This is a genomic window from Pseudomonas asiatica (genome assembly GCF_040214835.1).
In the GTDB taxonomy this organism is placed as follows: domain Bacteria; phylum Pseudomonadota; class Gammaproteobacteria; order Pseudomonadales; family Pseudomonadaceae; genus Aquipseudomonas; species Aquipseudomonas putida_Z.
Window position 1 is genome coordinate 3,972,069 of the sequence record NZ_CP157874.1, and the last position, 57,671, is coordinate 4,029,739.

Sequence of the window (57,671 nt, forward strand, 5' to 3'; positions counted from 1 at the left end):
CAAGCACCACCCGGTGATGGCGCAATATCTCGAAGGCGGCAAGCGCATCAGCTACGGTGCCCGTGCCATCTGCAAGGGCGGCTTCAACTCGCTGCCGAAGATGGTCTTCAACGGCGGCGCGCTGATCGGCTGCGACCTGGGCACCCTGAACTTCGCCAAGATCAAGGGCAGCCACACCGCGATGAAGTCCGGCATGCTGGCCGCCGAAGCGGTGGCTGACGCACTGATCGCCGGCAGCGAAGGCGGTGACCAGCTCAACGGCTACGTCAGCGCCTTCAAGGCCAGCTGGCTGTACGAGGAGTTGTTCGCCAGCCGCAACTTCGGCCCGGCCATGCACAAGTTCGGCCCGCTGCTGGGCGCTGCGTTCAACTATGTGGACCAGAACTGGTTCGGCGGCAAGCTGCCGTTCACCCTGCACGACACCAAGCCGGACTACGCCTGCCTGAAGCTGGCGGCCGAGTCGCAGAAGATCGACTACCCGAAACCGGACGGCAAGCTCAGCTTCGACAAGCTCAGCTCGGTATTCCTCTCCAGCACCAACCACGAAGAGGAACAACCCTGCCACCTGAAGCTGACCGACCCGAACGTGCCGATCGCCAGCAACCTGCCGCTGTACGACGAGCCGGCCCAGCGCTACTGCCCGGCGGGCGTGTACGAAGTGGTCACTCAGGAGGATGGCAACAAGCGCTTCCAGATCAACGCGCAGAACTGCGTGCACTGCAAGACCTGCGACATCAAGGACCCGGCCCAGAACATCACCTGGGTCACCCCTGAAGGCGCTGGCGGGCCGAACTACCCGAACATGTAAGGCCCCTGCCCTGCGCTAACGAAAAGCCCCCGGTTCTCACGAGCCGGGGGCTTTTTGTTTTACCTGTTCTGGCAGTACTGGCCCGTGTAGGAGCGGCCTTGTGTCGCGATGGGCTGCGCAGCAGCCCCGATGGTTTGCGCTGGAGCATAGGTCCTGGGGCTGCTGCGCAGCCCATCGCGACACAAGGCCGCTCCTACAAAGTCCGCGTGCCATCCCACTGTGGTGCCGGCTCAGGAAGTCTGTCTCAGCCCCCAAGACCATTACACGCTCATTTGTCACCACACATGATGGGCATCGGCTCCGCGGCAAACGCCAATGGCTCCCGACGCCCGAAATACAAGGCCGTCAGCAACCCCACCGTACCCATGACCAGACAAAAGCCGACACACACCCACGGGCTCCACGGCATCAGCGCAATCAGCGCCAGCGGCGTGGTGCTGGCCCAAAGCGCGTAGGCCACGTTATAGGTAAAGGAGATGCCCGACACGCGGATCTCGGCCGGGAACAACCCGACCATCACTGACGGCACCACGCCCACCACGCCGCAGGACAGGCCCGCCAGCGCATAGGCCAGCCAGGTCATGCCCCACTGCCCCACCAGGCTGGCATACAACGCGCCGATGCCCACTGGCAGCAACAGGCTGTAGAGCATCAATGCGCGCCAGGCGCCTGCACGGTCGACCAGCAGCCCGGCCAGCACGCAGCCGATGTTGAGGAAGACGATGCCCACGCTGCTAAGGGCAAAGGTGTGCCCGGCACTCATGCCGAAGCGCTGCTGCATCACTGTCGGGGTAATCACCACCAGCACCACCACGGCGGAAGTCAGCACGCAGGTCAGCAGCGCCGCCGGGATCAACGCCCGGCGGTGTTCGCCCAGCACCCGCCGCAGCGGGAAGTTCACCGGCTGCTCCTGGCGCGCGCGCAGGGCAAGGAACACCGGTGTTTCGCTGAGCCAACGACGCAGCCACACGCCGATCACGCCGAATACCCCGCCGAGCAGGAACGGGTAGCGCCAGGCGTAGTCGAGGATTTCCTGCGGGGTGAACACTTGCGCCAGCAAGGTCGCGGTCAGTGCCCCCAGCAGATAGCCAAAGGTCAGGCCGGCCTGCAGGAAGCCCAGGGCATAACCGCGCCGCCCGGCTGGCGCGTGCTCGGCGACGAAAGTCCAGGCGCTCGGCACCTCGCCGCCCACCGCCGCGCCCTGCAGGATACGCAGTGCCAGCAGGATCAGCGGCGCGGCATAGCCGATGTCGGCGTAGGTCGGCATCACCCCGATCAACAGGCACGGCAGGGCCATCATCAGGATGCTCAGGCTGAAGACCCGCTTGCGTCCCAGGTGGTCGGCGAAGTGCGCCATCAGGATGCCGCCCAGCGGCCGCGCCAGGTAGCCGGTGACGAAGATTCCGAAGCTTTGCAGCAGGCGCAGCCATTCGGGCATCTCGGGCGGGAAGAACAGCTGGCTGAGGGTCAGCGCAAAGAATACGAAGATGATGAAGTCGTAGATTTCCAGCGCGCCGCCCAACGCCGCCAGGCCCAGGGTCCGGTGGTCGCCGCGGCTGAACCGGGGCGGGCGAGCGGTATCGATGGCAGTCATGGCAGGGTCCGCAAATCGGCAAAGGGCAAGAGGATAGCAAATAGCTGCCCCCTTGCCCTGCCCGCTGCGGCTTTAGCGGTTGAATATGGTGTTGACGAAATTGGCCTTCGGCCGTGGCCGCACCGTGGCAGCTGGGATGGCACCCGGCAGCGGCAGCTTGCCGACCAGCAGCGGCGTATCGATGATCGCCATGAACGCCTCCAGTGCCTCGTTGTCGGGCACCTGGGGCAGGCTCAGGCTGACGGCCTGGCGCTCGGTCTGCGGCACCATGGGCACTTGCAACTGGTTAGAGTGATAAAGAAGGGCGTGCTGGATCTGCGTGCTGACGCGACAGAAGCGCGCCAGGTCGACCCCGACATGGCTGGCCAGCTCGATATTGCCCAACAGCAGGTGGAAAGGCTGCAAGGCACTCAGCACCAGGCGCTGCAGCTCCTCGAAGCTGTCCACTGGCGCTATCCGGTAGTAACCCAGGCCGTTGAGCAGCCGCTCCAGTTGCAGGCGCTGGCAGGGGTGTGCGTCGGCGATGAGGATGCGCAGGGTCTTGTTGGCCATGGTGGGACCTGGGCAGTTGGCTAATGGGTAGGCTCCATGACCAAACTGCGCCAGTAAGGGCTGCTGCCAAGGCTACGCCTGGCAGGGGTCTTCTTTGATAGAAGTCGGGAAAACCGTGGAAATCAAGTGATCGGCTGACGGAATTTTCATCTGCATTCAACCCGGCGATCAGGATTCCCACTCGCGCATGCGCACCCGGCAGTGCTTCATGGCATTGACGATGTGCTTCTCCACCAGGCTGCGGGAAATACCCAGGTGCTCGGCAATCTGCTGGTGTGACAGGCCTTCGAGCTTGCGCAGCAGGAAGCAGTCGCGGCAGACCTTGCTCAGCTCATCCAGCGCGCGCTGCATCAGTGCCAGGCGCTGGTCGAGCTGCATGTCGTGGGTCGGCGCCGGGGTATGCCAGCGCTCGTCGCTGTCCAGCACCTCCAGCGGCTCGGCCTGGCGTACCTGATGCCGCCGGTGGCGGTCGACCACCAGGTTGAGCGCGGTGCGGTAAAGGAAGGCACGCGGGTGCTCGATGCGCTCGGCGTCGGTGCGTTCCAGCACCCGCAGGTAGGCATCGTGCGCCACGTCTTCGGCGGCCTGACGATTGCCCAGGCGCGCGGAAAGGAAGCCCACCAGTTCGCGATAGTAATGTTCCACGACGTTACCTGAGATCGTCCTGCCAGCCTATGCCAGAAAGCCCTTTCAGGCAGCAACGCGGGACCGAGTGATGTCAGCGTGCGATCTTACAAATTATAATTATTCTCAGCAACAAGGTGCATGGAGCAACACCGCCACCACCCCAAGTGTATGCGCCCGTCTGTAGGAGTGGCCTTGTGTCGCGAAAGGGCCGCAAAGCGGCCCCGGCAATCTGCAGTGATGCGAAGATCCTGGGGGCGCTTCGCACCCCTTTCGCGACACAAGGCCGCTCCTACACAGACCGCGCCAAACTCACTGCGCTAAATCCCCTTCTGCCGCTTTCGTCTATCTGGCACCCCCTCGGCTGGATGTCTGCATGAGACCTTTAACCAACACCCGTCGCCGGCTCCTGCTCAGCAGCCTGGGCCTGCTCGGCCTGGGCTGCCTGCTGGCCTGGAAGGCCCTGCCCTACGGCGCACAGCCGCTCAGCACGGTCGCAGTGACCCGCGCCGACATCGAAAGCAGCGTCACCGCACTGGGCACCCTGCAACCAAGGCGCTACGTGGACGTCGGTGCCCAGGCGTCGGGGCAGATCCACACCCTGCATGTGGAGGTCGGCGACACGGTGCGCAAAGGCCAGTTGCTGGTCGAGATCGACCCTTCGACCCAGCAGGCCCGGCTGGATGCCGGCCGCTACTCGATCGACAACCTCAAGGCCCAGCTGGCCGAACAACGCGCGCAGTTCCAACTGGCCCGGCAGCAGCTCAAACGCCAACGGGACCTGGCCGCTGCCGGTGCCACCCGCGACGAAGACGTACAAACGGCCGCCGCACAGCTGAAGGTCACCCAGGCGCGCATCGACATGTTCCAGGCGCAGATCCGCCAGGCCCAGGCCAGCCTGCGCAGCGACGAGGCCGAGCTGGGCTACACGCGCATCTACGCGCCGATGGACGGCACGGTAGTGGCGGTGGATGCCCGTGAGGGGCAAACCCTCAATGCCCAACAGCAAACCCCGTTGATCCTGCGCATCGCCAAGCTCTCGCCGATGACCGTGTGGGCCCAGGTGTCGGAGGCCGACATCGGCAAGGTCACCCCGGGCATGACCGCCTACTTCACCACCCTGGCCGGCGGCAAGCGCCGCTGGACCAGCACCGTGCGGCAAGTGCTGCCGATCCCGCCCAAGCCCCTGGAGCAGGCCAGCCAGGGTGGCGGCAGCCCGGCCAGCGTCAGCAATGGCAGTGCCGGCAGCCAGGTGGTGCAGTACAGCGTGCTGCTGGATGTCGACAACCCGGACGGCGCGCTGATGGCCGAGATGACCACGCAGGTGTTCTTTGTCGCAGGCAAAGCCAGCCAGGTGCTGACCGTACCACTGGCCGCGCTGGACGACGGCGATGGCCTGCGCCTGGCGCATGTGCTGACCCGCGACGGCAAGGTGGAACAGCGCCAGGTACGCACCGGCCTCAGCGACCGCCTGCGCGTGCAGGTGCTGGACGGCCTCAACGAAGGCGAACGCCTGGTGATCGGCGCCCCTGGCGTCAGCGGAGGTTGAATGAGCACACCCCTGATCGAGCTGGTCGACATCCGTAAATCCTACGGCGGCGTCGAAACGCCCAAGGTCGATATCCTCCATGGCATCAGCTTGCGCATCCATCCCGGCGAGTTCGTCGCCATCGTCGGCGCCTCCGGCTCCGGCAAGTCGACCTTGATGAATATCCTCGGCTGCCTCGACCGCCCCACTTCCGGCAGCTACCGCTTCGCCGGAAAGGATGTGGCCGAACTGGGCAGCGACGAACTGGCCTGGCTGCGCCGCGAGGCGTTCGGCTTCGTGTTCCAGGGCTACCACCTGATCCCCTCGGGCTCGGCCCAGGAAAACGTCGAAATGCCGGCCATCTATGCCGGCCTTGCCGCCAGCGAACGCCACGCCCGTGCCAGCGCCCTGCTCGGTCGCCTGGGCCTGGCCAGCCGCACCGGCAACCGCCCGCACCAGTTGTCTGGCGGCCAGCAACAACGGGTGTCGATTGCCCGGGCGTTGATGAATGGCGGCCATATCATCCTCGCCGACGAACCCACCGGCGCCCTCGACAGCCACAGCGGCACCGAAGTGATGGCGTTGCTCGACGAGCTGGCCAGCCAGGGCCACGTGATCATCCTGATCACCCATGACCGCAACGTCGCGGCGCGGGCGCAGCGCGTGATCGAAATTCGCGACGGCCTGATCATCAGCGATTCGGCCGCCGAAAAGCCCACGGTCGACAACGGCCGCGGGCTGCAGGCCGACCAGCTGCGCCAGCGCCTGGACCGTGGCGCGACCTTGCACGGGGCGTGGAAAGGCGAATTGCTCGAAGCCCTGCAGGCGGCCTGGCGGGTGATGTGGGTCAACCGCTTCCGCACCGCCCTGACCCTGCTGGGCATCGTCATCGGCGTGGCCTCGGTGGTGGTGATGCTGGCAGTGGGCGAAGGCAGCAAGCGCCAGGTCATGGCGCAGATGGCAGCCTTCGGCTCGAACATCCTCTACCTCAACGGCAAGCCGGCGAGCCTGGGCGAGCAGGCCGGCACCATCACCCTCGACGATGTCGCTGCCATCGGCCAACTGCCGCAGGTCAAGCACGTGATGCCGGTGATCGGCGAAAAGATGATGGTGCGCCACGGCAACAACAGCCAGCGGTTCTATGTGGGTGGCAACAACACCGGGTTCCCCGAGATTTTCAACTGGCCGGCGGTGCAAGGCAGCTTCTACACCGATGCCGATGAAGCCAACGCTGCCGCGGTGGCGGTGATCGGCCAGAAAGTGCGGGAAAAGATGCTCGACCCTGGGCGCGACCCTCTGGGGCAGTACCTGCTGATCGGCAATGTGCCGTTCCAGGTGGTCGGCATCCTGGCCGGCAAGGGCGCCAGCTCTGGCGACCAGGACAGCGACGGGCGCATCGTGGTGCCCTACTCCGCCGCAGCCATCCGCCTGTTCGGCCAGCGCGACCCGGACTACATCGCCGTTGCCGCCCTGGACTCCACGCGGGTCAACGAGGCCGAAGCGGCCATCGACAAGCTGCTGCGCCAGCGCCACAACGGCCGCCAGGACTTCGAGCTGACCAATGACGCGGCGCTGATCCAGGCCGAGGCGCGCACGCAGAACAGCCTGTCGCTGATGCTGGGGGCGATCGCCGCGATCTCGCTGCTGGTGGGCGGCATCGGCGTGATGAACATCATGTTGATGACGGTGCGCGAGCGCACCCGTGAAATCGGCATCCGCATGGCCACTGGTGCGCGCCAGCGCGACATCCTGCGGCAATTCCTCAGCGAGGCGGTGATGCTGTCGATGGTCGGCGGCCTGGCCGGCATCGTCCTGGCCCTGGCCATCGGTGGCGGCCTGATTCTGGCCGAAGTGGCGGTGGCCTTTGCCCTGCCCGCCATGCTCGGCGCCTTCGCCTGCGCCGTCGTCACCGGCACCGTGTTCGGCTTCATGCCAGCGCGCAAGGCCGCCCGCCTCGACCCGGTCAAAGCCCTTACCAGCGAATAACCCATGACTCTGCCCAGCCGCATCAGCCTGTTGACCTTATGCGTATGCCTCGCCGCCTGCAGCACGCCGCCAACACCCGCCAGCGGCATCGCCGCGCCATCCGCCTGGCAAGGCGAGGCCGCATCACCCTCAGTACAACTGCCAACGACACAGTGGTGGCAAGCCTTCGCCAGCAGCGAGCTCGACCGCCTGGTACAGCACGCCCTGCACAATGCCCATGACCTGGCTGCCGCCACTGCGCGGGTACGCCAGGCCCAGGCCCGCGCGGTCATTGCCGGCGCGCCGCTGTTGCCGGAGCTGAAGCTGGGCCTGGACGGCAGCCGCCAACGCCTGCTGCACGGTGACGGCTATGACCAACTGGATGTCAGCCGCAGCGAGCCCACCAGCACCTCGTTCGACATGCAGCTCAGCGCCAGCTATGAAATCGACTTCTGGGGCGGCCTGCGGGCGACCCGTGACAGCGCCCTGCGCAGCCTGGATGCCAGCCGCTTCGACCGCCAGACCGTGGCGCTGACCCTGGTCAGCGCGGTAGCCGACAGTTACCTGCAGGGCCTGGCTTTGCAGGAACAGTTGCGCATTGCCCGCCTCAACCTGCGCAATGCCCAGGACGTGCTGGGCCTGGTCGAGGCACGCCAGCGCAGCGGGTCCGCCACGCGCCTGGAACTGGCCCAGCAGCGCAGCCTGGTGGCCGCGCAGCAACGCCAGCTGCCGTTACTGGAACAGAAGTGGCAAGACAGCCGGGTCACCCTGGCGACCCTGCTCGGCGACCCGGTGCAGTCGCTACCCACCAGCCAGGACGCGATCAACACCCTGCAATGGCCCACCATTGGCAGCGGCGTGCCCAGCGAGCTGCTCACCCGCCGCCCGGACATTGCCGCGGCGGAAGCACGACTGGCCGCTGCCAGCGCCAACGTGCAGGTCGCCCGCGCCGCCATGCTGCCCAAGCTCACCCTCGGGGCCAACCTGGGAGCTGGCGCCAATACCTTTGCCCATTTGTTCGACAGCTCCTACTACACCCTCACCAGCGGCCTGGTCGCGCCGATCTTCAACAATGGCCGGCTGCGTGCCGCGCGTGAACTGGCCGAGGCTGAACAGATGGAGTTGCTGGAGACCTACCGCAGCAGCATCCTGGCCGCTTTTGCCGATGTCGAGAAAGCGCTCAATGCGATCCAGGGCGTGGACCGCCAGCGGCAGTGGCAGGATGAAGAGGTGGCGCAGGCGCGGCTGGCGTTCGACCTGGCGCAGCAGCGTTATGGCGCGGGAGCGGAGACGCTGTTGAGCGTGCTGGAGACCCAGCGCACCTTGTATGTGGCGCAGGACCAGCAGGCACAACTGCGCCTGGCCCGGTTGCAGGGTAGCGTGGCGTTGTACAAGGCATTGGGGGGTGGGTGGCAGGTCGGGCAGTAAACCGCGTTGCCTTCCGGGGCTGCTGCGCAGCCCATCGCGACGCAAGGCCGCTCCCACAGGTTCAAGCCATGCGCCGTCATGTGGGAGCGGCCTTGTGTCGCGAAAGGGGCGCAGAGCGCCCCCAATCAACGCGAGCGCTGCGCCACCTTCATGTTGCGCGCATACCACGGCCGCTGCGGTACCTTGGGCCGCAGCTTGTCGAGCAGGTCGTCATCGCTGTAGATGATGCGCAAGGCCAGCTTCATGGTCTCCGGGTCCATCTCTACACTGCGCCCGGGCCGCAAACCCGGCACCGTCGAGCAGCCATGGGTATCCGGCCCCAGCCACGGGTCGGCCACCTCCACCCAGCGCCCTGGCGCAAACCATGGCACGCCATTGACTTCCAGGCGCCGCACCTCGCCCGGGTGCAGCCGCTCATGAGCGTGGAACCAGTCCTCGATGCGGTCGTCGATCCAGCCATGAAAGTGCCAGAACACCGGGTTCACATGGGATGAAAACGGGTCACCGAGAAAATCGTTCTGTTCGGCGAACCAGCGGTCGGCAAAATCATCCGGCGTGCGCGCCGTCGGCACCGGCATGCCGTTGGAGGGGTCGCGCGGCACCGATGCCCAGCGCATGTGCAGCCAGTCGTGCAGGCCCAGCTCCACTTCCGAACCGAACTGGCCCAGGGTCAAGGTGCTCAGGTACTCCGGGTCGGTGTAGCGCGACTCCCAGACCAGGAAGTTGCCATGGAAGGTATCCGGCGTCTTGATGTCGCGCACCCACTGGGTGTAATCCGCATCACCGCTGGCCAGCCAGGTGGGCGGCAGGGCATTGCCGTCATGGTTGTCGAAGTAGCGGGCGAATCCGGCCCGGTCGCGCTCCAGTTCCGGCTGCGGCAGCGGGAAGCGCGTCCATGACGGCAGGTCCTGCAAGGCACGCGCCCTGCCAAGCATGTGCCGGTGCATGAAGAAAAAGTCTTCGCCCGAGCCGTTGCGGTCCTTGTGCCGGCCCCGCGCGTCACGCTCGCGATCACGCGGCCCGGGCTGCCAGCCCAGGCCACGCAGGGCGCCCTGCTTGTCCTTGCCCAGTTTGTGCCATTTGTCCCGCGACGAGTGCCACAGCTGGTGGAACAGGCGATGCTCCGGGGCGGTCAGCCAGGCCAGCAGTTGCGGGTTCAGCGGGATACGCTCGCGCGCCTCGGGGAAGGTGCGCTTCAAGGCCAGGAACTGGTTGTCCTCCACGGGCAATGTCAGCGCGCGGTCCAGGCGTGCAATGCGCCCGTTGAGGGTGGCCGGCCCGGCGTTGCCGAAGCGGCCCCATACCTCGTCGAGCACGATATGGCATTCATAGCGGGCCTGGGCCGAAAACAGGCGCCAGCGCAGGGTGCCCGGCTTGTCCGCCAACAGGTCGCCTACCACGCGGTAGCGCGGTTCCTCCTGCCCACGCAGGCGCTCGGGGGTATCCAGGTAGCCGCGCAGGGCGCGCCCGCTGGTTGCCACATCCAGGAACAGCTCCAGTTCACCCGTGGGCAGGCCGTCCAGGCCCGCATCCTTGCCTTGCAGGGTCCAGCGCCAGATGCCGCGCAGGGTATCGCCCAACTGCTGCAGGCGGGTATCGGCCAACTCGACCACGGCCTCGCCAGGGGTTTCCGGGAATTCCTCGGCGGCACGCTGGCGCTGCACATACAGCGCCCCCAGCGCACCGGGCACCACCACCCCCGTCAATGCCACACCGGCGATGAAACCGCGTCGGGAAATCGTCATTGCATACCTGTGCATTCATTGCGGCCATGGAGCACGGCCCGTCCAAGGCTAGAACGTTGCACGGCAGGCGAAATTTAGCGGCTTGCCACCCCCAAACCTTGAAGGCAACTCGGTCAATGTAGGAGCGGCCTTGTGTCGCGAAAGGGCCGCAAGGCGGCCCCGGCAATTTTGCAGAGGTGCGAAGATCCTGGGGGCGCTGCGCACCCCTATCGCGACACAAGGCCGCTCCTACAGGGCCCTGCGCCAGCGACCTGATAGCGGCTAAATTTCTCGGCTGCGAGCTCGTTCACTGCAGGTAGCGGCGGCCTCTGTGCCCATCCCTCGACGGTGAACCTACTGAGACCAAGATGACGACTCCACGCTGGAAGAAAGCCCTGTTTATCAGCCTGGCCGCGGCGGTTGCCGCTGGCGCCGGGTTTGCCGCCTGGCACTACTTCGCCACACCCGCCGGCTATCCCAGGGAGGTGACCCGCCAGGCCAACGACCTGCAGGAACGCATCATCTCGTTCGACAGCCATGTCACCCTGCCGCTGACCTTCGGCACCGAAGGCAGCGAGGCCGACAAGGATGGCGGCGGCCGCTTCGACCTGGCCAAAGCCGCACGCGGGCGTTTGTCTGGCGCGGCCCTGACCATCTTCGCCTGGCCAGAGTCCTGGACCGGTGACGGTGGCCCGCACCGCCCTACCCCAGGCTTCGTCGAAGCCGCCCGCCACACCCAGGAGGTGCGCTACAACGCCATCACCGCCATGGTCCGCGACTTCCCGCAGCAGGTGGGTATTGCCTATACCCCGCAAGACATGCGGCGCCTGCACGGTGAAGGCAAGTTCGCGGTGTTCCTCAGCATGCTCAACGCCTATGCGCTGGGCGATGACATCGACCAGCTCGACCGCTGGGCCGCGCGCGGCGTGCGCATGTTCGGCTTCAGCTACGTGGGCAACAACAGTTGGGCCGACTCTTCGCGCCCGCTGCCGTTCTTCAATGACACCGCCGATGCCCTGGACGGCCTGTCGCCGGTCGGCAAGCGCGCCGTGCAGCGGCTGAACGACCTGGGCGTGATCATCGATGTGTCGCAAATGTCCAGCAAGGCGCTGGCCCAGGCCGTCGCCCTCAGCCGCGCGCCGGTGGTGGCCTCGCACTCGGCGCCGCGGGCGATGGTCGACATCAGGCGCAACCTCTCCGACAAGGAGCTGCAGCTAATCAAGGACAGCGGCGGCGTGGTCCAGCTGGTGGCCTTCTCCACCTACCTCAAGCCCTTGAGCAGCAAGACCCAGGACAAACTCAACGCCCTGCGCGCCCGCTACGACCTGCCGCCACTGGCCAACCTCGACTACGCACTGATGCCCGGTGACCCGGTGATCGCCGGCTGGCCCGAGCAGAAGGTCGGCCAGTACGCCAACGCGCTGTACGGCATTCTCGAGGAGGAACCGCCGGCCACGCTCAAGGACTATGGCGACGCCATCGACTACACCGTGCGCAAGGTCGGCATCGACCATGTCGGCCTGAGTTCGGACTTCAACGAAGGCGGCGGCATCGACGGTTGGCAGAACGCCAGTGAAGCACGCAACGTCACCGCCGAACTGATCAGCCGCGGCTACTCCGAAGCGGATATCGCCAAGCTCTGGGGCGGCAACTTCCTGCGGGTGTGGGAGCAGGTGCAGCGCGCCGCGCAACCTGTCGCCACCTCATCCCCCTGACCCTTGCGAGCCATTTGATGAACGATCGTCGCACCTTTCTCAAGCAGGCCGGCCTGCTTGCGGCCGCCCTGCCCCTCACAGGCCCACTGCTGCCTGCCGCCCGAGCGGCAGCTGCGCAGCCTGCCACCGCCAGCGACTGGGCCGGGTTTCGCAACCTGTTCGAGCTGGACCCGGCCTACGCGCACTTTGCCAACTTCCTGATCACCTCGCACCCACGGCCCGTGCGCGAAGCCATCGAGGCGCTGCGTGCCCGCTTCGACCGCCACCCGGCCCGCATGGTCGACTGGGACAGCCAGTCGGAATGGAAGCACGAAGCCGCCGTGCGTGAATGGGCAGCCCGCTACCTCGAAGTGACGCCCCGGCAAATCGCCCTGACCGGCAGCACCACCGAAGGCCTGGGGCTGATCTATGGCGGGCTGAAGATTGCCCCGGGGCAGGAAATTCTCACCACCGTGCACGAGCATTCGGCCGCCCGCCATACCATGGGCTTTCGCACCACGCGCGATGGCACACCGGTGCACCGGTTGCGCCTGTTCGACGACCCCGCCAAGGTCAACAGCGACCAGGTACTGGCCACCATCGCGACGGCCATCGGGCCGAAAACACGGGTACTGGGCATGACCTGGGTGCACTCGGGCAGTGGCGTGAAACTGCCCGTGGGCGAGATCGGCGCGCTGGTGCGCGAGGTCAATCGCCAGCGTGACGAGCAGGACCAGATCATCTACGTGATCGACGGTGTGCATGGCTTCGGCGTCGAAGACATGCGCTTTGCCGATCTCAACTGCGACTACTTCATCGCCGGCACGCACAAGTGGATGTTCGGGCCGCGGGGTACCGGGATCATCTGCGCGGCGTCCACCGAACTGAAGCAGCTGAACCCGAGCATTGCCACGTTTTCCGAGAACGAGGATTTTGCCACGGTGATGACGCCCGGGGGTTACCACGCGTTCGAGCACCGCTGGGCATTGGGCAAGGCGTTCGAGCTGCACCTGCAGTTGGGCAAGGCGGCGGTGCAGGCGCGGATTCATGGGCTTAATGGCTATCTCAGGCAGCGGCTTGAGGCGCTGCCGGGGGTCGAGCTGGTGACACCGCGCAGCACGCAGTATTCGGCGGGGTTCACCTTCTTCCGGGTCACGGGGCAGGATGCTGACGAGGTGGCCCGGTATCTCAACAGCCAGCGCATCGTGGTCGATGCGGTTTCGCGGGATGTCGGGCCGGTGGTGCGGACGGCGCCTGGGCTGTTGAATACCGAGGCGGAGATCGAGCGACTGGTCGATGTATTGAAGAAGCACCTTCGCGGGTGAGGCCCTGGGGCCGCTGTGCGGCCCATCGCGACACAAGGCCGCTCCTACAGGTACAGCGCCAAGCTCGAATAGACGCGGTCTACTGTAGGAGCGGCCTTGTGTCGCGAAAGGGGCGCGCAGCGCCCCCGGCAATTTCGGCCCATCACCGGCCAATGACCCGCTTCAACCACTCCCCGACATCCCGGTAAATCCCCTCCACCTGCCCCACGATCCCCGACATGCGCAAGAAGTCATGGGTCAACCCCTCCACCCGGGCAAAGGTCACCGCCGTCCCACCCGCCACCAGCCAGTCACGATAGGCCATGCCCTCATCATGCAACGGGTCATACTCGGCCACGAACAGGCAAGCCGGCGCCAATGGCTCGCGCAGCGTCGACAGCAACGGCGACACCCGCCAGTCCAGGCGCTGCTCGCACTGCGGCACATAATGCTGGTAGAACCAATCCAGCGTAGGCGTCTCCAGCAGGTAACCCTCGGCATGCTCGCGATGGGACTCACGCCAGCAGGAGATATCGGTCACCGGGTAGAACAGCAACTGTGCCAGCGGCTTGAACGCCAGCGCCTCCGGCTGCTCCACCGCCGTAATGGCCAGCACCGCCGCCAGGCTGGCGCCCACACTGTCCCCTGCCAGCACCACCCGGCGGTTGTCCAGGCCCAGCGACGCCGCCTGCTCAGCCAGCCAGTTGGCGGCGTCCAGCACATCGTGGAGGGCTTTCGGGAACTGCTGCTCCGGTGCCAGCCGGTAGTCCGCCGCCAGCACCGCGAACTCGCCCAGGGCCGCCAGGCGACGGCACACCGAGTCATGCGAATCGAGGCTGCCGACCACATAGCCGCCGCCATGCAGGTACAGGATCACTGGCTGCAAGGCAGCACCAGCATCGCCCTGGCGGTACAGACGAGCAGCCAGGCGGGCACCATCGCGCGCGGTAATCTGCAACTCGCTGGCCGTGACGTTGCCGGGCGGGCTCGGGTCGAGTATCTGCGAGCTGCCTTCGAACTCGGCACGGGCCTGGGCCACGTCCATCGCGTGCATGGGCAGGCTCCTGCCCGTCAGCCGGCCAAATTCGACCAGTTCCAGAAATGCCGCCAGATCAGGGTGCAATGCCATGTGGGTTCCTTGGGTGAACAATGTGACTCGAGCCTCCCTACGGGACGTAGCAGCACACCGAAAAATTACCCGCCCACACGGCTAAATCGTTGGTGCAGGCACTCGTTATCCCAGCACAACGAAAGACCGCCAGAGGCATACCGTGGACCTTCAGAGCATCCTCAGCAAACTGTTCGCCAACGCCCATGCCGTCGGCATCGAAGGCGTTTTCCAGTTCGTCTTCGGCCAGGACCGGGCCTTCTGGTCGGAGGTGCGCGACAGCAGCCGCACCGGTGCCGGCCGGCACAGCGCCCCGGACGTCACCATCGAGGTGGCCGAGCGTGACTTCCTCGGCATCATGGGCGGCACCGCCAACGTCGAAGAACTGTTCGCCAGCGCCCGCCTGAAGATCAGCGGCAACATGGGTTTGGCCACCCTGCTGCCGCAGATCATCAGCAACGCCCGGCGCGGCGCGCCGGCGACCAAGGTGTCGATGAACCAACGCTACCCGACACCGGCACGCCTCAGCGAACGGGTGTCGGCCGCGCAACCGGTGCAGCGCGAGGTGACACGCATTGCCCGCGCCGACATGCCGCTGGCGCGCTTCCAGGGCGAATACCTGGCGCACGGTACGCCGGTGGTCATCAGCGATGCCCTGCAGGACTGGCCGCTGTTCACCATGGGCCGCGAAGCTTCGCTGGAGCATTTCGCCGAACTGCAGGGCATCACCCGGCACGGCGATTACGTGAAGAAGACCTTCTCCACCGACCGCGACTTCCGTTCAACTTCCATGGCCGACTTCATCGCCTCGCTGGACACCCCTGCCAAACCCGGCGAAACCCCGGCCTACATGGGCAACAACATCGTGCCGGAAAAGCTGCTGACGCTGATTCGCTACCCGCAGTACTTCGCCCGCGAGAAGTTCATTGCGCCGCGCATCTGGATCGGCCCCAAGGGCACCCTGACGCCACTGCACCGCGACGACACCGACAACCTGTTCGCACAGGTATGGGGGCAGAAGTCGTTCATCCTTGCCGCGCCGCACCATCGCCCGGCCCTGGGTACCTGGTCGACCAGCCCCAAGGGCGGCCTGGACGGCTGCGACTTCAACCCCGACGCCCCGGATTACCAGCGCTTCCCGGCGGCGCGCGAGGTGCCGTTCCTGCGCGTGGTGCTGCAGGCCGGTGACCTGTTGTTTCTGCCCGAAGGGTGGTTCCACCAGGTGGCGTCTGTGACCACCTCGCTGTCGGTGAACTTCTGGGTGAATTCCGGGCGCGGTTGGTAGCCGGGATTAGCAAGGGGCGCTTTGCGCCCCTATCGCCGGCAAGCCAGCTCCCACAGGTACAGCGCAAGCCTTCCGGTCGGCGCAGTCCCTGTGGGAGCCGGCTTGCCGGCGATAGGGCCGCGCAGCGGCCCCGGCAATCGATCAGACCGCCGCGATCAACGCCTCGGCAAAGCGCTGCGCGACCTCATCGATCTGCTCGCCACTGATGATCAACGGCGGCAGGAAGCGCACCACCGCCCCATGCCGCCCACCGAGTTCCAGGATCAGCCCGCGCTTGAGGCACTCGCGCTGCACCTTCGCCGCCAATTCACGGTTGGCCGCCGGATGCCCAAGCGCATCCCGCTGGCCTTGCGGGTCCACCAGCTCCACCCCAAGCATCAGGCCACGCCCGCGAATATCACCCAACTGCGGATAATCCCGCTGCAACTGCTGCAGGTGCTGGCGCAGGCGCTGGCCCATGGCCTCGGCATGCTCTGCCAGGCGATGCTCGACCAGGTAATCGATCACCGCCGAACCCGCCGCCATGGCCATCTGGTTACCACGGAAAGTGCCGGCGTGGGCGCCCGGTTTCCAGGTGTCCAGCCAGTCGCGGTACACCACCACCGCCAGCGGCAGGCTGCCGCCAATGGCCTTGGACAGGGTGACCACGTCCGGGATGATGCCGGCATGCTCGAAGGCGAACATGCGCCCGGTACGGGCGAAACCGCTCTGGATCTCATCGACGATCAACGCCACGCCGGCCTGCTCGGTGATACGGCGTACCCCCTTGAGCCACTCGATATCGGCCGGAATCACCCCGCCCTCGCCCTGCACCACCTCGAGGATCACCGCCGCCGGCAGCGGCACGCCGCTTTCCGGGTCGAGCAGCAGGGTTTCCAGGTAATGCAGGTTGGCCCTGACCCCGGCTTCGCCGCCCAAGCCGAACGGGCAACGGTAGTCGTAGGGGTACGGCATGAACTGCACACCGTTGCCCAGCAAGGCACCCAGCGGCTGCTTCGGGCCATGGCTTCCCATCAGGCTCAGCGCACCCTGGCTCATGCCATGGTAGGCGCCATGGAAGGCCAGCACGGTGCTGCGGCCGGTGGCGCTGCGCACCAGTTTCAGCGCGGCTTCCACCGCATCGGTACCGGTCGGTCCGCAGAACTGGACCTTGGCCTCACGGCGCAACGCCTCGGGCAGCACGCCGAACAGGTCCTGGACGAAGCGGTCCTTGACCGGCGTGGTCAGGTCCAGGGTGTGCAACGGCAGCTCATCGGCCAGTACCCGCTGGATCGCCTCGACCACCACCGGGTGGTTGTGGCCCAGCGCCAGCGTGCCGGCGCCGGCCAGGCAGTCGATGAACTGGCGGCCTTCGACATCCTCCACATGGATGCCACGGGCGCGCTTGAGTGCCAGTGGGATGCGCCGCGGGTAGCTGCGGGCGTTGGACTCCTGTTGTTGCTGGCGTTGCAGCAAGGGTGAATCGGTGAACTCGTACAAGGTACGCGGCGCGCTGGTCGGCGGGACCTGGGCAAGGCAGGAAGCGGTGGACATGGGTGAATCCTCGCAAGCAAGCGAAAGTGCGGGTGTTCGTCGCTTGGAGAACGCTTGAGTGCGGGGAGGATTTAGCGGTTGCTGTGGGATTTTTGAAAGCAGGCCCGGCCTCTTCGCCGGTAAACCCGCTCCCACAGGATTGGCACAGATCTCAGGGTTGATGCAGTACCTGTGGGAGCGGGTTTACCCGCGAAGAGGCCGGCACAGGCAATAAAAATCAATGCCCCGAGCGCGCCGGCACTTGCAACAACACCCGCAACCCATCACTGCGGCTGTCGAACTTCAGGCTACCGGCACAACGCTGCACGATCGCCTGCACGATCGCCAGCCCCAGCCCGCATCCACCACTCTGCCCGTTACGCCAGAAGCGCTCGGTCAGGTGTTCCAGGTCCGCCTCGGCAATCCCCGGCCCATGGTCCCGCACCATGAAGCCCACCTGGCCATCAGCCATCTGCACCTCAAGCTCCACCGCCTCGTCGCCGCCATGGCGCAAGGCGTTGTCCAGCAGGTTGCGCAGCGCCGCCACCGCCAACGGCGCAGGCATGCCCAGGTAGATCTGCGTAGCGGCTTCAGGCAAGCGCAGCACGATGCGCCGGTTGTCACCGCCGCCGGCATCCTGCACCGCCTGCCGGGCCACCTGCTCGGCGCTGCACTGCACGCCATCCTCGAACGACAGGCTGCCCTCCACCCGCGCCAGCATCAACAACTGCTCCAGCGTGCGGTGCATGCGGTCGGCGCCCTGCTCGGCATGTTCCAGCGCCTGCTCACGCACGGCGCCATCGGTCATCCGCGCTACCTGCAGGTGGGTCTTGATCGCCGTCAGCGGGCTGCGCAGTTCATGCGCGGCATCGTCGGTCAGGCGCCGCTCACGCTCGATGGTCTGGGCAATACGCAGGAACAGCTGGTTCTGGGTTTCCAGCAACGGTTGCAGTTCGCTGGGCATGCCCGCCACCTGCAGCGGCTCGACGCTGTCCGCGCGCCGGCGGCGCAGGGCATCGCGCATGCGGTTGAGCGGCTCCAGGCCCTTGCCCAGGCCGATCCACAACAACCCCAGGCTGCCAAGCAGGGCCATCAGCACCGGCGCCGAGGCTGCCAGCAGGATCGACTGGTTCAGCGCCTCGCGCTCCATGTGCCGGTCGGCGGTGGTGATTCGCACATCGCCATGGTTGTAGGTGAAGGTGCGCCACAGCGCGTCGTCGATGGTCTGGTTACGGAAACCGCTGCGTTCATCGTCCATGACGCCATCATGCTTGTGGTTGCTGGCGAGAATCTCGCCACGCAGCGAGCTGACCTGGCAGGCCATGCCGTCCGGCACGCTGAACTGGTCGGCGGAAAAATGCGCCTCCCCACCCTTGGCGGTCAGCGGCTGCGGCAGCTGGTCGATCAGCCCGGCAACCATGCGCGCCGAAGCCACCAGGCGCTGGTCGAGGGAGAACATCATCTGCTGGCGCAGGTCGCGCAGCATCCACGCGGCGGCCAGCGCCCAGATGATCACGAAGGCGCTGCCCAGGATCAGGCTCAGGCGTACCCGCAGGCTCATGATGCGGCCTCCTCCGGCGCCTGCGCCGGGCCAAGGCGGTAGCCCAGACCGCGCACGGTCTCGACGATGCCGTTGCCCAGTTTGCGCCGCAGATGGTGGATATGCACGTTCAGGGCATTGCTCTCGACTTCGTCGCTGAAGCCGTACACGCAGTCTTTGAGCTGCTCGCCGGACAGCACCCGCCCGGGGTTCTGCAGCAGCGCCTGGAGCAATGCCTGTTCACGCCGGGACAGGTCTACCGGCTGGCCGGCCAGGGTTGCCTCGCAGCTGCTCGGGTCGTAGCGCAGCGGGCCGTGTTCGATCACATTCACCGCCCGCCCGGCCACCCGCCGCAGCAGGGTGTGCAGGCGAGCAGCCAGCTCGCGCAGGTCGAACGGCTTGAGCAGGTAATCGTCGGCACCGGCCTGCAGGCCATCGACCCGGTCGGTGACCGCATCACGGGCAGTGAGCACCAGCACTGGCAGCGTCTCGCCTTTCTCGCGCAGGCGGCGCAACAGCTTCAGGCCGTCTTCGTCGGGCAGGCCAAGGTCGAGGATCATCACGTCGAACTGCGCGGCCTGCAGCATCGCCCGTGCATCGGCGGCGTTGCCCACACGGTCCACGGTCAGGCCCTGGGCGGTAAGGCCGGCGCAGATGCCGGCGGCGATCAGGTCGTCGTCCTCACAGAGCAGAACGTGCATGGCGGGGCTCCCGGAATGGTGTGGCTGGCATTGCACCTTGGGCAGATTAAGGGGGGATTATGGACCTTTTGTGGGGTGGATTGGGGTGTTCGTCTTGGGTGCGATGGCGAACACCAGGGCCTAAATCAACCCCTGCGGCGTATCTACATCCAGCAACACCCCAGCATCCTCCACTTCAACCACCACGCAACAATCCCGATGCGCTTGCACCACCGACCGGGCTCCTTCATCCCCGGCAAGCTGCCCCAGCGCCGGCCAGAAGTCGCGGCCGAAGACCACCGGGTGCCCCTGCTGCCCCGCATTGCGCGGCAACACGATGGTCGAGGCGGTGGCCGCCTCGGCCAACCGACGCAAGGTTACCGACTCGATCCAAGGCATATCACCCAGCAAGATCGCCACCGCCTGCGCCTGGCTGTCACCCAACGACCTGGCGCCGGCAGCCAGGCTATGCCCCATCCCCGACGCCGCATCCGGGCTGGCGATAACCCGGCAATCGGCAGGCAAGGCAAAATCCTCGCTCCACTCGCCCGCGCGCAACACCACGCGCACATCATCGAACACCGCTTGGGCCCGTTCCACACTATGCGCCAGCAGGCTGCGACCATCAGCCAAGGTCGCCCGGCGCTTGTCTGAACCGAAACGCGTGCCGCGGCCTGCCGCCAGCACCAGCGCAACCACGCTCACAGCGCGCCCCGCTCGATGCCGTTGCGCACCCGCAGAATGTCGGCCAGCACCGCCAAAGCGATCTCGGCCGGGGTCTTGCTGCCCAGGTTGAGGCCGATCGGGGCGTGGATGCGGCCCAGTTCGACCTCGCCCAGGCCACCGATCCGCCGCAGGCGTTCGCGGCGCTTGTCGGAGGTCACCCGGGAGCCCATCACACCGATATAGAACGCCTCGGTGCGCACCGCTTCGAGCATCGCCAGGTCATCGATCTTCGGGTCGTGGGTCAGCGCCACCACCGCAGTGTCGGCATGGCAACCGCCATGGGCGATGAACTCTGACGGCAGCTCGTGGCGCACTTCGATGCCATCCAGCCGCACGCCGTCGAGCACTTCGTCACGGGGCTCGCAAAGGATGACTTCGAAGCCCATGCCCTTGCCGAACTCGGCACAGAAATGCGCGACGCTGGAGTACCCGGCCAACAGCAGACGCTGGGCGGCACCCACACGCAAGCGTACACAAGCACTTTCACGCTGCACACGCGGCCCCTGGCTGTGGTCATCGGCAAGCAGGCGCCTGCCCTCGGGCAGGCTCACTTCACGCAGCACGCGGCGCTGGCCCTGCAATGCGCTTTCCAGCTCACGCAGGTGCGCCTGCACCTCGCATTCGGCCGGCAGGTTCTCCACCAGCACTTCCAGCACGCCGCCACACGGCAGGCGGATGCTCGAACGCGAGTCGCTGCCATCGCCATAACGCACGATGGCCACTGGCTCGGGAAACTCCCCCCGGCCCACGCGCTCGAGAAAGTCGTCTTCGACGCAGCCACCGGACAGCGAACCCAGCCACTGCCCGCTGGCGTTCACCGCCAGCAGCGAGCCCGGCGCACGGGGCGCCGAGCCATAGGTGGCGAGCACCGTGCACAACCACACCCGCTGGCCACCGCACGACCACTGCAACGCCTGGCGGACCACCTGTAGATCGAGATGCTGCACCCTTTACTCCGCCTTCAGCTCGGCGAGCTGCTGTACGCTCAGGTCACCGGGCAATCCACCCCAGGCCTGGCGCAGGTAGTTGACCATATCCGCCACCTGCTGGTCATCGAGCTTGTCGGCAAAGCCCGGCATCGGCTGCATGCGCTCGAAGCCGGTGAACTGCTGCTCACGGATGCCTTCGAGGACCACCTTGACCAGGTTGCGCGAGTCGGCCTGGCGCAGCACCGTGTTGCCGCGCATAGCCACGGCGATGTGCGGCTTGCCCTCGCCGTCCACCCCGTGGCAGCCGGCGCAGACATTCAGGTATTGCTGGCGGCCGCGCCTGGCGCTGTCGCTCATCTGCTCCAGTGCCACCGCCTGGATGGCCTTGGCCGGCGGTGGCTGGTCGCCCAGCAGGTAGGTGGCCATGGCCGCCAGGTCGGCATCCTCCAGGTGCTGGGTGCTGTGGTGCACCACCGGGAACATTTCGTTGAACATGCTGCCCTGGGCACTGATGCCGTGCTTGAGGAAAGTGGTCAGGTCCGGCTGGGTCCAGCCGCGCTCGGCCAGGTCCTGGGCCAGCAGGCTCGGGGCCAGGTAGCCACCCAGCAGGCCGCCGCTCAGGCGCTGGTCCTGCTGCAACGCACCGATCGGGTTGCGCGGGGTATGGCACTCGCCGCAATGGCCCATGACTTCGACCATGTACTGCCCACGCTGCCAGGCCGGGCTTTTGCCCTCGGTCGGCTGCAGTTGCACGCTTTTACCGTACAACATGTTCCAGCCGCTCAGCCCCTGGCGCACGTTGAACGGAAAGCGCAACGCAGTCTGCGGTGCCGGGCGATTGATTGGCGGCACGGTCATCAGGTAGGCGAGGATCGCGTCCGAATCTTCGCGCTTGATCAGGTGGTACGAGGTGTACGGCATCGCCGGGTAGAGGTTGGCGCCGTCCTTGCGCTTGCCCTCGGTTACCGCCGCGAAGAATTCGTCGGCGCTGTAGTTGCCGATGCCGTACTGCTTGTCCGGGGTGATGTTGCTGCCGTAAATGGTGCCGAACGGCGAATGGATCGGCAGGCCGCCGGCGTACGGCGCGCCGCCTTCGGCGGTGTGGCAGGCCATGCAGTCGGCCGCGCGGGCCAGGTATTCACCGCGCTTGACCTGCGCCTGGTCGGCTGCCTGGGCAAACGAGGTAATGGCAAGGCCGAGAGCCAGCGCCAGTGCGCTACGAACAAGACCCATGCTCAACCCTCCTTGACCAGGCCGAGGTCGTTGAGCACCGTGCGGGTGGCGTCGTAGTAACGCACGTAGCCGGTGCAACGGCAGATGTGGTGGCCCAGGCTCGCCTCGATGCGGTCTTCCACCTCGCTCTTCTTCAACGGCTGGCGCTGGGCGGTTTCCACCAGCACCGTGGCGGCATTGACGAAGCCCGGCGCGCAGTAGCTGCACTGGAAGGCGAACAGGTCGACGAACTTCTGCTGGATCGGGTTCAGCGTGAGGTTGCCGGCCTCGTCCTGTTTGGCATGGCCCTCGATGGTGCGGACCTTCTTGCCCTCGAAGTAATGCGCGCCGGTAATGCAGGTGCGCACCTCCTCGCTGGTGCCGTCGGGGTTGTCGACGATCACCACGCAGGCGTGGCAGATGCCCTGGCCGCAGCCCAGGCGCGAGCCGGTGAGGTTCTGGTGTTCGTGCAGGTAGTCGATCATCGCCAGGTCGTCGGGGACCTCGACCGGGCCGACCGGTTGACCGTTGAGGGTCAGTTGCAGTGGACGGTTAGCCATTGAGGGCCTCCTTGATACGGGCTGGGGTGATGGGGAGATCGCGAACGCGCTTGCCGATGGCATGCGCGACGGCATTGCCGATGGCACCGACGACCGGGATCATCACCACTTCGGCGATGCCCTTGGACGGGTCGGTCGGTGACAGCGGCGGGAGGATTTCGCTGGTCTGCTGCCACACCGCCACGTCGCGCGCGTGCGGCAGGCGGTAGCGGTTGAAGTTCCAGTCGCCCTCCCCGGGCCCGCCCTCGTACAACGGCATTTCTTCGGTCAAGGCATGGCCGATGCCCATGGCGATACCGCCTTCGAGCTGGCCCTTGACCAGTTCCGGCACCAGCACCCGGCCGCACTCGACCCAGCTGTGGTGGTTGAGCACCTGCACTTCGTGAGTGCCCTTGTTCACCTTGACTTCGACAATGGTCGCCACCGGGCTGTAGTAGGTGACCATGGCGTTGTTCAGCTGGGTGTCGGGGTAAGCGGCGTTCTGCCGGTCGAGCAGGTGGTAGCCGTGGCTGCTCATCTGCGCCTTCTTGGCGTTCACCGCGCCATCGCCGTACTTCACCGCCACCGCGTCGAGCGGGAAGCGCTCGCGCACGCCGTCGATGACGAAGTCGGCCTCGGCCCAGCTCCAGCGGTTGAAACCGTGCACGCTGACGCCGGTGACCAGGCCCATGTCATGGGCCTTTTGTGCCAGCTGGGCGAACGGGATCGGTGACAGGCCGTTGCCGGTCAGCTCGCCGTTGACCCATACCGCATTCTCGCGGCGCACCACCAGCGGGTTGGCCTGGCCGCCGTACGGGCCCTGGCGCCAGATGGCCATGGCCGCCGGCCACAGACCGTGGTTGAACAGCACGCGTGCTGCTTCGCGAGTGGCATGGCTGAAGTAGAAGGCCGAGTTGGTCGCCGACGACGGCGAAGCAAGCTTGCCGACCCAGCGCGGGTTGCGCAGCGCGGCGTCCTGCTCGGGCTGGCTGATCAGGTACGGGTTGCCGCTGGTGGTCAGCTGCAGCTCCGGCCATTCGGTGACCGCGGTCTTCACCTCGTCGGCCGAGCGGCCAAGGAAATCGCTGACCACCAGGGCCTGGGAGGTGGACATGCCGGTACCCAGCTCGGTGCCGATGTGGCGCAGGCTGATGCGCCCATCGCGGCTGAATTCGATGCTGGCCATGGGGGCTTCGGAGCCGGTGCCGAAGTCTTTCTGGCAGATGGCAAAGCCCACGCCATACCAGTGGTCCGGGTCCTTGGCGTCCATCTGCTGCTTGCGCGCGTCGCGGTTGCGCCACCAGTCGTGCACGGCGGCCTTGTCGAGAATCTCGTACAGGCGCAGGGCGCCGGCCGGGACCGCGCCCTGGGTGTTCTTCATGCCCGACTTCAGCGCGTTGGCGCGGCGCAGGTCGATGGCATCGACGCCCAGGCGCCCGGCGATCTCATCCACCATCATTTCGGTGGCGGCCATGGTCTGCAGGGTGCCGTAGCCGCGCATGGAGCCGGCCTCGACGCCACGGGAATGATAGGCAGTGACCGACAGGTCGTTCTGCGGCATGTAGTAGATCGACTGCGCCGCCGTGGCCCCCACCGCTGCCACCGACGGGCTGTAGTTGATACGCCCGCCGCCGTCGCAGCTCATGTCGGCGCGGAAGATCTTGAAGCTGTTGTCCTTCTTGTCCACCGCCAACTGGTAGCGGATATCGAAGGCATGGCGCTTGATGCCGCTCTGGAACTGCTCGTAGCGGTCGTTGGCCAGGCGGATCGGCACACCGGCGCCATACAGCGCGGCCACGGCGGCGTAGAAGACGAAGATGTTGTTGTCTTTCGAGCCGTAGCCCACGGTATAGCCCGGGTGCATGTTCAGCGTGTTCAGGGCGAAGCGCGACGGCTTGATCATGTGCACGCATTCCTGCGCCACTTCGAACGGGCACTGGGTCGCGACCACGAAGTGCAGCGTGCCGCTGGCCGGGTCGTACCAGCCGTTGCCGTTGTCCGGCTCCAAGGCGGCCGGCTCGATGGACGGCGTCTTGTAGCGCTCGTCGAACACCAGCCAGTCCTCGGGTGGGTTGTCCAGCTGCTCGGCCATGCGCTTGGCGTAGAACAGGCCCTGCTCGGTCAGGTCGCCATGCTGGTTGGGCTGCTTCGACCACACCGGCTTGCGGTTGAGGATGGTGGGGAACAGCATGGAATTCTTCAGGCTGGAAAATTCATCGTCGTCGAACGGCGTGGCACCGCCCACGCGCACGAAGCGGAAGCTGCCGTAGGGGTCGCGCTGGTACAGCGGCGCCTGGGCGCCATAGCGGATCGCCTGGTCGTTGAACTGCAGCTTGCGCTTGGCCTGACGGAAGCGCTCGAAGTCGTGCCAGATCAGGATCGCCACCGGGTGGCCGATGAACATCGGCACCTTGCCGGGCGGCAGCAGCGGGTCGGGCGAGTGGGCCTCGGGCCAGGCGATGCCGTCCTTTTCCAGGTCGGCCGCGGTGACGATGCGGTCCGGCTGCAGGTCGGCGCCAAGCAGGCTGAGGTCATGGCCGGCATAGATACGGTCGGCCTTGGTCGCCTTGAGCAGCAGCGCATGCCCCTGCTGCGCGGGCCAGCCGGGCATGTCCTTGGCACGGATGTCGCGGGCGAACACCTTGTCGCCGCACACCTTGGACAAGGCATCGTTACGGAAACGCGCCTTGCCGTCATGGTTCATCCACTTCTGCGGCGAGGTGGTGACGCGTTCCTCCATCAGCGCGGCGAATGCCTGGCTGCCAAGCGGCGCCATGGTCACGCCGACACCAGCGATCAGGCCGCCTTGCAGGAAGGCGCGCCGGGAAATATCACGGTTGGACATGCTTGATCCTCTGGGCAGCAGGGGGACTGCCCTTTTTTTGATTCTGGTACTAGCCTGAAAAGCTGACCTGTACGTCAACTTTACAGCAATTGTGTTGGCGCAGGCAAAGTCAAGTCGACAATATGTCGCGACAAGCCTGGGATCTGGGGCGGATTTTGCTCTGGGGCTGGTAGGTGGTTGTCTTAGGATCTCCCAGGCGCAGACCATCCCACGGCAAACACCTGCAAGCCCTGATGCGCCCGCTGACCAAAAACCAGAGTTAACCTTGGGTTAATCGACCCAAGCCAGCATGACCCCTTTCAACGTACTGCCAAGGCGAAGACATGCGCGTCCTCCTGCTCTTCCTGACACTGCTGCTGGCCGGCCCGTTGCAGGCCAACCCGTTCGATGTCAAACCGGACTTCCTGCCGGTCAACCAGGCCTTCGTGCTTACCCACGACCGCCAGGCCGACGGCCAGATGCGCCTGTTCTTCCAGATCCAGCCTGGCTACTACCTGTATCAGAAGCGCCTGAAGTTCGACGGCCTGCCTGCCGAACAACACCCGCAACTGCCGGCCGCGCTCAACCATCACGACGAGTTCTTCGGCGACAGTGCGGTGTACCGCGACCAGCTCGAACTGCTGCTACCGGCCGATGCCCGGGGCCAGCTGCGCCTGGGCTGGCAGGGCTGTGCCGACGCCGGCCTGTGCTACCCGCCGCAAACCACGTTGGTCGATCTGGGCGGCAGTGTGGTGCCGGCGGCCGAACAAGCCAGTGACCAGGCCCTGGCCAGCGACCTGCAACAAGGCCACCTGGCCTGGAGCCTGCTGGCGTTCTTCGGCCTGGGCCTGTTGCTGGCCTTTACCCCCTGCTCGCTGCCGATGCTGCCGATCCTCGCCGGGCTGGTAATGGGCAATGGCGCCAGTGCCCGGCGCGGCTGGATACTGGCCGGGGTCTATGTACTGAGCATGGCCCTGGTGTATGCCGCCCTGGGCGTGGTCGCCGCGCTGCTGGGTGCCAGCCTGCAGGCCTGGCTGCAGCAACCCTGGCTGCTGGGCAGCCTGGCGGGGCTGTTCGTGCTGCTGGCCCTGCCGATGTTCGGCGCCTTCGAACTGCAACTGCCCGCCGCCGTGCGTGACCGCCTCGACCGCGCCGGGCAAGGCACCCGTGGTGGCAACCTGTATGGTGCGGCGCTGCTCGGCGCGCTGTCCGGCCTGCTGATGGGCCCGTGCATGACCGCGCCGTTGGCCGGCGCGCTGCTGTACATCGCCCAGAGCGGCGACGTGCTGCAGGGGGCGCTGGTGCTGTTCAGCCTCGGCCTGGGCATGGGTGTGCCGCTGCTGTTGCTGGTAACCCTCGGCAACCGCTTCCTGCCCCGCCCGGGTGCCTGGATGAACCGGGTCAAGGGCGTGTTCGGCTTCGTGTTCCTGGGCATGGCGCTATACACCTTGCGCAGCCTGCTGCCCGCAGCATTGCTGCTGGCCCTGAGCGGCGCCTTGCTGATCGCCCTGGCCTGGGCTGCCTGGCCGGCCCTGCAGCGGTTGCCGGCGTTGCGCGCGTTGCCGCTGCTGGGTGCCCTGTGGGGCGGCCTGCTGCTGGTGGGGGCGGCAGCCGGTGGCGACGACCTCTGGCAGCCGCTGCGCCCGTTCGCCGGTGGCGGCGCTGCGCCGGCTACCGGCCAGCACACCAAGGACGCCTTCGTCACCGTCAGCCGCCCCGAAGACCTGCAACGCGAACTGGATGCGGCCAAGGCCCGTGGCCAGTGGGTGATGCTCGACTACTATGCCGACTGGTGCGTGTCGTGCAAGGTCATGGAAAAACAGGTGTTCGCCCGCAGCGACGTGCAGGCCGGCCTGGCCGGTGTGCACCTGCTGCGCCTGGACGTGACCGCCGACACCCCGGCCAGCCAGGCCCTGCTGCAGCGCTACCAGGTACCTGGCCCGCCCAGCATCATCTGGGTCGGCCCGGAAGGCGACGAACGCCGCGCGCGGCGCATCACTGGTGAGGTGGATGCAGCCGCCTTCCTGCAACACTGGACCCAGACCAGGAGCCAAGGCTGATGCTGACCGTAACCCTCGGGCCACTGACCATGGCCCTCAACCACCTGCTGATGCTCACCGCCCTGGTGATCGCCAGCATGGTCGGCTGGTGGGTCGCCCGGCGTGGCGGCGAGAGCCCGGAATCGGCACTGTTCAACCTGTTCCTGATCGGCCTGCTGTGCGCACGCGCCGGCTTCGTGCTGGCCTATTGGCCGATGTACCAGGACGACCCGCTGCAGATCATCGATATCCGTGATGGCGGCTTCCTGTTCTGGTCGGGCCTTGCCGGCATCGTGCTCGGCGCCTTGTGGCAGGGCTGGCGCCATCCCGGCCTGCGCCGCCCGCTGGGCTGGGCGCTGTTCAGCGGCGCGCTGTTCTGGGGCCTGGCCAGCCTCGGTGGCCACCTGTACAGCAAGGGCACCGAACTGCCCGAACTGAGCCTGCGCAAGGCCAACGGCCAATCCGTAGCGTTGCACAGCTACCGCGGCAAACCGCTGGTCATCAACATCTGGGCCACCTGGTGCCCACCCTGCCGACGCGAAATGCCGGTGCTGCAACAGGCGCAAAGCGCTTACCCGCACGTGACCTTCCTGTTCGTCAACCAGGGCGAGACCCCGGAAAACGTCAGTACCTTCCTCGCCACCACCGGCCTGAGCCTGACCCACGTGCTGTTCGACGGCACCGGTCTGCTGGCCAAGCGCGTCGGCTCCATGGCCCTGCCCACCACCCTGTTCTACGACGCCGACGGGCGCCTGGTCGGCAGCCATCTGGGCGAGCTGTCCCGGGCCAGCCTGCGCCACGCCCTGGAGCCTTTCGACCGGGCCACCGCGCCCGCCCCTGCCGCACAAGGAAACTGACATGCGACTGACTGCACTGCTGCCCCTGTCCCTGGCTCTGCTGGCTGCCCCTACCCTGCAGGCCGAAGAGCTGCCCAAGGCGATTGCGCAACTGCAAGCCAAGGGCGCCGTGATCAAAGGCAGCTTCGACGCCCCCAACGGCCTGCGCGGGTATGCCGCCGAGTACCAGAATAATGGCCTGGCGCTGTACCTCACCCCTGACGGCAAGCATGTACTGGTCGGCAGCCTGTTCGACGAACAGGGCAACGACCTCAGTGCCGAGCCGCTGAAAAAGCTGGTGTATGCGCCGATGAGCAAGGAAATCTGGGCGAAGATGGAGAAAACCTCCTGGATCGCCGACGGCAAGGACGATGCACCGCGCAAGGTGTACCTGTTCAGCGACCCCAACTGCCCGTACTGCAACATGTTCTGGGAACAGGCACGGCCGTGGGTGGAGTCGGGCAAGGTGCAGTTGCGCCATATCATGGTCGGCATCATCCGCGAGGACAGCCCGGGCAAGTCGGCGGCGCTGCTGGCGGCGAAAGACCCGGCCAAGGCACTGCACGAGCATGAAAAAGCGGGCAAGGCCAGCACACTGAAACCATTGGCACAGGTGCCAGAGGCGGTGCAGCAGAAGCTGGCGGCGAACATGGCGCTGATGGAAGAGATGGGTTTACAGGCGACCCCGGCGATCTTCTATCAGGATGACCAGGGCAACCTGCAGAGCCAGCAAGGCGCGCCGCGGCCGGAGTTGCTTGGGAAGATTCTCGGCAAGCGCTAAGTACACCGTTGCCTGTTCCGGCCTCATCGCCGGCAAGCCAGCTCCCACAGGGACCTCACAATATTCAAACCCTGTGGAGTACCTGTGGGAGCTGGCTTGCTGGCGAAAGGGGCGCACAGCGCCCCCCAGGTTTCCTATAACCCTTCCAGCTCGGCCATCAGGTCACTGAGCCGGTCGACCTTGTCGTCATCCAGCACACTGCCCTGCAGCCCCTGCACATACACCGCCAGCTCCTCCACCGTGCTGCACTCGAACATCGCCCGCAACGGCACGTTCAACTGCAACTGCTTCTGCACCCGCGAGGCGATCTGGGTGGCCAGCAGCGAATGCCCGCCCAGCTCGAAGAAGTTGTCGTGCACCCCGACCCGCTCGGCCTTGAGCACATCGGCCCAGATACCGGCCTGCACCACCTCAAACTCATTGCGCGGAGCTCATCAAGTGGCGCATTTCTCTGAACCACGATCAGGTTTTACATCTTGAAACACTAACTTCCACATCCAAAACAATAAACACACTTCTACTCCGCCAATCGCAAAAAGAACACTCACTACTGAATCACATATCAATCTCACGAGACATACAGACCAGCCCCACACCAAAGTAGGAAGTTTCTCACTCTCGCAATTAATCATTGGACATTCATCAGAGATACCCCTCAGCCAATTCCCACAACACCAACTGAAACTTAAACAACCAGATAGCGGCCTTAGCAGCGAATCACTCCCAACAAACTTGACGCACATCAAGTTCAACTCTAAACCTGCAGTCACCCCGGTGTTCGGGGTCACGCTGAAGGAGAGTTAAATGAGCAATCAATTTGGCATCACCCTCATGACATTGGAGTTCGATAAAGACTGCAACATGGAGTCGGAATTCTTCGGAGGGTCTGGTAGCAAAGGCGGCTGCGGCGGAAGTGGTGGATGCGGTGGCGGTGGTGGCTGTAACGGCGGCAGTGGTGGACATAACAATATTGATCTCGACACCCTCAAACAGAAAGGACGCTAAGTAAACAGCGGGCGCCCAGTGGCCGTACAACTGGCGCCCGCCTCACTTACCAGGAAATAACGATGAAGATGCTAAGAATCCACAACTATGAAATCCTCAATTTTGATTCCGAGCCAATGATCTTCTCCTCCACAGGCTTCACCAAAATCACAGACCCCAAATTAGCAAAAGCATTACGACACATTGCTGACACACAGTCCTCCCTCCTCCACCGCGACGAACTTGAGCAAATATTAACAAAAGAAGGCCTACATCTTCAGAGCTCTATTGAGTTCCTCAAATCCATATTGATCGTCGGCGAACAAACAAACGCTCCCTATTTCGAAAACGCCGTACTTTATAGCGACATGGAAATCCCCAATACACTCAAGAACCACCTTGAAAGCAAATTGCAGGGGGCGATTACAACGCAAAGCCTCCCGACAACCCACATACCTGAAGCAACATCACCCACCCTATTTGTATTCGCGTGCCTCAAGCTTCGCCCCGAATCACTCAGATTAAACTATACAAAATTACTGAAACAAAATAACCACTGCGGAGCAAGCATTGGATACATTAGCGGTAATCAGTTCCACTTAACTGAACCTTACATACCATCAATAGGTAATCCCTGTGCTTTCTGCACGCTTGATCGAATCACACATTATGAAACATTGAGAAGCAGCCAACATCACTGGAGCAAGATCTTGACCTTTTGCCGAGCACAAAAGATTGACTTACCGAAAACCCCTATAGACGACCTCCAGACTGCATTGATCATCGGCACCGTCACTTCATTCATAAGCAAATTCACGCGACCTCAAAAGTCAAAGATCACCCAAGACCGAGTCTTGCTTTCCAGAACACTAAATCTTGACGATGGCACACTTATTGAGGACAGCAGTTTTCACTGGCCACTCTGCCAATGCTTGGAATCTAAACCATGACTATTGCTCACGATCAGTACCTCAAATACATCACTCCTGAAGTCATGGATGACACCTTAGCCTTTCACGCCAAAGGGAACTATACGATCCATCGATCAACACAACACATAAGCACCCTCCACAACATCCCATCAAAGACACTAGAGAAGCTAACAGGAAACGAACTCCCACTTAACGTCTTCACAAATTCAAGCAACCACACAGCGCTCAGCCTCAGCACCTTACCTGCAAACCACTGCCTACGAAGAAATGATTCTTGCCCTCATTTCCCAGGGCACACCATAGCTTTTGATACCGTCCGCTCGCTACTCGCACCGCTATTAAAAAAGAATGAACTTAGTTATAAAAGAGGTTACCCGAGCGGTGGAGCACTTTACCCAGTAGAAGTATTTTGCATCAACTTGCACAACAAAATCGACCACTGGCCAACTCAAAGCAACGCTCTGCACTTGCTTCCTTCATCACAAACATTTGAGGCACACACTCCAACAATTGATATCGACAAGCTCTCTCGAGCAATCGTGCCAGACTGCAGCAACATAGGCTCCCCAGCACTCGCTATCGCCTACTTCATTTACTTACCCAAGGCGCTATTCAAGTATCGGTATCGAGGTTACCGTCTTGCACTGATGGAAACGGGCTCGATGTATATGCTCACAGACCTACGCTGCAAAGAACTTGGTTTAGAAGGAAGGCCGTGGTCGGGCTTTACCGACCACGAAGTAACAAATGGGCTTAATTTGAACCCAGCGTTATTTCTGCCTGCATGCATTCAGCTAGTTGGGTGAGCCAATGAATTTCTATAACGAGATCCATACCCCTTCGCGGGTAGATTTTGAACTCTTGCGACCGAGTGCAGTGACCCACATCCCACACACTGTAGAATGTGGCAGCCGATGGCGGACATACGGCTCAAGCAGCGACTGGTCATCTGACGTAATCAAAACAGCAATCGGTGAACACTTCGAACGTAAGCACTTCTACCTGGATGTCCCTGCCCACGACACAAACACGCTAGATGTAGGCCTTACGATCGAGGAGCACAAAGCATTTATCGAAGCGCTCTCGCAAACGGCTATGAATGGTGGAGGCAACCTACTGAAGCACCACCGTTTTGACCGCACGAATGTTTATAGGATCTCTGACTTTTCGCGCTGCCTCATACCCACCGTCTGCATTTCCATTTCACCATGCAGGAACCCCATTGACAACCAAATCTACCCGATGGGTGATACTTGTGGCTGCAGCGCGCATGTAGACATTGAAGCCGCTATCACAGGCGCGCTCAAGGAAGCCTTAGAGCGACAATTCCTTCTAAGATTTTGGCTGACTAAAACCTGTACGGCGGTGATCAAACAAGATGAGGCTTGTGCCATGCTTATGGATTGCCCCAGCCTTGAACTCTTCAGAGAGTTTGCCCAATCAGGCGAGACAATTATCCTAGACCTCACGGACGAACGCTTCCCTGGCAGTTGCATATTATTCTGCTATGGCAACAAGCACAACAAAGACGCAAAAGTTAGATTTTGCGCAGGCATGGCGTATGCCGACACACCTGGCAACGCACTAAAAAAGGCTACAGTCGAGTTATGGCAAACATTTCGATACATGTTATCTCTCGATAGCAGCAACTCGCAAGAAAACGACATCGAAGACCCTTATCTCAAGCACTTCATGAATTGCAACAAATACGAGACCTTCGATCAAATTTCAACTCAAATCACATCACACCGTTCCATCATCAACCGCTCACCACCCCCCTTTAACTGCCAAAACCTGATCAACACTATCAGACGTCTCAACCTTGATGGCTACCTCTATTTATCACACATGCCCGCAGCCCGATCAAACCTGTATTTTTGCAAATACATATCGCCAAACCTATTCCTTCACATGAACAACTCCTTCTCCTTCAACACACTAAACAACTATTCTCGAACCTTTTATAAATCCATCATCCCAGAACAACTAACCCAAATGGTACCTTTCCCATGACCCTCCAAGGACCACATACCGTAACGCGAACAAAACAGATCTTCTCTGTCGCCAAGATATTGCTACTTGAGCATCTGCGAGAACCCACAGCATTGCTGTGGACTGCTGCAGTACCCTGTTTGATGTTTGTATTGCTTAGGCAAAACTCCTCACTCACAGTCCCATCAGACTCAACATATACATCCTCTGCTGCTTGGTTTTACGCCTACATCGCTGCAAACGTCGCCTTCTTTGGCCTCAGTTTCTACCTGATCGGCAGACGAGAAAGCGGCTTCGTACGTTCATTCATCTACCAACGAGAGGCGATCACGCTTTTCCTTACATCACACGCCGTCAGCTATACGCTGGTCAGCGTCATATACGCTAGTTTCTTCTACTTCATTTCCAAACCACTTTACGGTCTCTATTCGCTGCCGGAATTCCTGCATCTCACAGCCGCGTTCTATACAAGCTATATGATATTTTCCTGCATCGGCCTGGCCATCGCCGCGATGCCGATTAAATTCAGTACTGCCGGCACATTATTCTCGCTTCTTTCATTCCTTATGCTCCTTTCTGGTTACTTGGGTGCCACACAAGCAAATGACACTCATTGGTTAGCCTTGATCAACCCCTTGCACTTAAGCACAAAAATAATAAACGGAGAGTTACCACTCGCCACCAGCTTTTTCGCAGCCTTTGTCAGCTCAACAGCCGGACTCTATTTGACAGGACGACTGTTTAGAATCCAACCCATCTGGAGTCGATATTAAGTGAACCTACTAAACATCAACAATCTCAGCTTCTCGCACATCAAAAAACCATTATTACAGAACATCACACTAAACCTAAAAAAAGGAGAAGCAGTCGGCATACTGGGTAGTAACGGGGCGGGCAAAACAACGCTTTTCGACCTGATCTGCAACATCAGAAAACCAAGCAACGGCACAATCATAAATTCATCCAGACAGCAGGCTTATCTGACTCAAGTACTGACACCACCGCCCTTGCTCAGGATGAGCGAAGTCTACCAACTGATTACACATTTAAACTCCAGATCTGCACCGGATCACTGCGAGGTGCTTTCGCGCCTCTCTGAATGGTCACCTTCCCTGTCGAAACGGTATGCTGAAATCTACAAAAAGAAGGCATCTACTTGCAGCTATGGCGAAGTCCGGAGTTTTGTCACACTGACGCTACTGCTCATGGGCAGCGACCTGATCATCCTCGACGAGCCGACTGCGGGGGTAGACCCAGAATTCAGACACCACATATGGCTAGGTATAAAAAACGCGTGCAAAAACGGGGCTAGTGTTTTGATTTCATCTCACTATACCGAGGAAATTGCCACAAACTGCCATCGTTTCTACATGCTCGCTCATCAACACCTCGAGCCATTTGAGAATGCTCATGAGTTTCTCGCTCGCTACCATGCGGACTCTTATGATGAAGCATTCATCAATGCGTCGATGTCGCAGGAAAAAATCGGGGCCGCATCATGATGGCGAAGAACCATGGGAAAGATGGGCTTGCAGGTATGGCACCGGCTGCGCCGGAGTTCGCGGGCATGCCCGCTCCCACAGGTACAGCGCCAAACCTCGAAAACAACGCCGTATCTGTAGGAGCGGCCTTGTGTCGCGAAAGGGCCGCATAGCGGCCCCAGCAATTTCAACTTTTGTGCACCAATCCTGGGGCGGTGCAGGCCTCACCCGCTCAGGTCACAACCCCTCCAGCTCAGCCATCAGGTCACTGAGCCGGTCGACCTTGTCGTCATCCAGCACACTGCCTTGCAACCCCTGCACATACACCGCCAGTTCCTCCACGGTGCTGCACTCGAACATCGCCCGCAACGGCACGTTCAACTGCAACTGCTTCTGCACCCGCGAGGCGATCTGGGTGGCCAGCAGCGAATGCCCGCCCAGCTCGAAGAAGTTGTCGTGCACCCCGACCCGCTCGGCCTTGAGCACATCGGCCCAGATACCGGCCAGTACCTCTTCCAGCTCGTTGCGCGGCGCCTGGTAGGCATGGCTGTGCTGGCCACCGATGTCGATGGCCGGCAAGGCCTTGCGGTCGAGCTTGCCGTTGGCGTTGTGCGGCAGGCTGTCGAACCAGCCCCAGTGCAGTGGCACCATGTACTCCGGCAACTCGGCACGCAGGCGCTGCTTGAGCTGTTCCAGCAACGCAGCGTCGGCTGCAACGCCCTGATGCGCCACCAGGTAACCCACCAGGTGCTTGCCATTGACGCCCTCCTGCACGCCAACGGCAGCGTCGCGGAGCTCCGGCTGTTCGTGCAGGCGGGCTTCGATTTCGCCCAGTTCGATGCGGTAGCCGCGAATCTTCACCTGATGGTCGATGCGCCCGACATACTCCAGCACCCCGTCCGGGCGCTGCCGCGCCAGGTCGCCGGTGCGGTACAGGCGTTCGCCCGGTGCACCATGAGGATGGGGAATGAACGCCAGCGCCGTACGCACCGGGTCGCCGACATAGCCACGGCCCACGCCGGTGCCGGCCACGCACAACTCACCTGTCGCACCCAGTGGCACCAGCGCCTGGTCCTCGCCGAACAGATACAGGCGGTTGTTGTCGGTCGGCGTGCCGATCGGCAGGTAGCTGCCACGGGTCGAGGCGGAATCGACGCGGAAGAACGCCACGTCATCGGAGCACTCCGCCGGGCCGTAGGCGTTGACCAGGCCGATCCGCGGGTAACGCTGCAGCCACTGCGCCGCCAGCTCCGGTGGCATGGCTTCGCCGGTCGGCAGCATCCAGCGCAGGCCATCGAGGGCCTGGTGGTCGTTGGCCAGCATGCCCTGGATCAGCGACGGCACGCTCTCCAGCACGCTGATGCCGGTGGCCTGCACATGCGCCAGCAGGCCCTGCGGGTCATGGGCGATGGCGTTCGGCACGATCTCCACCCTGGCGCCGAACAGCGGCGCGGCAAGGAACTGCCACACCGAAATGTCGAAGCTCTGCGAGGCCGTCTGGGCGATCACGTCCTGCTCGCCGAGCGCCAGGTACGGCACCTTGCTCAGCTGGTTGTTGAGCATGCCGCGCTGCTCGACCATCACCCCCTTCGGCAAGCCGGTGGAGCCTGAGGTGTAGATCACATAGGCGAGGTTATCCGGCCCGCTGTGAATGCCGGGATTGTGGCTGGCCACCGGGCTGGCCTGGATGTCTTCCCAGACCAGTAGCTGCGGCCGTGCCGCCACTGCAAGCTGGTCCAGCAACTGCCGCCCTTGCCCGGCACAGGCCGCGCTGCACACCAGCACGGGTGTACGGCTGAGCTCGATGATGCTTTGCAGGCGCGCCGCCGGCAGGCCCGGGTCCAGTGGCAGGTAGCCGGCGCCGGCCTTGAAGCTGCCGACGATCATGCCCAGCAGCGGTAGCCCACGCTCGGCCAGCAGTGCCACCGGCTGGTCCAGGTTCACACCCGCCGCGATCAAGGCATGGCCCAGGCGGTTGGCCGCCAGGTTCAAGCCGGCGTAGTCGTAGGACGCGTCCAGGCAGCGGGCCACGGTACGTTGCGGATGCGCGGCCACCTGCGCCTCGAACTGCGCGACGTAGCTCTGTTCCAGCGGATAGGCGCGCGCGGTACGGTTGCAGTCCTCCAGCAAGAAACGCTGCTCCTCGGCGCCCAGCAACGGCAGTGCGCTCATCTCCCCTTCAAAGCCTTGCACCAGCGCCAGCAGCAGGCGCTTGAACTCGGCCAGCAGGCGCTCGACGGTCGGGTAGTCGAAGTACCTCTGGTCGAACGACAGGTGCAGGCCAAGGTCATCGCCCGGGTAGCACACCGCTGTCAGCGGGAAGTTGGTGTGGGTACGGCCCGAGTCGGAACTGGCATTCAGGTGCTGGGCGTGGTCGAGCACGGCAGTTTCCACCGGCGCGTTCTCGAACACGAACAGGCTGTCGAACAGCGGCTGGCCCTTGGGCAGTTCGCTGCACTCCTGGATCGCCACCAGCGGCAGGTATTCATATTCGCGCAGCTCCATGTTGCGCTCCAGCAGGCCTTGCAACCACTGGCGCACACTGCAGCGCTCACCCGCCACCGGCAATTGCACGCGCAGGGCGACGCTGTTGATGAACAGGCCGACGGTACGCTGCATCTGCGGCATGCTCACCGGGCGCCCGGCCACGGTCACGCCAAAGGCCACGTCGCGGTCGCCACTGTAGCGCGCCAGTACCAGGGCCCAGGCCGCCTGGGCGAAGGTGTTGACGGTGAGCTGGTGGGCCTGGGCCAGCTCGCGCAGGCGCACGCCGTCGCTCACCGCCAGGCGCGTATAGCAGTCGCCGACGATCATGCCGCTACCGGCATGGTCGTGGCGCAGCGGGCGGTCGCTGGGGATGGGGGTGGCACGTTCGAAGCCGGCCAGGTTGGCCTGCCACCAGGCTCGCGCGTCGTCCAGGCCCTGGCGTTGCAGCCAGCCGATGTAGTCGCGGTAGCGCGGTGGCACCGGCAAGCGGGCCTGGCGCCCCTCGCCGAGGGCCTGGTAGATCTCGAAGAAATCGTTCATCAACAGCGAACGGCACCAGGCATCGATGAGGATGTGGTGGTTGCTCATCATGAACCAGTAGCGCTCGTCGGCCACACGCACCAGGCGCAGGTGGAACGGCGCCTCGCTGAGCAGGACGAAACCGGCCTCGCGTTCCTGCTTGTGCAGAGCCTGCAGGCGCTGCTCCTGGGCGTCGTCGTCGAGGCCACGCCAGTCCTGGTAGTCCACCGGCGTGTTGCCCGGCTTGTGGATGATCTGCAGCATCGCCTCGCCGGTGTTCCAGCTGAACGATGCGCGTAGCGCTTCGTGGCGCGCCACCACCGCCTGCCACGCCTGGGCGAAGCGTTCGGGGTCGAGCGCGCTGTTGATGCGGTAGCGGTCCTGCATGTAGTAGAGGCCGGTGCCCGGCTCCAGCAGGGTGTGCAGCAGCATGCCCTCCTGCATCGGCGTCAGCGGGTAGACGTCCTCGATCTGCGCGGCCGGTACCGGTAGCGCGTCGATCTGCGCCTGAGTCAGGTGCGCCAGCGGGAAGTCCGATGGCGTGAAACTGCCGTTGCCATCCGCCAGGCAATGCTCGACCAGCGCCAGCAGCTCCAGGCGATAGGCTTCGGCCAGGCTGGCGATGGTCCGCTCGTCGTAGCGTTCGGCACTGAAGGTCCAGCGCAGTTGCAGGGCGCCGCCATACACCTGGCCATCGACACTCAGCCAGTTGGGCAGCGGTGCATCGAGATCGTGGGCCAGGCCGGCCGGGGCGTCCAGCGGCTGGAACAGGGCTGTGCTGTCGAACTGCTGGTCGAACTGGCCCAGGTAGTTGAAGGTGATGCGTGCCTGCGGCAGGGCCGCCATCTGCTCGCGCCCTGCCGTATCGGCCAGGTAGCGCAGCACGCCGTAGCCCAGCCCTTTGTGCGGCACCTGGCGCAGCTGCTCCTTGATGCGCTTGATCGAGCCTGCCCGCGCCGCATCGTCCTCGCCTGGCAGCGGGCGCAGGCTCAGCGGGTAGGCGTTGGTGAACCAGCCGACGCTGCGGGTCAGGTCCATGTCTTCGAACAGCCCGTCACGGCCATGGCCCTCAAGCTGTACCAGCACTTCTTCATCGCCGCTCCAGCGGCACAGGGCACGCGCCAGCGCGGTCAGCAGCAGGTCGTTGACCTGGGTGTGATAGGCCGCCGGAGCCTGCTGCAGCAACTGCCGGGTCTGCGCCACATCCAGGCCGATGACCAGGGTACGGGCGTGGCGGTGCAGGTTGCCGCCCTGCGGGTGATCACATGGCAGTTCACGGCGCACGCCACCCAACTGGCCTTGCCACCAGCCCAGCTCGTCGCGCAGCGAATCGCTGCCGGCATAGCTGGCCAGGCGTGCGGCCCAGTCGCCCATGGCGTGGGTCTTGGCCGGCAGCGGCTGGCCACGGTACAGCGCCTGCAGGTCTTCCAGCAGCACGCGCCACGACACGCCATCGACCACCAGGTGATGGATCGCCAGCAACAGGCGCTGGCCGCCCTGCCCGTCATTTACCAGCAAGGCGCGCAACAGTGGGCCCTGCTCCAGGTCGAGGCTGCGTTGCAGGTCGGTGTACAGCGGTTGGCAATCGGCGAAGTCGGCGACCGTGGCTGTCCACAGTAACTGCCCGGTGGCAGGCGAAGCATATTCGGCCTGCCAGCGGCCCTGGGCCATGCCAAAGCGCAGGCGCAGGCTGTCGTGGTGCTGCACCAGGCCGGCCAAGGCTCGCTCCAGTACCCCCTCATCCAGCGGCTTGCGCGCCTCCAGCAGAACAGCCTGGTTCCAGTGCTGCGGCTGTGGCACTTCACTGTCGAAGAACCAATGCTGGATCGGCGTGAGGCCGGTCTGACCCTGGCGCTGGCCCTGTTCGATGCTGCTGGCGGCTTCGCTGCGCTGAACGATGGCGGCCAGGGTCTGGATGGTCTGATGCTGGAACAGGTCGCGCGGGGTGAACTGCAAGCCGGCCTGACGAGCCCGGCTGACCACCTGGATCGACAGGATCGAGTCGCCGCCCAGTTCGAAGAAGTTGTCCTGCACGCCGACCCGGGCAACGTTGAGCACGTCGCGCCAGATCTGCGCCAGTTGCGCTTCCACCTCGTTGCCAGGCGCCTGGTACTGCTGGCGTGCCTGCTCCAGGTCCGGCAGCGGCAGCGCACGGCGGTCGAGCTTGCCGTTGCCCATCAGCGGCAGGCTGTCGAGCAGCACCAGGTGCGCCGGCACCATGTAGTCCGGCAGGTGCTGGCGGGCATCGGCTTTCACCGCGTCGCGCAGCAGGCCCTGGGCCTCGCTGTCGGCAGCGGCCTGCCCGCACACCAGGTAACCCACCAGTTGCTTGCCGCCCGGCAGGTCGAGGGCCAGCACCACAGCTTCGTCGACATCGGCATGCGCCTGCAGGCGGCTTTCGATTTCGCCCAGTTCGATACGAAAACCGCGAATCTTCACCTGCTGGTCGGCGCGGCCGACGTACTCGACCAGGCCATCGCTGCCCAGGCGCACCAGGTCACCGGTGCGATACAGGCGCCCGCCTTCGCTGCCGAACGGGTCGGCGACGAAGCGCTCGGCGCTAAGGCCCGGGCGGTCGTGGTAACCCTGGGCCAGGCCGGCACCGCCGACATACAGCTCGCCAACACCGCCTTGCGGCAACAGGGCAAGGTCTTCGTCGAGGATGTAGGCCGTGCGGCTACCGATGACGCGGCCGATCGGTACGCTGCCCAGATCCGCCGGCAGTGTCTGTGGTGCCAGGCAGGCCAGCGGCATGACCACGGTTTCGGTCGGCCCGTAGGCGTTGAAGAACTGCTGTGGCGCGAAGGCCTGGCGGATGCGCTGCAGGTGTTCGCCGGTCAGCGCTTCACCACCGGTAATGACCAGGCGCACTGGCAACTGTTCGCCCTGCCCGGCCAGGTACTGGGCCAACTGGCTACCGTAGCTGGGCGTGAAGCCGAGGATGCTCACCTGCTGCTCGCGCACCAGCTGGCAGATGTCTTCGGCGCCCCACTGCCCCTGGGCGCGCAGCACCACGCGGGCGCCACACAGCAGTGGCACCCACAGGCGTTCGCTGGCGGCGTCGAAATTGATCGAATAGAAGTGCAGCTCGCAGTCATCGCTGCGCATGCCGAACGCGTCGATCACCGCCTGGCAATGCATGGCGAACTCGCCGTGGCTGACTACCACGCCCTTGGGCTTGCCGGTGGAACCGGAGGTGTAGATCAGGTAGGCCTGGTGCTGCGGCAGGTTGAGGTTGTCCAGCGGCGCATCGCTGTAGGCCGACAGGCTGGCGCTGTCGTCCTCCAGGCTCCAGCGCGCCACGCCTTCGGGCAACTGCCCCAGGGTTTGCAGCAGCGTGCGCTGGCTGAGCAGCAGGCCGATGCGGCTGTCTTCGATCATGTAGCGCAGGCGGTCGAGCGGGTATTCGGGGTCGAGCGGCACGTAGGCGCCACCGGCCTTGAGGATGGCCAGCAGGCCGACGACCATTTCCAGCGAACGCTCCAGCGCCAGGCCCACACGCACCTGCGGGCCGACGCCACGCTCGCGCAGGGCGCGGGCCAGGCGGTTGGCCTGCTGGTCGAGTTCGGCATAGGTCATGTGCCGGCCGGCGAAGGTCAACGCGCCAGCGTGTGGCGTGCGCGCAGCCTGGGCGGCGAACAGGCCGTGCACGGTCTGGTCGAGAGCGAGACCCTGCTCGCCCTGCAACTGGCCCGCCAGCAGCTGCTGCTCGGCGCTGCTCAGCATCGGCAGCTCGCACAGGCGTTGTTGCGGGTTGTCGAGCAGGCCCGCCAGCAATTGCTGCCAGTGCTCGGCCATGCGTGCGATGCGTGGCTCGTCGAACAGGTCACGGCTGTAGGTCAGGCAGCAACCCAGGCGGCCGTCGAGGTCGGTCACCTCCAGGTACAGGTCGAACTTGGTGGCGCTGGCGTCGTTGACCAGGTAATCCACCTGCATGCCGGCAAGCTGGCGGCTTTGCTGGAAGGCCCAGCGCTGCACGTTGCACATCACCTGGAACAGCGGGTTGTAGGCGCTGCTGCGCGGTGGCTGCAGGGCTTCCACCAGCTGGTCGAACGGCAGGTCCTGGTGCGACTGGCCTTCGATGGCAACCTGGCGTACCTGCTCCAGCAACTGTGCGACGCTCATCTGGCCGTCCAGCTCGCAACGCAGCACCTGGGTGTTGAGGAACGCGCCAATCAGCCCTTCGCTTTCCGGGCGGATGCGGTTGGCCACCGGCGCGCCAATGCGCAGGTCACGCTGGCCGCTGTAGCGGTGCAGCAAGGCGGCCAGGGTGGCAGTCATGGTCATGAACAGGGTCAGGCCGCGCTGGCTGTTGAAGGCATGCACGCGGGCGACCAGCGCCGGGTCGAGCTCGAAGCGGTACAGCTCGCCACGGTGGGTCTGCACTGCCGGGCGCGGGCGGTCGGCAGGCAGCGCCAGCACCGGGTGTTCATCGCCCAGGCGGGCCTGCCAGTAGGCCAGCTGGCGGGCGCCCTCGCCGCTTTCCAGCCATTGCCGTTGCCACACGCTGTAGTCCAGATACTGCACCGGCAGCGGCGCCAACGGCGATTCGCGGTCATCGACGAAGGCCTCGTACAGCTCGCCCAGTTCGCGGGCGAAGATGTCCATGGCCCAGCCTTCGGTGACGATATGGTGCAGGGTCAGCACGAAGAAGTGCTCGCGCTCTTGGGCTTTGACCAGACAGGCACGCAGCAACGGACCGCGCTCCAGGTCGAACGGCTGGTGCGCCTGGTCGTCGGCCAGTTGCTGCAGGCGTTGTTGGCGGGCATCGGCGGGCAAGGCGCTGAAGTCCTGCCAGTCGAGGTGCAGGCTGCTGTTTTCGGCCACGCACTGATACGGCACGCCATCGATGCTGGGGAAGGTGGTGCGCAGGGTTTCGTGGCGCACCACCAGCGCCTGCAACGCACGCTCGAAGGCATCCACATGCAGGGTGCCGCGCAGGCGCGCCATGCCGCCGACGTTGTACGCCGGGCTGCCCGGCTCCATTTGCCAGAGGAACCACATGCGCTGCTGGGAGTACGACAGCGGCACCGCCTGGCGGCGGTCGACGCGGGTGATTGCGCCTTGCAGATTGCGCTCACCGGCGGCACGGATACGCGTGATCTCGGCACAGAAGGCGCCCAGCTCGCTGGCGTCGAACAGGGCCTTGAGCGGCAGCTCGACATCGCAGGCCTGACGCGTGCGCGAGACAATTTGAGTGGCCAGCAGCGAATGGCCGCCGAGGGCGAAGAAGTCATCCTGCAGGCCAACGCGCGGCAGGTTCAGCACTTCACGCCAGATGGCAGCGACCTGCTGCTGCAACTCGGTTTGCGGCTCGATGTGCTCCCGCTGCTGCCACACCGGGGCCGGCAACGCCTTGCGGTCGACCTTGCCGCTGGGGCCCAGCGGCATCTGCGCCAGCGGGATGAGTTGTGCCGGCACCATGTACGCCGGTAGTTGTTCAGCCAGCACCGTCAGCAATGCATCTGGCTGGGCGCTGCCACTGTAGTAGCCGACCAGTTGCGCGCCTACGGCATCCTTGTGAATCAGCACCAGCGCCTGTTCGACCCCCGCTTGCGCCAGCAGGCAGGCCTGGACTTCCTCGGGTTCGACACGGAAGCCACGCACCTTGACCTGCTGGTCGAGGCGGCCAAGGTATTCCAGCGCCTCGGTCTGCACCTGCCAGCGGGCGCGGTCGCCACTGCGGTACAGGCGCTCGCCATTGCCGTCGGCCCGGGGCACGAAGCGCTCGGCGGTGAGGCCCGGGCGACCCAGGTAGCCACGGGCCAGGCCTGCACCGCCAAGGTACAGCTCGCCCGGCACACCGGGGGCGGTCAGTTCCAGTTCGTCGTCCAGCACACGGCACAGCACATTGCCCAGCGGGCGGCCGATCGGCGAGCGTTCGCCATCGGTGGCCTGGCAGTGCCAGTGGGTGACGTTGATGGCGGTTTCGGTCGGGCCATAGCGGTTGTGCAACTGCACCTGTGGCAGCACCTGCAGCACGCGGTCACGCAGTGCCGCGGACAGCGCTTCGCCACCGGAGAACAGCCGGCGCAGGCTGCTGCAGGCACCCGCCTGCGGCTCCTGTACGAACACCTGCAACAGCGGCGGCACGAAGTGCAGCGTGGTCACGCCATGGGCCTGCACCAGCGCGGCGATGCGCTGCGGGTCGCGGTGCTCGCCAGGGCCGGCGAGCACCAGCTTGCAACCGGTCACCAGTGGCCAGAAGCATTCCCACACCGAAACGTCGAAGCTGATCGGCGCCTTCTGCATCAGCACGTCGCTGTCGTCCAGCACATAGCTGGCCTGCATCCATTGCAGGCGCTCGGCCAGTGCCGCGTGGGTATTGCCCACGCCCTTGGGCTGGCCGGTGGAGCCGGAGGTGTAGATCACATAAGCCAGGTTGTCGCCATGCAGGTGCAACCCGGGGGCATGGCTTGGCCAGCTGTCCAGGTGCAGCTGGTCGAGGGCGATGGCGCTGACGCCGTCCACCTGTGGCAGCTTGCCCAGCAGGTTGCTGTGGCTCAGCAACAGGCCAGCGTTGCAGTCGGCGAGCATGTAGGCCAGGCGCTCGGCCGGGTAATCGACGTCCAGCGGCACATAGGCACCACCGGCCTTGAGAATGGCCAACAGGCCCACCAGCAGCTGCGGCGAACGCTCGACGGCGATGGCCACGCAGGTGTCGGGGCCGACGCCTTTGTCACGCAGGTAGTGGGCCAGACGGTTGGCTTGCTGGTGCAACTCGGCGTAATCCAGGCTGCCACCGTCCCACACCAGGGCGGTGCGCTGCGGGGTCAGGCGTGCCTGGTCATTGAGCTGCTCGACCAGCAGGCGCTGCGGCGCCGCAGCGGGTGCCTCGCCCCAGCTCAGCAGTTGCGCGCGGCCAGGCTCGTCGAGCAATTGCACCTCGCCCAGCGCCCGCTGCGGCCCGGCACACACCTGCTCGAGCAGGGCCAGCAGGTGCTGGGCCAGGCGCTTGACGGTGCTGGCATCGAACAATTCGGCGGCATAGTCGAAGGCCAGGCTCAGGCGGCCCTGGTGGTCTTCTTCACTGTGCAGCTGCAAGTCGAACTTGGCTTCGCGACTGTGCCACGGCAGCTCTTCGGCCAGCAGGCCCGGCAGGCGGCGCAGGGCAGACAGGTCACGTTGCTGGTGGTTGAACATGACCTGGAACAGGCCTTGCTCGCGAGCCTCGGGCAAGGCTTCGAGCAGTTGCTCGAACGGCAGGTCCTGGTTGGCCTGGGCATCCAGGGTGGCCCGGCGCACCTGGGCCAGCAACTGGTCGAACGGCAGGCGGCCATCGAGTTGCGCACGCAGTACCTGGGTGTTGATGAAGAAGCCGACCATGCCTTGGGTTTCCAGGCGCGGGCGGTTGGCGTTGGGCACGCCGACACGGATATCGGCCTGGCCACTGTAGCGGTGCAACAGCGCCTGCCAGCCGGCCAGAAGCACCATGAACAGGCTGGCCTGCTGTTCGCGGGCCAGGCCCTTGAGCGCTTCGGTGAGCCTGGCCGGTACCTTGAGGTTGAAGCGGGCGGCGCGGTGGTCGCGCTGGCTGGTGCGCGGGTGGTCGGTGCACAGGTCGAGCACCGGCAGTTCATCCCCCAGATGCGCCTGCCAGTACTGCAGCTGACGCTCGGCTTCGCCTGCGGCCAGCCACTGTCGCTGCCAGGTGCCGTAGTCGGCATAACCCAGGGTCAGCGGTGCCAGGTTGGCCTCGAGACCCTGGCAATGGGCGGCGTACAGTTTGGCGAATTCGTCGAGCAGGATGTTCAGCGACCAGCCGTCGGCGACGATATGGTGCAGGGTCACCCACAGTTGATGGTGTTCATCGTCCAGGCGCACCAGGGTCACCCGCAGCAACGGCCCCCGGGTCAGGTCGAACGGCTGGCGAGCTTCGGTTTCACGCTGGGCGGCGACCTGTTCGGCGGCCTGGCCTTCGAGGTCCAGGCGGCGAAGGTCGAACGGCTGCTGCGCCTGGATGCGCTGCAGGGCCTGGCCGTTCTCTTCGGCAAACAGGGTACGCAGCGATTCATGGCGCGCCACCAGCGCCTGGAAGGCCGCTTCCAGTGCGTTTTCGTCCAGCTCACCGCGCAACTGCAGGCCGGCCGGAATGTTGTAGGCCGCCGACTGCGGGTCCAACTGCCACAGCAGCCACAGGCGGTTTTGCGCCAGCGACTGGGGTAGCGCCTGGGTGCGTTCCAGGGTAGCGATGGTGCCGACCCGGCCACCGCCTTCGGCGATGATCGCGGCCACGGCCTTGGCGTAGTCAGCCAGTATCGGCGCCTCGAACAGGGTGCGCAGGCCCAGCTCGATGCCCAATTCATCGGCCAGGCGTGCGGTGGCGTGGGTAGCGGCGATGGAGTTGCCACCCAGCAGCAGGAAGTGGTCGTCTGCCGCTACCGCCTCGACCTTGAGGATGTCGCGCCACACCCCGGCGATGCGCGTCTCCAGCTCATCGCCGGCGGCGTCCGTGGCAACGGGCTCGCCCACCTCAGGGAAGCGGGCGTAGCAGTCCAGGCTGCCATCGTCCATGCGCAGGCGGCAGGCCGAACGCTGCAGCTTGCCGCTGGAGGTCTTGGGTAGCGCCCCCGGGTTCAGCAGCAGGACCACGGCCGGGGCCTGGCGGCAGGCGTCGGCGATCACCTGACGCAGGGTCTTGATCAGCTCCCGGGGCTTGATTGCCTTCTGCACGTTGCGGCTGATTTCCACCGCCACGCCAATGCCCTCCTCGCCTTGCTGCTCGACGGCGAACACTGCCACCCGGCCTTTGCGCAGCACCTCCACTTCGCGCTCGAGGGTCTTTTCCAGGTCTTGCGGGTACAGGTTCTGCCCGCGCACGATCAGCATGTCCTTCAGGCGCCCGGTGACGAACACTTCACCTTCGCGCATGAAGCCCAGGTCGCCGGTACGCAGCCAAGTCTGGCCGTCCATCTCGACGAAGGTGCGGGCGCTGGCCTCGGGGTTGCGCCAGTAGCCCAGGGCGATGCTCGGGCCACCGGCCCAGATCTCGCCCACCTGGTTGTCGCCCAGCACCTGCAGGCGTTGTGGTTCGACAATGCGCACGGCATGCCCGGGCTGCGGGTAGCCACAGCTCATCAGCACACTGCCCTTGCCAGGTTCCGCACGGTTGTCGGCAAAGGCTTCGGCGTCCAGCTCCAGCGCGGCGATGCCCTGGCCACGGCGGCTGCCGCTGACGAACAGGGTCGCCTCGGCCAGGCCGTAGCTGGCGAAGAAGCTCTGCGGGTCGAAGCCGCAGGCCTGGAACTTGTCGGCAAAGGCCGCCAGGCTGTCCTGGCGGATTGGCTCGGAGCCGGAATAGGCCACCCGCCAGCGGCTCAGGTCGAGCCCGGCCAGGGAGGCCTCGCTGACCCGCTCGCTGCACAACCGGTAGGCAAAGTCGGGGCCGCCGCTGATGGTGCCGCCGTACTCGCTGATGGCCTGCAACCAGCGCAGCGGCCGGGCCAGGAAGTAGCCCGGCGACATCAGCACACAGGGCACGCCGCTGAAGATCGGCTGCAGCAGGCCGCCGATCAGGCCCATGTCGTGGTACAGCGGCAGCCAGCTGACGATCACATCGTCGGGGTTGAGGTCGATGCCAAAGCCTTGGCGGATCAGTTGTTCGTTGGCCACCAGGTTGCCATGGCTGACCTGCACGCCCTTGGGCAGTGCGGTGGAGCCGGAGGTGTACTGCAGGAAGGCGATGTCATCACCCTTGAGCGCGGGCTCGCGCCAGTTCGCAGCCAGCGCCGGGGCCAGGCCATCCACCGCCAGCAGTTCGGGGGCGTTGGCCGCCGCCAGAGCCTCCAGGCCCTGCAGGCTGTCGTGCAGGGCCGCGACGGTCAGCAGCAGGCGCGGCTCGGCGTCGTCGATGATCGACAGCAAGCGCTGCTGGTGGTGCTGGCGCGCGGACTCCGGCGGGTAGGCCGGCACCGCAATCACACCGGCATACAGGCAGCCGAAGAACGCCGCCACATAGTCTGGCCCGCTGGGGAACAACAGCACCGCGCGGTCGCCGAAGCTGGCCCGGGTTTGCAAGGCAGCGGCGATGGTGCGCGCACGCTGATCGAGGTCCCGGTAGCTGAGCACGGCCTGTTCGCCGGGAGCGTCGGCCAGAAAGCGCAAGGCGACTTTGTCCGGGGTCTGCGCGGCGCGTTGCGCCAGGGCCTGGACCAGCGAGAGCGGGAGTTCGAAGGCGTCCGTCATGGGGTGTTCCTGCCAGTGTCTGGTTGGGTCGGGCCGGCTGCTGCGCGAACGTGGGCGCAGCGGCATGTGGCGGCCTGAGGTGTACACAGGGGAACGGATGGGCGGGGGGAGAAATTAGCGTGTCATAGCACCGGCAAGGGCACCACGCAGGCCCTTTCGCGGGCAAGCCCGATGCCACAGGCTTAGAACCGAAATGCACGGTTACCAATTACATTTCGCATTTGACAATCATTATCATTCTGAATAGCTTGTCGCCCGTCGTAGGAAGCTTCCCAAATTTGGGTGCGTCCTTTCCCCTCTGTGACAAGGTGATTTCCATGGCGGAACAACTATCCACAAGTAAGTGCGATTCACCATTACTGCAGGCCTTCGTCGACAACCGCAGCATCCTGGTCAAGATCGCTGCCCGCATCACCGGCTGCCGGTCGCGCGCCGAAGATGTGGTGCAGGACGCCTTTTTCCGGCTCAGCGCCGCCCCGCAGATCACATCGTCGTTCAAGGCGCAGCTGAGCTACCTGTTCCAGATCGTGCGCAACCTGGCCATCGACCACTACCGCAAGCAGGCGATGGAGTTGAAGTACTCCGGCAGCGAGGAGGAAGGCCTGAACGTAGTCGTGCAGAACGCCTCCCCCGAAGCCACCCACATCAACCTTGCCGCGCTGGATGACATTGCCGAGGCGCTGAACGAACTGCCCCAGCGCACCCGCTATGCCTTCGAGATGTACCGCCTGCATGGCGTGCCGCAGAAGGACATTGCCAAGGAGCTGGGAGTGTCGCCGACACTGGTCAACTTCATGATCCGCGATGCGCTGGTACATTGTCGCAAGACGGCCAGTCGGCAGGCCTGAAACATTTGCCTCGAGATCGCCGGGGGCGCGTTGCACCCCTTTCGCGACACAAGGCCGCTCCTACAGAGACCGCGCCCTTAATGTAGGAGCGGCCTTGTGTCGCGATGGGCCGCACAGCGGCCCCCTGGCACTCAAGCCAATTTACACTTATCGAAAAAACGCTCCCGCCCCAGAATCATCAACGCCGCGCGCTTGTGCGGGAAGTCGAACTCCTTGTCGCAATGGAAGCACTGGTCGTGCATGTAGCCGATCATCTTGCCGTTGTCGGCACGCGGCTCGGCCACCACCCGCTGGGTGCGCGGGTCATCCAGGAACAGGTAGTGCACCAGCGCCGATAGCCAGCTGGCTACCTTGTGCGGCCCGCGGTGGCTCTCCTCCCCCACCAGCATGTGGATGCCACGGTCGTAGTCATCGGCCGGGTAGAACGGCGCAATGCGGTCTTCCTTGGCCCAATACGCCTCGAAGTAGGCAAACGGCTGGTCATCGAAGCAGCCGATCAGCGTCAGGGCATGCGGGTCGGCCTCGAGCTTGCCTAGGTATTCACGGTGCTGCGCCAGGGTGCCAGCCTCCTGCCAGAACGCCTCCACCCGCGGGTTGTTCTGCCAGCGGTTGAAGCGCTCCAGGTCATGTTCGATTTCCAAGGTACGCAGCGACACCCAACTGCCCAGGCGCGTATCGAAGCGCCGGTACACCTCGCCACGAGGCTTGGGCGCGCGGCGTGGGTGGCGCTTGCCGTTGCTGATCTGCATTTGCTGCGGGTATGCCACGCTGGCCGACTCGCCCAGCCACGGCTGTGGCAGCTGCCAGAACAGCGCTCGCTCGCACAGGTATTGGCCAGGCTGCTCGCCGGCCAGCAGCAGGCCACTGGTCAATGCCTGGGGCAACGCCTCGGGCAGGTACCAGGCCAGGCGCTGGCAGGCGGTGTCGCGGGCCAGCAGCCAATAACAGGCGGCCCACAAGGCCTGATAGGGGCGCTCGGGGCACAGCCGCTCCAGGTGAACATGCAGGGTAGCGCCCACCTCCAGGCGCAACTGGATCAGCGGGCGGCCTTCGAGGGACAGGCTCAGCCAGCTGTCGCCCTCCTCGGCACTGAGGCTGCGCCAGCGTGGCGCTGACAGGGGCTGCGAAGCGGCATCGAACGGCATGGGCTTGACTCACGGCAATGAAGAAAAGGCTCACTGCTGAGAACGTTGCCGCACCACGGGAATTTAGTCGTGTGGGGCCGACACCGTGATGCGGTAGGGCTCGAAGATGCGCGCCAGCTCGCCACTGTCGCGCAGCGCCCGCAGCAGCGCCGCGAACGACTGCTCGCCGATCGGCGCCCCCGGGCGCAGCAAGGCGTAGTGGTGGTAGACCTGGTCAATGCGCTGCGAGGACACCAACTGCTCCCGGCTGGCCGGGTTGCGCTCCAGGAAATCGCTGAGATAGGAACGCGTGACCAGGGCGATGTCGGCGCGGTCGGCCTGCACCATCAGCAGGTTGCTGTCGTGGGAATAGGTCAGGGTCGCTTTGTAGGCGGTGCGCAGGTAGTCCGGATCGGAGTTGAAGCCGGCGAACGCATAGTGGTAGCCGTTGATCAGCGCCAGGCGCTTGCCGTGTAGGTCGTCGAAGTAATGCGGGTCACGGCCATTGGCCTTGCGGGCGACGAACACCTCGGCATCTTCCAGGCCCAGGTCCACGCTCTGGTGGGCAATCTGCTGCCAGCCCCACTCCGGGTTCTCGAAAATGGCCATGTCGGTGCGGCCTTGCTGGAGGTCACCAAAACGCCGCTGGATGGAGGTGGGCACCACGACGAAGTGGTAGCGCTGCTGCGTGCGGTTTAGCGCGTCGACCAGCTGCGGCAGCAGGCCGCTGTCGGCCCCCTGCTCGGGGCGTACCGTGTACGGTGGGAAATGCGCCGCGCCAATCCTCACTTCGACGGCATCGGCAGCCCATACCGGCGCCGCCAGCCAGAACACGGCCAGCAGCATCAGGGAAGACAGGGCCTTTAGGCCGGGCGCTGGAGTCAAGACGGATGCTCATCACGGTTCATGCCTGGGTCCACCTAAGCTAGGCGTTTTCCGGGCCGGACACAACTGCCGGATAGTGGCCCTTTGTGCCAAAGCCGCAGGCAAATTGCCAGGGGATGCCGGATGCCCTGAGTTTGGCTACGCTCTAGCAGGATCTGCAAGGGAGCCTGGTATGGGCCATTGGTTGGTGATCGACCTGGAAGCCACCACCGACGATGGTGGGTGGCCGGTCACAGAGATGGAAGTCATTGAAATCGGCGCAAGCCTGGTTACCCGCGAAGGCCGCGAGGTCGACCACTTCCAGCGCTTCGTGAAGCCCCGGCGGCGGCCGCAGCTGACCCCGTTCTGCCGTGAGCTGACCCACATCAGCCAGGCCAGCGTGGACAGTGCCGCACCGTTCCGCGAGGTATGGGCAAGCTTCGAGCGCTGGCTCGGGCACCACCGCGGGCAGCTTCAGGCCTGGGTCAGCTGGGGCGACTACGACCGCCAGCAGTTGCACCAGGAGTGGCAGCAGCATGGGCTGGACAGCCTGCTGCGGACCCTGCCGCACATCAACCTCAAGCAACGCTTCGCCAAGGCCCGCCACCTGCAGCGCCCCGCTGGGCTGAATGGTGCACTGCAGCTGGCCGGCATGCACTTTTGCGGGCAGCAGCACCGGGCCCTGGAAGATGCGCGCAATACCGCGCGGCTGCTGCCGTTGAGCCTGCCGGTGGACGCTACCTGAAAGCAGATGACGGGGCCCGTGGGCTTGGGCATACTGGCCAGCCCTTTTTCATCCCCCCTTTTCAGGAGTCGCCCCATGTTCAAGGTCAACGAATACTTCGATGGTACTGTCAAGTCGATCGCCTTCGAAGGCACTGAAGGCCCGGCCACCGTCGGCGTGATGGCCCCGGGCGAATACGAGTTCGGCACTGCCAAGCGCGAGATCATGCACGTGGTTTCCGGCGCCCTGACCGTGAAGCTGCCGGGTAGCGACAACTGGGAAACCTTCAACGCCGGTGACAAGTTCAATGTGGCCGCCGACAGCAAGTTCCAGCTGAAGGTGGCGGTGGATACTGCCTACCTGTGCGAGTACCGTGACTAAGCGGTAGCCTGTACCGGCCTCTTCGCGGGTAAACCCGCTCCCACAGGTACTGCACAAGTTTCAGACCTGTAGCGAACCTGTGGGAGCGGGTTCACCCGCGAAGAATCCAGCACTATTGCGACAGGAATGCCGCAACCTCCCACAGGTACTGCGCAAGTTTCAGACCTGTAGTGAACCTGTGGGAGCGGGTTCACCCGCGAAGAATCCAGCACTACTGCGACAGGAATGCCGCAACCTTCTCAGCCGCCGCCTGCAAGTGCTGCTCATGGCTGAACCCCGAGGCCTTCAGCGGCTTCAGGTCATGGTCCCCCGCCACCAGCCAGCTCACCTCGATCGCCGGCGATAACGCATACCCTGCCACCGCCTCGCGGTTACCCAGCGCATCCCGCTCGCCCTGCACGATCAACGTCGGCGTCTTCAATTCGGCCAGGTGCTCGACCCGTGGCTTCTCCGGCTTGCCCACCGCATAGAACGGATAGCCCAGGCACACCAGTGCATCCGCTTCCAGTTCATCGGCCAGCAGGCTGGCCATGCGCCCGCCCATGGACTTGCCACCCACCGCCAGCCTGCCCGCGACCAAAGGTCGCACCTGCCGGTACACCTCGCGCCAGCATTCCAGCAACACCTTCTGCGGGTTCGGCGGCCGCTTGCCGCCGGCAACCCTGCGCTCGGCCATGTACGGGAACTCGAAGCGCACTACCGCTACCCCAAGCGCCGCAAGCCTTTGCGCCATTTCGTCCATGAACCCGCTGTCCATCGGCGCACCTGCGCCATGGGCCAGGATCAGGCAGCCCTTGTAGCCGCCCTTGCCCCGAACGTGCGGGGGATCGCAGCGCAAGCCTGGGACATTTCCGACCTTCGCCCATTGATCCCCGTCAATACCGGCACTTTGCCCATTAATCATGCTTGCCTCGCTGTAAAGCCTGCCAAATAACCGTGGATGGGAACCCATACATGAACACAACCAGCAGTACCGCCTATAACTACAAGGTGGTCCGCCAATTCGCCATCATGACGGTGGTGTGGGGAATCGTCGGGATGGGGCTCGGCGTCTTCATCGCCGCCCAGCTCGCCTGGCCTTCCCTCAACTTCGACCTCCCCTGGACCAGCTTCGGCCGCCTGCGCCCCCTGCATACCAATGCGGTGATCTTCGCCTTCGGCGGCTGTGCGCTGTTCGCCACCTCCTATTATTCGGTGCAACGCACCTGCCAGACCACCCTGTTCGCACCGGGCCTGGCCGCGTTCACCTTCTGGGGCTGGCAACTGGTGATCCTGCTGGCGGCCATCAGCCTGCCGCTGGGCTACACCAGCTCCAAGGAATACGCCGAACTGGAATGGCCGATCGACATCCTGATCACCATCGTCTGGGTGAGCTACGCCATCGTGTTCTTCGGCACGCTGATGAAGCGCAACACCAAGCACATCTACGTCGGTAACTGGTTCTTCGGCGGCTTCATCCTCACCGTGGCGATGCTGCACGTCGTCAACAACCTGGAACTGCCGGTCAGCCTGACCAAGTCCTACTCGGTCTATGCCGGCGCCACCGATGCCATGGTGCAGTGGTGGTACGGCCACAACGCCGTGGGCTTCTTCCTGACCGCGGGCTTCCTGGGGATGATGTACTACTACGTGCCCAAGCAGGCCGAACGCCCGGTGTATTCCTATCGCCTGTCGATCGTGCACTTCTGGGCGCTGATCACCCTGTACATCTGGGCCGGCCCGCACCACCTGCACTACACCGCCCTGCCCGACTGGGCGCAGTCGCTGGGCATGGTGATGTCGCTGATCCTGCTGGCACCAAGCTGGGGCGGCATGATCAACGGCATGATGACCCTGTCCGGCGCCTGGCACAAACTGCGCAGCGACCCGATCCTGCGCTTCCTGGTGGTGTCGCTGGCGTTCTACGGCATGTCCACCTTCGAAGGCCCGATGATGGCCATCAAGACGGTCAACGCCCTGTCCCACTACACCGACTGGACCATCGGCCACGTGCACGCCGGCGCCCTCGGCTGGGTGGCGATGATCTCGATCGGCGCGCTGTACCACACCATCCCGAAAGTGTTCGGCAAGGAGCGCATGTACAGCATCGGCCTGATCAACGCGCACTTCTGGCTGGCCACCATCGGCACTGTGCTGTACATCGCCTCGATGTGGGTCAACGGCATCGCCCAGGGCCTGATGTGGCGCGCGGTCAACAGCGACGGCACGCTCACCTACTCGTTCGTGGAAACCCTGGTGGCCAGCCACCCAGGCTTCATCGTGCGCTTCGTCGGCGGTGCGATCTTCCTCAGCGGCATGTTCCTGATGGCCTGGAACACCTGGCGCACCGTGCGTTCGCCGGCGCTCGATGTCGCCCCTGCGAACGCCCAGCTGGCTTGAGGAGACCTGCCTGATGAAACATGAAGTCATCGAGAAAAACGTCGGCCTGCTGGCCCTGCTGATGGTGTTTGCCGTCAGCATCGGCGGCCTGACCCAGATCGTCCCGTTGTTCTTCCAGGACGTCACCAACAAGCCGGTGGAAGGCATGAAGCCCTACACCGCGCTGCAGCTGGAAGGCCGCGATATCTACATCCGCGAAGGCTGCGTGGGCTGCCACTCGCAGATGATCCGCCCGTTCCGCGCCGAAACCGAGCGCTATGGCCACTACTCGGTGGCTGGTGAAAGCGTGTGGGACCACCCGTTCCTGTGGGGTTCCAAGCGCACCGGGCCGGACCTGGCCCGGGTCGGTGGACGCTACTCGGACGACTGGCACCGTGCGCACCTGTACAACCCGCGCAACGTGGTACCGGAGTCGAAGATGCCGTCGTACCCATGGCTGGTCGCCCAGCAGGTCGACAACAGCCATACCGACACCAAGATGCGCACCCTGCGCACCCTGGGCGTGCCGTACACCGACGATGACATCGCCGGGGCCCGCGACGCGGTCAAGGGCAAGACCGAAATGGACGCCCTGGTCGCCTACCTGCAGGTGCTCGGCACCGCGATCAAGAACAAGAGGTGAATGCGATGGGAATGGACATCGGCATGATCCGCGGCCTGGGCACCCTGGTGGTGATGATCGCCTTCATCGGCCTCACCCTGTGGGTATTCAACCGCCGCCGCGACCGTGATTTCGCCGAAGCGCGCCTGCTGCCCTTCGTCGACGACCGCCTGCCCTCTGCCGGACAGGCACCTGCTGCAAAAAGGAGTAACGGGCAATGACCACCTTCTGGAGTACGTACATCTGCGTACTGACCATCGGTAGCCTGATTGGCCTGACCTGGCTGCTGCTCGCCACCCGCAAGGGCCAGAGCAACAACACCACCGACCAGACCATGGGCCACAGCTTCGACGGCATCGAGGAATACGACAACCCGCTGCCCAAGTGGTGGTTCTGGCTGTTCGTCGGCACCCTGGTGTTCTCGGTCGGTTACCTGATCCTCTACCCGGGCCTGGGCAACTGGAAGGGCATCCTGCCGGGCTATGAAAATGGCTGGACCGGCGCCAACGAATGGCAGAAGGAAATGGACAAGGCCGACGCAAAATTCGGCCCGATCTTCGCCAAGTATGCTGCCATGCCCGTGGAAGAAGTGGCCAAGGACCCGCAGGCGCTGAAAATGGGCAGCCGCCTGTTCGCCTCGAACTGCTCGGTTTGCCATGGCTCGGACGCCAAGGGTGCCTATGGCTTCCCCAACCTCACCGACAAGGACTGGCGCTGGGGCGGCGAGGCGGAAACCATCAAGGCGTCGATCATGAACGGTCGCCACGGCGTGATGCCGGCCTGGGCCGAAGTGATCGGCGAGCAGGGCGTGGCGGATGTGGCCGCGTTCGTGCTCACCAACCTCGATGGCCGCAGCCTGCCGGAAGGGATCAAGGCCGACGCCGCCAAGGGCAAGGAAATCTTCGCCGGCAATTGCGTGGCCTGCCACGGGCCTGAAGGCAAGGGCACCCCGGCCATGGGCGCGCCAGACCTGACCCACCCGCAGGCGTTCATCTACGGTTCGAGCTTTGCCCAGCTGCAGCAGACCATTCGCTATGGTCGCCAGGGTCAGATGCCGGCGCAGGCGGAGATCCAGGGCAACGACAAGGTGCACCTGCTGGCGGCGTATGTGTATAGCCTGTCGCAGGATGGTGCTGCTGAAACCGTGACTGCCAAGTAATACCGCCAAGGGGCCGCTTTGCGGCCCTATCGCGACACAAGGCCGCTCCTACAAGGGACCGCGTACTCCCTGTAGGAGCGGCCTTGTGTCGCGACGGGCTGCAAAGCAGCCCCATTCCCACCTTGCCCCCGCTCTACCCTCCCTTGCACCCCCTCCGAACAGAACTAAGCTTGTTGCCTCAGTGGGCCTCGCTCCGAAAGGAGCGAAGCAGACGCGGCGCGTAGCCTGTCGCCGTCCTGATAAAAAGCTTGACCGATCGATCAGAAAAAGGCGAAAAACGGTACACATTACAAATATTTATTTGTGTACAATCGTCCAGACCCGATCGCTGCGGGACATCAGTGAACGGGCTCGGGCACGGGTCGGCGTACCAAAGTTGCGTTGCGGTAACCCCGGTGGTTATCAATACTGGCGCCGATTTTTTCGACCAACAAGAACATCAAAACCGTGGAACCTTAGCAATGAGCACAGCAATCAGTCCGACTGCTTATAACTATAAGGTCGTCCGCCAGTTCGCCATCATGACGGTGGTCTGGGGGATCCTTGGCATGGGCCTCGGCGTCTTCATCGCCTCGCAGCTGGTATGGCCGCAACTGAACCTGGACCTGCCCTGGACCAGCTTCGGCCGCCTGCGCCCGCTGCACACCAACCTGGTGATCTTCGCCTTCGGGGGCTGTGCGCTGTTCGGCACCAGCTACTACGTGGTGCAGCGCACCTGCCAGACCCGGCTGATCTCCGACAGCATGGCCGCCTTCACCTTCTGGGGTTGGCAGGCGGTGATCGTCGGGGCGCTGATCACCCTGCCGATGGGCTACACCACCACCAAGGAATACGCCGAGCTCGAGTGGCCGCTGGCGATCCTGCTGGCCATCGTCTGGGTCACCTACGGGCTGGTGTTCTTCGGCACCATCGTCAAGCGCAAGACCAAGCACATCTATGTCGGCAACTGGTTCTACGGCGCCTTCATCGTGGTTACCGCGATGCTGCACATCGTCAACCACATCTCGCTGCCGGTAAGCCTGTTCAAGTCGTACTCGGCCTACTCCGGCGCCACCGACGCGATGATCCAGTGGTGGTACGGCCACAACGCCGTGGGCTTCTTCCTCACCACCGGCTTCCTGGGGATGATGTACTACTTCGTACCCAAGCAGGCCGAACGCCCGATCTACTCGTATCGCCTGTCGATCGTGCACTTCTGGGCACTGATCACCCTGTACATCTGGGCCGGCCCGCACCACCTGCACTACACCGCCCTGCCTGACTGGGCACAGTCGCTGGGCATGGTCATGTCGATCATCCTGCTGGCGCCAAGCTGGGGCGGCATGATCAACGGCATGATGACCCTGTCCGGTGCCTGGCACAAACTGCGCACCGACCCGATCCTGCGCTTCCTGGTGGTGTCGCTGGCGTTCTACGGCATGTCCACCTTCGAAGGCCCGATGATGGCCATCAAGACCGTGAACTCGCTGTCGCACTACACCGACTGGACCATCGGCCACGTGCACGCCGGCGCCCTCGGCTGGGTGGCGATGATCTCGATCGGCGCCGTGTACCACATGATCCCGCGCCTGTATGGCCGCGAGCAGATGCACAGCGTCGGCCTGATCAACGCGCACTTCTGGCTAGCTACCATCGGTACCGTGCTGTACATCGCCTCGATGTGGGTAAACGGCATCACCCAGGGCCTGATGTGGCGCGCCATCAACGATGACGGCACCCTCACCTACTCCTTCGTCGAAGCCCTGCAGGCCAGCCACCCTGGCTATATCGTCCGCGCCC

The 57,671-nt window shown here is 64.5% G+C and carries 41 protein-coding genes and 1 pseudogene (2 of these 42 cut by a window edge); 24 read left to right on the top strand and 18 right to left on the bottom strand.

Annotated elements, in window-relative coordinates; all coding sequences use genetic code 11:
- Positions 1–808: the 3' portion of an electron transfer flavoprotein-ubiquinone oxidoreductase gene (locus ABNP31_RS17780; RefSeq protein WP_061551082.1), read on the top strand. The gene continues 857 nt to the left of window position 1, outside the view; 808 of the gene's 1,665 nt are visible here — the last part of the coding sequence; the start codon falls outside the window, past its left edge; its stop codon occupies positions 806–808.
- 268 nt (positions 809–1,076) lie between these two features.
- On the opposite strand, the gene ABNP31_RS17785 is transcribed toward ABNP31_RS17780, so the two are convergent.
- The 3 genes from ABNP31_RS17785 to ABNP31_RS17795 form a co-directional block, all read right to left on the bottom strand.
- Entirely contained in the window at positions 1,077–2,402 is a 1,326-nt protein-coding gene (locus ABNP31_RS17785) for an MFS transporter (protein WP_085664043.1), read from the bottom strand.
- A 72-nt stretch (positions 2,403–2,474) separates the two neighbouring features.
- Positions 2,475–2,954: a histidine kinase gene (locus ABNP31_RS17790; protein WP_350012603.1), complete on the bottom strand. Its 480-nt coding sequence runs from the start codon at positions 2,952–2,954 to the stop codon at positions 2,475–2,477.
- Positions 2,955–3,122: 168 nt separating this feature from the next.
- Positions 3,123–3,599 carry a sigma-70 family RNA polymerase sigma factor gene (locus ABNP31_RS17795; protein ID WP_025339983.1) on the bottom strand — a complete coding sequence of 159 codons (477 nt, stop codon included), beginning with the start codon at positions 3,597–3,599 and terminating at the stop codon, positions 3,123–3,125.
- Positions 3,600–3,954: 355 nt separating this feature from the next.
- Between ABNP31_RS17795 and ABNP31_RS17800 the strand changes: the two genes are divergently transcribed.
- From ABNP31_RS17800 to ABNP31_RS17810, 3 genes are read left to right on the top strand one after another with little or no spacing between them, the layout of a single operon-like run.
- Entirely contained in the window at positions 3,955–5,127 is a 1,173-nt protein-coding gene (locus ABNP31_RS17800; RefSeq protein ID WP_137164467.1) for an efflux RND transporter periplasmic adaptor subunit, read from the top strand.
- Entirely contained in the window at positions 5,128–7,092 is a 1,965-nt protein-coding gene (locus ABNP31_RS17805) for a MacB family efflux pump subunit (protein ID WP_350012604.1), read from the top strand. It abuts the gene before it with no gap.
- Between the two features lie 3 nt (positions 7,093–7,095).
- A complete protein-coding gene (locus ABNP31_RS17810; protein WP_350012605.1) occupies positions 7,096–8,499 on the top strand; it encodes an efflux transporter outer membrane subunit in 1,404 nt (467 codons plus the stop codon).
- A gap of 125 nt (positions 8,500–8,624) precedes the next feature.
- Here ABNP31_RS17810 and pvdP read toward each other — a convergent pair whose 3' ends face one another.
- Positions 8,625–10,244 carry a pyoverdine maturation tyrosinase PvdP gene (gene pvdP, locus ABNP31_RS17815; protein ID WP_085664039.1) on the bottom strand — a complete coding sequence of 540 codons (1,620 nt, stop codon included), beginning with the start codon at positions 10,242–10,244 and terminating at the stop codon, positions 8,625–8,627.
- 347 nt (positions 10,245–10,591) lie between these two features.
- Here pvdP and pvdM point away from each other — a divergent pair, with 347 nt between their 5' ends.
- On the top strand, positions 10,592–11,938 hold the full coding sequence (gene pvdM / locus ABNP31_RS17820) for a pyoverdine-tailoring dipeptidase-like protein PvdM (RefSeq protein ID WP_085664038.1): 1,347 nt from the start codon (positions 10,592–10,594) through the stop codon (positions 11,936–11,938).
- A gap of 17 nt (positions 11,939–11,955) precedes the next feature.
- Positions 11,956–13,242 (top strand): aminotransferase class V-fold PLP-dependent enzyme, encoded by a 1,287-nt coding sequence (locus ABNP31_RS17825; RefSeq protein ID WP_350012606.1) that lies wholly within the window; start codon positions 11,956–11,958, stop codon positions 13,240–13,242.
- Positions 13,243–13,384: 142 nt separating this feature from the next.
- Here the strand turns inward: ABNP31_RS17825 and ABNP31_RS17830 are convergent, their stop codons facing one another.
- The gene (locus ABNP31_RS17830; protein WP_238066656.1) at positions 13,385–14,350 is read right to left on the bottom strand and encodes an alpha/beta hydrolase; all 966 of its coding nucleotides are present in this window, start codon (positions 14,348–14,350) and stop codon (positions 13,385–13,387) included.
- Positions 14,351–14,492: 142 nt separating this feature from the next.
- Between ABNP31_RS17830 and ABNP31_RS17835 the strand changes: the two genes are divergently transcribed.
- Entirely contained in the window at positions 14,493–15,614 is a 1,122-nt protein-coding gene (locus tag ABNP31_RS17835; protein ID WP_350012607.1) for a cupin-like domain-containing protein, read from the top strand.
- A 141-nt stretch (positions 15,615–15,755) separates the two neighbouring features.
- On the opposite strand, the gene ABNP31_RS17840 is transcribed toward ABNP31_RS17835, so the two are convergent.
- From ABNP31_RS17840 to ABNP31_RS17875, 8 genes are all read right to left on the bottom strand, one after another.
- Entirely contained in the window at positions 15,756–17,147 is a 1,392-nt protein-coding gene (locus ABNP31_RS17840; RefSeq protein WP_085664034.1) for an aspartate aminotransferase family protein, read from the bottom strand.
- Positions 17,148–17,364: 217 nt separating this feature from the next.
- Complete coding sequence (locus tag ABNP31_RS17845) at positions 17,365–18,687, bottom strand: ATP-binding protein (RefSeq protein WP_350012608.1); 1,323 nt, start codon at positions 18,685–18,687, stop codon at positions 17,365–17,367.
- Positions 18,684–19,367, bottom strand: coding sequence for a response regulator (locus ABNP31_RS17850; RefSeq protein WP_025339994.1), 684 nt, complete (start codon positions 19,365–19,367; stop codon positions 18,684–18,686). Before ABNP31_RS17850 ends, ABNP31_RS17845 begins: the two co-directional genes overlap by 4 nt.
- Before the next feature lie 120 nt (positions 19,368–19,487).
- Positions 19,488–20,051, bottom strand: coding sequence for a nucleotidyltransferase family protein (locus tag ABNP31_RS17855; RefSeq protein ID WP_238066658.1), 564 nt, complete (start codon positions 20,049–20,051; stop codon positions 19,488–19,490).
- Positions 20,048–21,019 carry an XdhC family protein gene (locus tag ABNP31_RS17860; protein ID WP_350012609.1) on the bottom strand — a complete coding sequence of 324 codons (972 nt, stop codon included), beginning with the start codon at positions 21,017–21,019 and terminating at the stop codon, positions 20,048–20,050. The genes ABNP31_RS17855 and ABNP31_RS17860 overlap by 4 nt, the downstream gene beginning before the upstream one ends.
- A 3-nt stretch (positions 21,020–21,022) precedes the next feature.
- The gene (locus tag ABNP31_RS17865) at positions 21,023–22,234 is read right to left on the bottom strand and encodes a cytochrome c (protein WP_350012610.1); all 1,212 of its coding nucleotides are present in this window, start codon (positions 22,232–22,234) and stop codon (positions 21,023–21,025) included.
- A 2-nt stretch (positions 22,235–22,236) separates the two neighbouring features.
- Positions 22,237–22,773, bottom strand: coding sequence for a (2Fe-2S)-binding protein (locus ABNP31_RS17870; protein ID WP_013973477.1), 537 nt, complete (start codon positions 22,771–22,773; stop codon positions 22,237–22,239).
- Positions 22,766–25,597, bottom strand: coding sequence for a xanthine dehydrogenase family protein molybdopterin-binding subunit (locus tag ABNP31_RS17875; protein ID WP_075045864.1), 2,832 nt, complete (start codon positions 25,595–25,597; stop codon positions 22,766–22,768). The genes ABNP31_RS17870 and ABNP31_RS17875 overlap by 8 nt, the downstream gene beginning before the upstream one ends.
- 323 nt (positions 25,598–25,920) lie before the next feature.
- Here ABNP31_RS17875 and dsbD point away from each other — a divergent pair, with 323 nt between their 5' ends.
- Genes dsbD through dsbG form a run of 3 tightly spaced genes read left to right on the top strand, consistent with a single transcriptional unit; the run spans position 25,921 to position 29,232 of the window.
- Positions 25,921–27,636: a protein-disulfide reductase DsbD gene (gene dsbD / locus ABNP31_RS17880; protein WP_350012611.1), complete on the top strand. Its 1,716-nt coding sequence runs from the start codon at positions 25,921–25,923 to the stop codon at positions 27,634–27,636.
- Positions 27,636–28,472: a TlpA disulfide reductase family protein gene (locus ABNP31_RS17885; RefSeq protein ID WP_350012612.1), complete on the top strand. Its 837-nt coding sequence runs from the start codon at positions 27,636–27,638 to the stop codon at positions 28,470–28,472. Before dsbD ends, ABNP31_RS17885 begins: the two co-directional genes overlap by 1 nt.
- A gap of 1 nt (position 28,473) precedes the next feature.
- Positions 28,474–29,232: a thiol:disulfide interchange protein DsbG gene (dsbG, locus tag ABNP31_RS17890; protein ID WP_025340002.1), complete on the top strand. Its 759-nt coding sequence runs from the start codon at positions 28,474–28,476 to the stop codon at positions 29,230–29,232.
- Between the two features lie 134 nt (positions 29,233–29,366).
- Here dsbG and ABNP31_RS17895 read toward each other — a convergent pair.
- Positions 29,367–29,663 (bottom strand): annotated as a pseudogene (locus ABNP31_RS17895) (phosphopantetheine-binding protein); the annotation flags it as partial.
- A gap of 373 nt (positions 29,664–30,036) precedes the next feature.
- Here ABNP31_RS17895 and ABNP31_RS17900 point away from each other — a divergent pair.
- The 6 genes from ABNP31_RS17900 to ABNP31_RS17925 all read left to right on the top strand — a co-directional run bounded on the left by ABNP31_RS17900 (position 30,037) and on the right by ABNP31_RS17925 (position 34,642).
- On the top strand, positions 30,037–30,237 hold the full coding sequence (locus ABNP31_RS17900) for a hypothetical protein (protein WP_139832751.1): 201 nt from the start codon (positions 30,037–30,039) through the stop codon (positions 30,235–30,237).
- A gap of 62 nt (positions 30,238–30,299) precedes the next feature.
- Positions 30,300–31,166: an McbB family protein gene (locus ABNP31_RS17905; protein ID WP_238066664.1), complete on the top strand. Its 867-nt coding sequence runs from the start codon at positions 30,300–30,302 to the stop codon at positions 31,164–31,166.
- Positions 31,163–31,954, top strand: a complete 792-nt coding sequence (locus ABNP31_RS17910; protein WP_238066665.1) for a SagB/ThcOx family dehydrogenase — start codon at positions 31,163–31,165, stop codon at positions 31,952–31,954. Before ABNP31_RS17905 ends, ABNP31_RS17910 begins: the two co-directional genes overlap by 4 nt.
- Positions 31,955–31,958: 4 nt before the next feature.
- A complete protein-coding gene (locus tag ABNP31_RS17915) occupies positions 31,959–33,161 on the top strand; it encodes a YcaO-like family protein (protein WP_350012613.1) in 1,203 nt (400 codons plus the stop codon).
- On the top strand, positions 33,158–33,913 hold the full coding sequence (locus ABNP31_RS17920) for a hypothetical protein (protein WP_350012614.1): 756 nt from the start codon (positions 33,158–33,160) through the stop codon (positions 33,911–33,913). The genes ABNP31_RS17915 and ABNP31_RS17920 overlap by 4 nt, the downstream gene beginning before the upstream one ends.
- Positions 33,914–34,642 carry an ATP-binding cassette domain-containing protein gene (locus ABNP31_RS17925; RefSeq protein WP_085664023.1) on the top strand — a complete coding sequence of 243 codons (729 nt, stop codon included), beginning with the start codon at positions 33,914–33,916 and terminating at the stop codon, positions 34,640–34,642.
- 216 nt (positions 34,643–34,858) lie between these two features.
- Here the strand turns inward: ABNP31_RS17925 and ABNP31_RS17930 are convergent, their stop codons facing one another.
- Positions 34,859–47,812: a non-ribosomal peptide synthetase gene (locus ABNP31_RS17930; RefSeq protein ID WP_350012615.1), complete on the bottom strand. Its 12,954-nt coding sequence runs from the start codon at positions 47,810–47,812 to the stop codon at positions 34,859–34,861.
- Positions 47,813–48,129: 317 nt separating this feature from the next.
- Here ABNP31_RS17930 and ABNP31_RS17935 point away from each other — a divergent pair, with 317 nt between their 5' ends.
- Positions 48,130–48,660: an RNA polymerase factor sigma-70 gene (locus ABNP31_RS17935; RefSeq protein ID WP_015271130.1), complete on the top strand. Its 531-nt coding sequence runs from the start codon at positions 48,130–48,132 to the stop codon at positions 48,658–48,660.
- A 131-nt stretch (positions 48,661–48,791) separates the two neighbouring features.
- Here ABNP31_RS17935 and ABNP31_RS17940 read toward each other — a convergent pair whose 3' ends face one another.
- Both ABNP31_RS17940 and ABNP31_RS17945 read right to left on the bottom strand, forming a co-directional pair.
- Positions 48,792–49,805 carry a GNAT family N-acetyltransferase gene (locus tag ABNP31_RS17940; RefSeq protein WP_350012616.1) on the bottom strand — a complete coding sequence of 338 codons (1,014 nt, stop codon included), beginning with the start codon at positions 49,803–49,805 and terminating at the stop codon, positions 48,792–48,794.
- A gap of 63 nt (positions 49,806–49,868) precedes the next feature.
- Positions 49,869–50,669 (bottom strand): substrate-binding periplasmic protein, encoded by an 801-nt coding sequence (locus tag ABNP31_RS17945; protein WP_085664020.1) that lies wholly within the window; start codon positions 50,667–50,669, stop codon positions 49,869–49,871.
- A gap of 172 nt (positions 50,670–50,841) precedes the next feature.
- Here ABNP31_RS17945 and ABNP31_RS17950 point away from each other — a divergent pair, with 172 nt between their 5' ends.
- Positions 50,842–51,393 (top strand): exonuclease domain-containing protein, encoded by a 552-nt coding sequence (locus ABNP31_RS17950; RefSeq protein WP_075045871.1) that lies wholly within the window; start codon positions 50,842–50,844, stop codon positions 51,391–51,393.
- A gap of 75 nt (positions 51,394–51,468) precedes the next feature.
- Positions 51,469–51,753 carry a pyrimidine/purine nucleoside phosphorylase gene (locus ABNP31_RS17955; RefSeq protein ID WP_012315400.1) on the top strand — a complete coding sequence of 95 codons (285 nt, stop codon included), beginning with the start codon at positions 51,469–51,471 and terminating at the stop codon, positions 51,751–51,753.
- 211 nt (positions 51,754–51,964) lie between these two features.
- Here ABNP31_RS17955 and ABNP31_RS17960 read toward each other — a convergent pair whose 3' ends face one another.
- Complete coding sequence (locus ABNP31_RS17960; protein ID WP_350012617.1) at positions 51,965–52,657, bottom strand: alpha/beta family hydrolase; 693 nt, start codon at positions 52,655–52,657, stop codon at positions 51,965–51,967.
- A gap of 50 nt (positions 52,658–52,707) precedes the next feature.
- Here ABNP31_RS17960 and ccoN (ABNP31_RS17965) point away from each other — a divergent pair, with 50 nt between their 5' ends.
- The 5 genes from ccoN (ABNP31_RS17965) to ccoN (ABNP31_RS17985) all read left to right on the top strand — a co-directional run.
- Positions 52,708–54,132 carry a cytochrome-c oxidase, cbb3-type subunit I gene (gene ccoN / locus ABNP31_RS17965; RefSeq protein ID WP_013973491.1) on the top strand — a complete coding sequence of 475 codons (1,425 nt, stop codon included), beginning with the start codon at positions 52,708–52,710 and terminating at the stop codon, positions 54,130–54,132.
- Between the two features lie 13 nt (positions 54,133–54,145).
- Positions 54,146–54,754 carry a cytochrome-c oxidase, cbb3-type subunit II gene (ccoO, locus tag ABNP31_RS17970; RefSeq protein ID WP_013973492.1) on the top strand — a complete coding sequence of 203 codons (609 nt, stop codon included), beginning with the start codon at positions 54,146–54,148 and terminating at the stop codon, positions 54,752–54,754.
- A gap of 5 nt (positions 54,755–54,759) precedes the next feature.
- Positions 54,760–54,954 carry a cbb3-type cytochrome oxidase subunit 3 gene (locus ABNP31_RS17975; protein ID WP_025340008.1) on the top strand — a complete coding sequence of 65 codons (195 nt, stop codon included), beginning with the start codon at positions 54,760–54,762 and terminating at the stop codon, positions 54,952–54,954.
- Positions 54,951–55,892, top strand: a complete 942-nt coding sequence (gene ccoP / locus ABNP31_RS17980; RefSeq protein WP_238066670.1) for a cytochrome-c oxidase, cbb3-type subunit III — start codon at positions 54,951–54,953, stop codon at positions 55,890–55,892. The genes ABNP31_RS17975 and ccoP overlap by 4 nt, the downstream gene beginning before the upstream one ends.
- 461 nt (positions 55,893–56,353) lie before the next feature.
- Positions 56,354–57,671: the 5' portion of a cytochrome-c oxidase, cbb3-type subunit I gene (gene ccoN, locus ABNP31_RS17985; RefSeq protein WP_350012618.1), read on the top strand. 125 nt of this gene lie beyond the right edge of the window; 1,318 of the gene's 1,443 nt are visible here — the first part of the coding sequence; the start codon lies at positions 56,354–56,356; the stop codon falls past the right edge of the window.

What these genes read in the sequence shown, in the direction of transcription:
- ABNP31_RS17790 (WP_350012603.1), bottom strand. Translation starts at nt 2,954, where the DNA reads ATGGCCAACAAGACCCTGCGCATCCTCATCGCCGACGCACACCCCTGC.
- ccoN (WP_013973491.1), top strand. Translation starts at nt 52,708, where the DNA reads ATGAACACAACCAGCAGTACCGCCTATAACTACAAGGTGGTCCGCCAA.
- dsbG (WP_025340002.1), top strand. Translation starts at nt 28,474, where the DNA reads ATGCGACTGACTGCACTGCTGCCCCTGTCCCTGGCTCTGCTGGCTGCC.
- ABNP31_RS17825 (WP_350012606.1), top strand. Translation starts at nt 11,956, where the DNA reads ATGAACGATCGTCGCACCTTTCTCAAGCAGGCCGGCCTGCTTGCGGCC.
- ABNP31_RS17900 (WP_139832751.1), top strand. Translation starts at nt 30,037, where the DNA reads ATGAGCAATCAATTTGGCATCACCCTCATGACATTGGAGTTCGATAAA.
- ABNP31_RS17800 (WP_137164467.1), top strand. Translation starts at nt 3,955, where the DNA reads ATGAGACCTTTAACCAACACCCGTCGCCGGCTCCTGCTCAGCAGCCTG.
- dsbD (WP_350012611.1), top strand. Translation starts at nt 25,921, where the DNA reads ATGCGCGTCCTCCTGCTCTTCCTGACACTGCTGCTGGCCGGCCCGTTG.
- ABNP31_RS17960 (WP_350012617.1), bottom strand. Translation starts at nt 52,657, where the DNA reads ATGATTAATGGGCAAAGTGCCGGTATTGACGGGGATCAATGGGCGAAG.
- ABNP31_RS17910 (WP_238066665.1), top strand. Translation starts at nt 31,163, where the DNA reads ATGACTATTGCTCACGATCAGTACCTCAAATACATCACTCCTGAAGTC.
- ccoP (WP_238066670.1), top strand. Translation starts at nt 54,951, where the DNA reads ATGACCACCTTCTGGAGTACGTACATCTGCGTACTGACCATCGGTAGC.
- ABNP31_RS17975 (WP_025340008.1), top strand. Translation starts at nt 54,760, where the DNA reads ATGGGAATGGACATCGGCATGATCCGCGGCCTGGGCACCCTGGTGGTG.
- ABNP31_RS17830 (WP_238066656.1), bottom strand. Translation starts at nt 14,350, where the DNA reads ATGGCATTGCACCCTGATCTGGCGGCATTTCTGGAACTGGTCGAATTT.
- ABNP31_RS17940 (WP_350012616.1), bottom strand. Translation starts at nt 49,805, where the DNA reads ATGCCGTTCGATGCCGCTTCGCAGCCCCTGTCAGCGCCACGCTGGCGC.
- ABNP31_RS17785 (WP_085664043.1), bottom strand. Translation starts at nt 2,402, where the DNA reads ATGACTGCCATCGATACCGCTCGCCCGCCCCGGTTCAGCCGCGGCGAC.
- ABNP31_RS17850 (WP_025339994.1), bottom strand. Translation starts at nt 19,367, where the DNA reads ATGCACGTTCTGCTCTGTGAGGACGACGACCTGATCGCCGCCGGCATC.
- ABNP31_RS17840 (WP_085664034.1), bottom strand. Translation starts at nt 17,147, where the DNA reads ATGTCCACCGCTTCCTGCCTTGCCCAGGTCCCGCCGACCAGCGCGCCG.
- ABNP31_RS17905 (WP_238066664.1), top strand. Translation starts at nt 30,300, where the DNA reads ATGAAGATGCTAAGAATCCACAACTATGAAATCCTCAATTTTGATTCC.
- ABNP31_RS17915 (WP_350012613.1), top strand. Translation starts at nt 31,959, where the DNA reads ATGAATTTCTATAACGAGATCCATACCCCTTCGCGGGTAGATTTTGAA.
- ABNP31_RS17845 (WP_350012608.1), bottom strand. Translation starts at nt 18,687, where the DNA reads ATGAGCCTGCGGGTACGCCTGAGCCTGATCCTGGGCAGCGCCTTCGTG.
- ABNP31_RS17885 (WP_350012612.1), top strand. Translation starts at nt 27,636, where the DNA reads ATGCTGACCGTAACCCTCGGGCCACTGACCATGGCCCTCAACCACCTG.
- ABNP31_RS17875 (WP_075045864.1), bottom strand. Translation starts at nt 25,597, where the DNA reads ATGTCCAACCGTGATATTTCCCGGCGCGCCTTCCTGCAAGGCGGCCTG.
- ABNP31_RS17810 (WP_350012605.1), top strand. Translation starts at nt 7,096, where the DNA reads ATGACTCTGCCCAGCCGCATCAGCCTGTTGACCTTATGCGTATGCCTC.
- pvdP (WP_085664039.1), bottom strand. Translation starts at nt 10,244, where the DNA reads ATGACGATTTCCCGACGCGGTTTCATCGCCGGTGTGGCATTGACGGGG.
- ABNP31_RS17935 (WP_015271130.1), top strand. Translation starts at nt 48,130, where the DNA reads ATGGCGGAACAACTATCCACAAGTAAGTGCGATTCACCATTACTGCAG.
- ABNP31_RS17865 (WP_350012610.1), bottom strand. Translation starts at nt 22,234, where the DNA reads ATGGGTCTTGTTCGTAGCGCACTGGCGCTGGCTCTCGGCCTTGCCATT.
- pvdM (WP_085664038.1), top strand. Translation starts at nt 10,592, where the DNA reads ATGACGACTCCACGCTGGAAGAAAGCCCTGTTTATCAGCCTGGCCGCG.
- ABNP31_RS17920 (WP_350012614.1), top strand. Translation starts at nt 33,158, where the DNA reads ATGACCCTCCAAGGACCACATACCGTAACGCGAACAAAACAGATCTTC.
- ABNP31_RS17805 (WP_350012604.1), top strand. Translation starts at nt 5,128, where the DNA reads ATGAGCACACCCCTGATCGAGCTGGTCGACATCCGTAAATCCTACGGC.
- ABNP31_RS17870 (WP_013973477.1), bottom strand. Translation starts at nt 22,773, where the DNA reads ATGGCTAACCGTCCACTGCAACTGACCCTCAACGGTCAACCGGTCGGC.
- ABNP31_RS17930 (WP_350012615.1), bottom strand. Translation starts at nt 47,812, where the DNA reads ATGACGGACGCCTTCGAACTCCCGCTCTCGCTGGTCCAGGCCCTGGCG.
- ABNP31_RS17950 (WP_075045871.1), top strand. Translation starts at nt 50,842, where the DNA reads ATGGGCCATTGGTTGGTGATCGACCTGGAAGCCACCACCGACGATGGT.
- ccoO (WP_013973492.1), top strand. Translation starts at nt 54,146, where the DNA reads ATGAAACATGAAGTCATCGAGAAAAACGTCGGCCTGCTGGCCCTGCTG.
- ABNP31_RS17955 (WP_012315400.1), top strand. Translation starts at nt 51,469, where the DNA reads ATGTTCAAGGTCAACGAATACTTCGATGGTACTGTCAAGTCGATCGCC.